Here is a 57,671-nt window from a genome sequence, read left to right on the forward strand (position 1 = left end):
TGCCGTCTGTAGAGGCGAAAACCGCGATCGTTCACCATGCAGAGCAAAACAGCTTTGGCAAGGCGCGGATTCAATATCGCCTGCGCGATTGGCTGATCTCACGGCAGCGGTATTGGGGTGCGCCGATTCCAATTATTCATTGTCCTAGCTGCGGAGCGGTTGCCGTTCCGGACGCTGATTTACCTGTGCAATTGCCGGAGAACATTGAGCTTTCGGGGCGTGGAGCCTCTCCCTTAGCAAAGCTAGAATCTTGGATTAACGTGCCCTGCCCTACCTGTGGCACGCCTGCCAAGCGTGAGACAGATACGATGGATACGTTCATTGATTCATCCTGGTACTTCCTGCGCTACCCCGATGCAACGGATGACCAGCAGGTTTTTGATCCGGTAAAAACGAACGACTGGATGCCAGTGGATCAATACGTGGGCGGTATTGAGCACGCTATTTTGCACTTGCTGTATTCGCGGTTCTTTACGAAGGTGCTGCGCGATCGTGGCTTGCTCAACTTCGACGAACCCTTTCAGCGTTTGCTGACGCAGGGCATGGTGCAGGGCAAAACCTACAAAAATTCCCGCACGGGTAAGTACGTTATTGCTACAGAGATTGCTGATCTAACCCATCCCACTGATCCCGAAACGGGTGATGCGCTGGAGTTAGTCTACGAAAAGATGTCCAAATCCAAGTACAACGGTGTGGCTCCTGGTGATGTCATTGGCAAGTATGGAGCCGATACCGCACGGATGTTCATTCTGTTTAAAGCGCCGCCAGAGAAGGATCTGGAGTGGGATGAAGCGGATGTCGAAGGGCAGTTCCGGTTTTTGAATCGCGTCTGGCGGTTGGTGACTGAGTTTGGAGAGCGGTCAGCAACCAGCGATCAGCAGTCAAATGCAAACTCAAACCTAAGCAAAATTGAGAAGGAGTTGCGACGATCGATTCATACGGCGATCGCTGCCATTACCGATGATTTGGAAGGTGAGTATCAGTTCAACACAGCCGTTTCAGAGCTGATGAAGCTGAGTAATGCGTTGACAGAGGCAGCATGCAAAGATTCCCCCGTTTATGCCGATGGCATACGTGCGTTGCTCATTCTGCTAGCTCCCTTTGCACCACACATTGCCGAGTCGCTGTGGCATGAGTTGGGGCATACGGACTCGATTCACGCCCAGTCCTGGCTGACGGCTGATCCGGCTGCGCTCGTAGCGGATGAGATTACGCTGGTGATTCAGATCCTGGGCAAAACGCGAGGTACGCTGCAAGTGCCGTCGCAATCAAGCAAAGAGGATTTGGAACGATACGCACGCGAGTCAGACGTTGCGCGTAAGTACATTGGCGAAAAGGAAATCAAAAAGGTGATTGTAGTGCCAGGAAAACTGGTGAATTTCGTGGTGGGATAGAAAGAGAGTTTTGAGTTCCTTGTAAGGCAAAACTCAAAACTCCCTTTGGCTTGAGCTTAGGTCGAAAGCAAAACTCAAAATCCTACGGCTGGCAATATTTGCGATTACGATCGGACCCTGGCTCTTGCCAAGAATACGCAAAATGGCTGACCCCTTTAACCTGGGGTGCCATCCTTTGGAGTGCCTGCATTTGTACTTCAAGCGGGGGGCGATTGCTGACCGATTGCTGCCAAACGCCAGCTAGGACAGGCTTGACCTTAGTGCCACGAGGAGCCGCTTGCAGCACTCGTTGAATCTGTGCCGTAATACACTTGGCACTGCCACAGTTCGCGTATGCCATTGGGTGCCATTCTAAGGAACCGGAAAAACGATCCCACGGTTGTAAACGAGAATCAAAGCCACTCCGTCCGACGCTGCTATTGCCATCAGAGAAGAACACAACTCCAGCCGGGATGCCTTGACGCTGCACAGGTGCAACGGCTGCACTGACAAAATCCAGCACGCCCTGAGAGGCGTGGGCAACCGAGAGCTGCCAGAGATCCGCTTGCAAGCGCGCTACACGCCGAGCGAGCGGTAAGGACGCTGTGGTGCGCTTGGGGTCGAGACCTTGCCAGAGCGGTTCGCGCTCTTGAGGGTAAAGCTGATTGACTGCTTTTAAGTCGTCGCCTGTAATGTAACCCTGCTCTAAGAAGCGTCGAATCAACTCCATACCCCGGTAGTTCAAGGCGCGTTGAAATAACGTTTGCTGTGAGGCTTCACCATAAACCCATAAATCCTGGATTTTGCTGGCGACCGAGGCACTGCCATACCCACGGGGATAGCGGATGTAATCAAACAACACACCATCAGGTTTGCGCTGGACGATCGCCTGCACCATCTGAGCATAGTCTTGTCGTGCCTGAGGGCTATAGGGGTCGATAAAGGCTTCCTCGGGGTTAGTCAGACCGATATCAACGCTTAATCCGGCGACTGTGCTTGCTGTCAGGCTGGTTTGCCCCAGACCATTACGGGCAAGCGTCTGCTGTTTGTCTGGGCGGCTAACATAGCTGGCACCCATATTCATGCCAAACAGCCATGCGTATACTTTTAAGCCGCGGGCGCGCCCTTTGCGAATGATTTCTGCCAATAGATCTGCCTGCTGGGCTTTAGAGCCTCCCAGCACCGATGCCCAGGCTGTCGGATTGTCCGTTGTGGGCAGCAGCACCCTCCCGTTATAAAACGTCTCGACGTTGACCTGGGAATAGCCTCGATTCACAATTTGGTCTAGAACCGACTCTAAGGCTCCTGGCTTGGCATCGCAGGGATAGAGCCGTAACCAGATTGCCTGCGTTTGCAGTTGGGTCTGCTTGCGACACTTCTGTAACCTTTCTCCATGCTGTTTCACCAGGCTGGCATAGCGTTTTTGGGCATCCTGATTGCCGCCTCTAGCAGCAAGCCGCCGCAGCGCTTCTTTTTGGTCGATCGCGGCTTGCGATTGCTGGCAGTAAGGTGCTGCTTGCGCTTGCGCTTGAGGCGATAGTAAAAAGGTACTTAGCAAGCTTGTGAGCAACGTGGCAACGATTAGCCGAACGGGCGGACGATCGCTAGCGGGTGGAAGGAAAAAGAACATAGACAGGACGATTAAGACGTGACGGTTATAGCGTGTCTAGAGTGCAACAAAAAACAAAGAAAGCAACACTCAGGCAGCAATCTTGACAAAACAATTTGTTATAGCAGCTAAAAGCAGGGATGCAACACATCCTTTCCGGAATGCAACACATCCCTTTACAGCAAGCAAGTTTTGCACGAATGTCTTTGAAATGAGGCAGCGCAAGACACTATCACGCCTACCGAAGCGAAGACAGCCGATTCTACTGGGGTGAAGGATTTTGCTTGCGCTCCCTCAACTAACTTACTAAGGGAGGACGATCGCTGGGTACAGGATCCAGATAGCTAGCAAGTCTCGCATTGGGTCGCATCGACTTCAGCACCCATTCCAAGTTTTCGCTAAGGCGTGCGATCACGTGCGAAGACAGGTAAAGCTGCTTGTCGCCAACAATGGACTTTGCCGCTTCAACGCCAGCCTCAACTGCAACGGTTGCTTCAGAAATATCTCCCCGCACAATGACTGTATAGCGTGCACCGCTGACTTTCTCCATCCCTACGAGCGTTACATTCGCTGCCTTGCACATTGCATCAGCTGCTGCCAAGGCGGGCGGCAAACCCAACACTTCAACCATTCCAACCGCATTCGCCATTGTGCTCTCCAAACTCGCTTTCTAAACACTAATTCAGCACTGACGCAACATCGATCTTCGATCTTCAGAACTCCTTAGAAGAGTTTTGCAGAATCCCCGCCTTTCTCTAGAGGAGGCGGAAAAACCTAGCTTTCAAACGCTCAGTGCGTCAGTTTTGATCATCCTTGACTGTTCCAGTAAAACACACAGACTAGAGCTTCTAATGAATCACTTCGATTGTTAAGGCAGCAGAGCGAAAGCTCTGGGGCGCTTTTAGAACAACTCATCCACAGCTTCATCTTTCGTGTTTGTCTTTCGATGGGGCGTTTCACGCTTAAACGTCATATGCACCGAGCGGGTTTGTTCACCATCCGCTGCAACAGCAATAATCGGGAAGTTGATCACACCGTCCTGGAAGGACAGATGGAACCGGAACGTGCCATCCGGTTCAAGTTGAATCGGACGACCGTCGATCGTCACGATGGCATCGGGTTCGGTCGCACCATAAACAATGAGTTCCGCATCCGCAACGAGCCAAAAGTTACGTGCCCGCAGTGGTATCGAAGCACCAAACCCAACGCCCGACATCCCGATACCGGACATCGTTAAGCCTGAGACGTTTGGAGCACCAGGAAACCCAGGGACACCAAAAGCACCCGGTACTGCACCCATACCGACACCTGACGGGAAGACATAAGAGCTAATTGCTTGTGATGGGATTTGTTGCCCCGATCCGGTAACGTGCTGCATGGAGCCGAAGAGGGAACCCGCAACCCGCAGTGCTTCGGTTGATTGCGCCATGCCAAAGATTTGCTCGTAAAGAGGTTTGTCTGAGGCGACGGTACGTTCACGTTGGGTCGGAGATAGTAGCTCCAGAAGTGTGTTGCCGCGCAGATCATCATCCCAACCGACAGAGATAAAGTGGTCTTCCAGCCATTCAGAAGGATAGACAGGCGGAATGCGAACCGGGTTCGATCGCGCCAGCAAAAGCCAACGCCCATCGCCTGTAAGGTAGCCGATTTCGGCAATGTAGTCGCGATCGCTCACTGGAATGGGTACATACCAGTCGCGCGCCATTTCTTCACAGTCGTACTGCTGCAAACTGTGCGCACTTTGATGATTCAGTTCCACACCAGTGACATCGTAGAGCCGCAAAGCAAACCGCTGTCCACCCTGTCGGCGTAGTTCTTCTTTCTGCTCGTTGGGTGCATCCCAATACGCATAACCCCATTGCGGATCGCGGGGCATTAAGACAATGCGGCTCTCACCGTAGCCATCTGGCAAATCGGGCAGACCTTCATCCACCGAAGCCAATGACTCGCTGCTGAGGTCAGATTGTCCGACATCATGTTTCGCTGCTTCGACGGTGACCTGTTCCTGGTTGTCCGGTACAGCCGCCAATCCAGCCCCGATCGCTGCCCCTCCTGCCCCCACAGAGGCACCTGTTGCTACAGAGGGAATGCGAATCGCGTTAGAACGCGCTAACGATAGCCAGTAACGATCAGCCGTAACGTAGCCAATTTCTGCGACGTAATCACGATCGGGTTGAACGTCTGCCGTATAAGTCGATGCCGTCTCTGCAACCGAAAAATCCTGAAAATTTTGAGAGTGACTCTCGCTTAGATTAAGGTCTGTGACATCGTACAGCCGCAGGGCAAGATTGCGCCCACCCTGTTGCCGTAACTCGACTTTGTGATCATCAGGCGTTTGCCATCTTGCGTATGCTTTGTAATCAGGGCGTGCTGTAAGCGTGATTTGGCTTCTGGCAGCAGCCGTATGCACTGTAGTTGGTGCCGTTACCCGTGTTTGGTTAGAACGTGCTAGCGCTAGCCAACGACGATCGCCCGTTAGGTAGCCAATCTCTACCAGGTAATCGCGGTTTGGTCGCATGGGCGCTGTATAGTTCAGCGTCTCTTCAGCAATAGCAAATTCTTGAAAGCTTTGGGGACGTTTTGTCGTTAGGTCAACATCTGTGACATCGTACAGCCGTAGCCGCAAGTCACGCCCGCCTTGCTGCCGTAGCGCTGCTTTCTCCACCTCTAGGGCATCCCATTCGGCATAGGCTAGCGGGCTGTTAGCATCGGTTGCATTGCTTGCTGTCTGCTCAAGGGAGGTAAGGGTAATTTTGCTCTGAGCCATTGGCTCACCATTAGCTCCAGCAATTGCTGCTGCTCCGGCTCCTGCTGCTAGTACGCCTCCAGCTAAGATTGCTGCACCTGGAATGTCTGCACCTGAAATATTTACACCTGGAGTATTGCCACTAGTAGGCAAGTTAGCCGATACAGCGGTTTCTGAAGGTGTATCTGTCGAAGGAACGGCTCCAAGAGACGGGTCTGTAGTGGGCGGCTCAATGACGGTCGGGGGATCGATCGCAGCACTCTGCTCAATGATTGTTTCGTCTGCCAGTCCTGCGGCTCCTGCTCCAGCGGCTAAATCGGCTCCACCAACGATCGCAGCATCACCAGCAGACAGTCCGTTCGCTGGCGCTTCTGGAGGTAGAGTGCCTGTAGCAGGTAGCGAGGTGGGAAAATCAACAGTCGTTGGCGGCTCATCGGATGTAGTTTCGGTGCGACGACCTTTGGACCAGAACCACAGCAATGCGCCTACGAGTGGAATCAACAATAGCCACCAGGGGAACCCACCGCCCGTTTCCGTTGTAGCCCCTGGCTGAGTGGCAGCTACCTCTGGCGCAGCCGTAGCGCTTGCTGCTGGGCTAGGATCTACAGGACTAGCGATTGCCGTTACGGAGGGGTTTACAGAGGCAGGACTTGCGGCTGTTGCGACTGTGCCCAGTGTTAGTGCCGTTTCAATAACTGATAGGTTCTCTGGTGCCGTGGCAACGGCAAGGAAAGAGACGACGGCAGGACTGGGAGTCCCTTTGTAAACGTATGCCAATGGCTGTGAAAAGGGATAGCGTAGGTCAGCGGGAAAGGTGCCGTGCATCGGGATGATGCGAACATCCTTCCGGTCAAACACTTGATTAGCCATCGCATAGCCAATGCCATCGGTTCCTAATGCCTGAACCACTTCATCCGTACTGTCTTGAGCAGTTTTCTGCGTCTTCGCGCCTGCTTTAAAGGGTGCTTTCTGAAAAACTGGGTAAGAACGAAATGCCTGTCGTGTGTCACTTAAAACAGGGCGATCGATAAACCGAATCACCCCTGGAGATCCCCCAAGTTCAGACCAATTCTTGATCTCGCCTCGAAAGATCTTGGCGAACTTATCAAACGTAATGTCCCCTGTAAAGGGATTACCAGGACTAACAATGAGGGCAATCTTTTGCCGTGCGATCGGGGTGGCAACTAGCCCTTGCTCTTTCTCTTCTTCTGTCAACGGACGACCGATCGCTGCCAGGTCAACTTTGCCTTCTTGTAAGGCTTTGAGTGCTGCATCGCTGCCTTCCTCCGCCAACGTCACACTGCTGCCAACATACTTTTCTTCATAAACTTTTTTGAGTGCCTGGTTGATCGTCGCCATGCTGCTGGAGCCATTAACCGTAACCGTCGTACCGCTAGGAGCCACATTGGGCGGCGAGAAAGACGGTGTAGGGGTCTGAGCAAAGGCTGGTTGCATCACCATCAGCCCCATCAGCGGCTCAAAAGCGGTAAGCATTGCGAGCAGGAATGCCAGACTTAGACCTGGAGTGTTATTTTTAGGCGACGTTCGTTGCGGCATTGGTAATAAAAGCTTTTGGAACACTCTAATAAAAAGTTCTTGATGAAAAGCAGCCTAAGGTTAAAAGCAGCCTGAACAGCCCTAACTGAGGTTAACTTTTGCAACGGTCGAGCCAATTATACCGCCCCAATGTCTGAGGTGAAGAGCAGCAAGGATACGAATTTTTATTAGAGGCAGCAATTCAACGCTGCTGCACTATGCCAACGAAGAGAGAACGTGTTGCTTGACAGCAGTAGAACGTAGCAGATGAGGATGCAAGCAATCCTAATAGCATGCAAAAGGAACAAGAGGCTAGATGGATGACGATCGCACCCTGCAATTGCAGTTTCGTTAAGAAATCCGGTTTCTGCACCTGTAGCGGTTGTCACCAGGGTTAAGACATTGGCATCAAAGGGTTGATGGGGTATTGTCTCTAGCCAGCAGTTCTACCCTTACACCCCGCCCTAGCTACTTTAACGATTGCTATGGCTAGAAGCTGCTCAAGCTTTACCAATTTTTCATTCTTTCTTGATGGGAAATTAGCCTAAGGCACAAAGGAATGGCTTAGAGTTGAATAGTCTCAAGGCAAGTTATCAGTACTTCTATACGTAAGCCCCTCCAGCTTTTAACGAAGTTGGAGGGTATTTTAATAGCTTTAAAGTTGACTACGGGCTTTGAGTTGGAGATAGCGATCGACCAGTTGGTCACTAACTTGATCGGCAGGCGCATCCAATACCAACACACCTTTTTGCTTAAGTTTTGCCAGCGCTAACTGACGTTGCGACAGTAGATCGAGCGCTACAGCACGAGCGTATGTGTCGGGAATTGCAGTGGTAAACGTATTTGCCTGGCGATCGACCTGAGGATCGCGCAGCGTCACGCAGAAGGGTAGATGACGTGGGGCAAGTCGTCCCATTGCTGCCAGCAGTTCCATTGAAGCCGTTGCATCAATGACTTCAGTAATGAGTACAACCAGCGCTCGACGGGTTTGGCGAGTGGCAACGGTTGTAACGGCATCCATGTAGTCTGGCTCCAACAAAACGGGATGAATTGGGGTTAGCCGCTCAATTAGCTTGGGGAGTTGGGTCTGCCCTCGTTCTGGCGGCATCCAGAGGTGCATCTGGCGATCGAACACGCCGATGCCAACCCGATCGCCCCGATTCAACCCCGCTAGCGCCAGCGCTAGTGCTGCATTCAGACCCCAGTCAAACCGTTCCAAGCCTTTGACCTGAGCCGTCATCAGCCGCCCACGATCGAGCAACACCAGCAGCGTTTGCTCTTGCTCTGGTTCCAGCACCCGTACCAGCATCCGGCTGCGACGAGCCGTTGCCTTCCAGTCAATTAAGCGAGGATCGTCGCCTGATGCATACTCGCGTAGTTCTGAGAACTCGGTGCCGCTACCCTGACGACGGGCACGACGAATATTGCCACTGGTTTGCAGCGTCAGGCGAATGGAGAGCGATCTCAGCCCAATCAAGTCAGGATACACCGCTACCGTTTCACTTTTGGGCAGTTTCCAGTCGTGCCACGCCAAGCCCCAGGTTCCCAACTGCCGCACCTGAATATCGCCCCAGGTATACGTGCCTCGCTTAGATGGTAGGACGCTATAAGTCAGATCCTCGCGGCTATGAGCAGGCAACGAGAGCGTTAGGGTGTCGGTGCTGATAGAGCCTGTCTTCGCAGAGAATGCTTGTGGATAGAAATCTCGTATTTGCAGCGTAGCAGGCTGGTAGCCTGTCTTCACCGTTAGCTGCACAGGGTTCTCGCGTCCAATGGACAGACGATCGACATGATGGCGTTCCACGATCGCGCGGTTAGCGCTGACCCGTCGCGCATCCAGTACTGCCAGCAGCAGCACACCCGCATCAAAGCCCAGCGTTAGCAGAATGGAAACACTCAAAAACTGTGGGTTAATGACATCAGACCCGATCGTGGCAACGCCTAACCCGATCGCGGTACCTAGCAGTAAGAGTTGATAGACGCGACGAGAGGGGATCATGAGCGAAGGGGTGGGAGGGTGAAGGGGTGGAAAGGTGAAAAAGAAACGGCGACTGTGAAGCAGAGAGAGCTTTGCAGTAGAGCTTTTAGCCATCATCCTTTATCTTTTGCAGTCTCCTCCTACGAACTGACTGTTGCTGATGGTTGGGTGTTGAGATACGTCAGAAAGTCTTCTAGTTCGTCATCAGTCAGTTCGCTGCGGGTTTTCTTGCCGTAGGTTTTTTGCAGGTATGTGCTGCCCTGGCGCTTGCTCCAGCCAATGCGATCGATCTCTACGCCAATCTGTGATATCAGAGAAGATAAGTCTCTTGACGCACTGCTAGATGTATCGCTCTCAGCTATTGGTGCTTTCTCTGCACTAGACTTGCGGGGCTTGCTTTTAGCCGCTGGCTCCTCAGCAACAGGACTAGAATCAGCGCTGGCATGATCATCGCTTGCTGCTTCCTCAACGATCGGCTCAGGCTCCTCAAATGGCTCCTCGTCATACGGTGCCTTGTCGTAAGGCTCATCCTCATACGTTGCATCGTTGTAAGACGCATCATCAAGATCAGGGGGTGCATCAAATAGCTCTGGCTCCCTTTCAGCCGTAGTCAAATCTGCGACGTATGGCTCAAAGGCTGGCATCGGAGTGGTAGAACTGATCGCTGTCGGCTCGAAGGCTAAGGTCGAAAAGGACATGGGAGGGGCTATCGGCTCTACAGTTGCCAAGGGTGCAGCAGTGGAGGAATGGTTCAGCGTTGTGCTATCAAACCGATCGACAAGTTGCGTTGTCTCCTGCGATGCACTCGTCAGTGGTTGTGTTGGCGTGCTGTAGCCAAACGATCCCGCCGGGACATTAGACAATGGGGTGTAAATGCCCAACAGTGCCAATACACGTAGCCGTGCCCGATCTTCCGCCTGTTCAACGGTGGTAGCGGTTGCCATGCTTGTTGCCAGCGTCATGCTGCCCAACTGCACCAGCGCTCGCACCACATAGCGATCGGCATCCATTTGCACTAACTCCGTCAGCAAACCACTGGTAGGATAGCGAACTTGCAGTTGAGTAAACAGCGAAGGTAAAGCAAGTGATTCAGACAAAGCAGGTAACTCAGACATGAATTTGGCAGAACTGGTGAAGGTAAGACGACACGATCAGGATTTACACGATCGGGCACAAGTGAACCTGGCACAAGCTAATTGGGCACAAATCGATCAGGCACAAGTGAACCGAGTGCAAATTAGATGACCACAAGTTAATCGGGCGTAACTAACGATGGTAAGCGACTTAAGGGCGACTGAACAGATTAACCCTTTCTCCAATCTTGTCGGTGGGTTACACATCCACCCCTTCACCCCGTTACTCCTTCACTCCCCCACCTCTTCACGCCCTCACCCCCTCCATCAGTCCAATGTTATCCGGCAGACGGTCAGGATCGTTTATCTGAGGTAAGCTGATTGGCTATACTTGGACAGCAAGGACAGCAAGGCGATGACGAATCCTTCGCTATCAATCTGAGTTCGGTGCCTGCTCTGTTACGCGAGTACTTGATTGGAAACACCACGACTCATCCGCGCCCACTTTGACCGCCAGCTCAAACGCATCCAACGTGACGTTCTGCGTATGGGCGCGCTGGTGGAAAACTCCTTTTGGCTGGCGCGTCAGGCATTGTTCGATCGTGACTTAGATGCGCCAGGGAAAATTGCGCTTCAAGATAAGCAGATTGACAAACTCTACCGCCAGATTGAGCAAGACTGCGTTAGCCTCATTGCACTTCAGGCTCCTGTTGCCCAAGACCTGCGCCTCCTGAGCGCCATGATGCAACTCATCCGCGATCTGGAGCGCATTGGCGACTATGCCGAAGACCTGGGCGAAATTGCGATTCTTCTCTTTCCTTATCCGCCACCAAGCTATATGGGGCGGGTACAAATGATGTGCGATCGCTGTCGGGCAATGCTGGCAATGAGCCTGGCAGCGCTGTCTGACCTGGATGCTGAATCAGGGTTGCAAATCAAAATCAAAGACGATGCGGTTGATCTCGATTACGAAACGCTTTACGACCTGCTGGCACATCAGCGCGATGTGCCTGGCATTGTTGAACCGATCGTCCTAATGATTCTCGTGATCCGTCATATGGAACGTATGGCAGACCACGCTACCAATATTGGCAAGCGCGTTGCTTATATCGTCACCGGACAGCGATAGTCACAGTGATCTGGCGATCGCTGGAACCGTTGCTATCCTCGACACTCATCCCCACGTCAGACTCATCTACACCAATCCTCTGCTCATCGACGAGCACGGTCATGACCAGGGCTGAGGCAGGCTCTGTCGCGCTCCCTACACTAAAGACCATTTGCTCGCTGATTTCATACCTTTCACTTCCGCCTGCTGCGGCGCACTGCCTACAAATAAGGGAGATCGTACTAATCATCTAATCATGCCCAACAGAACAGTGCGTTTGCTGATCAGCAACGCACCCTACAAGATCGGCGATCGTACTAAAACAGATTAAAAACTTAAGAAAGATGACATATTATTTGTATTTTTAGTTTCAGCAGCATACAAAGTTAATCCAATTTGTCTATTAGCTTAAGAGTCAGTTCGATCAAACTATACAGCTAACTATAGATTAGTGTTTTGTATATCCAAATTAGTACCTTGTATATCCAAATTATTTATTGGAAGTGTTTCTAGTTATACCAATAGTACCCATCGGCAGAACCACCACTCCTACTTCTAATAACATCAAGATCACAATAACTGCCAGAATAGCTTCCTAGAGTTCCGAGATCAGTTTTCTTAAACTGCCAATTAGGTTGCTTAGAAGAGCGCCAAGGCTTAGCAATATGGGTACTACCTCCTTCTTCCTTAAACCAAATTAGAGCAGAATTTTGTTTGTAATCTATCACCTTGATGATTTTTGCGTAACTAATCAAACACCCGTCATCAGAAGCTTGTCTGATAGCAGGATAGAACTCAGATGCATATTGCCGCGAAAGATACTCCCATTTGCCATAAGTACATCCAATTACTGCTAACACAAATCCACCAAGAGCAAAGTGAATTGGAAATCCAGATTTCTTCTTCATAGCAAATCTCCTACAATTTTCTTGGCTGCATCTGTACTAATTTTAATAAAGAAGTATGTTTTCACCTCAATCACTGCAATCACTTCTTGCTATAAATTAATTACTCGTAAGATAATGATAGCTCACTTATTTTTGCCCTAGAAGATGAGGGGTGATGCGCTGAGAGAATAACTCCGTCTCTCTTCCCATGTCCCCCTCCAGTTCCCTAATTACCACCACCTACAACTCACCTACAACTCACCTACAACTGGACAAATGATCCATCTCCACGAGTGCTACTTAGCCTTGTAGGTTAGGTTGAAGAGCGATCGCTCGTGAAGAACGGTGTTCAATTGAGCTTTAGAATGTGGATATGCGATCGCTGTCAGGCAATGCTGGCGATGAGTCTGGCTGCGCTGTCTGACCTGGATACTGAATCAGGGTTGGAGATCAAAATTAGAGACGATGACTATTGATCTCGATTACGAAACGCTTTACAACCTGTTGGTACATCGTTCAATAAGGCTAAACGTTGTTGATTGGTTGATTTTCGCTCTAGACTCTAACAACTAACACCTCATCACTATTGAGATGGCGCTAATTGTTGCTGGAGAACGTAGTGGCGTTGGTAAAACAACGGTCACATTGGCACTGCTTTCTGCTTTAAAGCGGCGGAATATGTCGGTGCAGTCGTTTAAGGTTGGTCCTGACTACATCGACCCAATGTTTCATCGCTATGTGACGGGGCGTGCTTGCCGCAATCTTGATCCGATGTTGACTTCAGAAGCGTATGTGCAGCAATGTTTTGATCACCATGCTCAAACTGCGACTCATGCCCTTGTGGAAGGTGTGATGGGGCTTTTTGATGGTGCCGCTGGGCAAGAAGGGTTTGCGAGTACGGCTCACGTTGCCCGTTTGCTAGACTTGCCGATTCTGCTGGTGCTGAACTGTGGGGGTCTATCGCACTCGATCGCCGCGATCGTCCACGGCTACCGTTCCTTTGATCCTCGCCTTCAAGTTGCGGGCATTGTGCTGAATCGCGTTGGCAGCGATCGTCACCTGGAAATCCTCAAAGCTGCTTTGGAGCCGCTCAACATACCGATTCTCGGAGTCCTGCGCCGTGAAGATGGTATTGCGATCCCCGATCGTCATTTGGGACTTGTGCCCACGGCTGAACTAGAAAACCTGAATACTGTGGTTGAGCAGCTGGCACATCTGGGAGACACCTGTTTTGACTGGGCACAATTGATGCCATTGTTGGAACAGCGGTCAGCGATCAGTGGTCAGCAGTTAGAACTTACTCCCCCTCTCCCCCCTTACTCCTCACTCCCCCCTCCTCCCCCCTCACCCCGCATCGCGATCGCCCATGACTCTGCCTTCAGCTTCTACTACGCCGATAACCTGGATTTGCTCAAGGCACTAGGAGCCGAGCTAGTGTTCTGGAGTCCTATGCGCGATCGCGTTTTACCAGACAACATTCAAGGACTTTACTTCGGTGGTGGTTTCCCTGAAGTGTTCGCCGAACAATTAGCTGAAAACGAGTCAGCGCGTGCGGCTGTACGAGCTGCTATCCGAGACGGAATGCCAACCTACGCCGAGTGCGGTGGGTTGATGTATCTATGCGAAAAAATCACCAATTTTGAAGGACAAGCGTTTCCAATGGTGGGAATATTGCCGACAACAGCCATGATGGGCAAGCGCTTAACGCTGGGTTATCGAGACGCGATCGCCCTCCAAGACGGTTTGCTTCTAGACAAAGGCTCTACTATTCGAGGGCACGAATTCCATCGATCGCACCTCACTTTAGAATCGCACTCGCCCCTCTTCGCTCTACACTCTTCCCACTCCTCACTGCCTAATGAAGGCTGGCATTACCCTAATCTCCATGCCTCTTACCTCCATCTTCACTGGGGCGCAAGACCCGACATCCCTCAGCGCTTTTTAGAACGCTGTGCCGCTAGCGCTGTGTTGTCTAGGGCTTGATTAACACTAAGGTTTAGCGACCCGCTATCCTGGGGTATAGTGGCTTGTCTAGGGCAAGGTTAAACGGGCATATGGTCGGATCAGTAGAGCGAATTGAACAGGAACTTGCAGCATTAGACAAAGCAACTGGTGCGATCGCAGATGAGTTCTACAATGCTTACTCAAGCTACCTTACGGTCTTGGGGCAGGCAGTACGTCAGCAGTTGATCCTTGCCAGTTACCACGTTTGTACACAGGGCTATCCAGAATCGTTCTTAAAGTTGTCCTATAGTCAAAGACAGCAGTTACAGCAGCGCTTGCGGACGCTCTCGCAGCAGGTGCAGGAAGAGGTCTTAGCCCAACTACATGTTCCTGTTGTCATTGATGATCCAGACGTAGAGCCAGTTGCCTCCTTGCCTGTTGTAGATGAGCTAACGGCTTTAGATTCATTGCCCTCTACGCCAACGCCTGCTCCGGTTGTAGCGCCTGTATCCTCCCCAACAGAACCACGATCGCTGACTCCGGTTGACCTGGCACGATGGCACGAAGAACTGGAACACGCGATCGTGGCTGAACTAAAAACAGCCTCCCACGCGGCAAATCGGCTGTTGCAACAAGCCAATATCCTCCCCCCAAAGTTGCCCGAACCCGTTTTGGAAGCCGCCGCAAAGGCAGATCTCTCAGACGCTAGAGCCGGAACGCCCAATCTGCTCAATTTATTAGTTGAAACGAGTAGCAAAACGGCTGAAAACGACGACGATGAATCTCCCAAACATTCGGTCATGCACATCGTTGCTATCTCTCTACGACTTGCCGAAATTGAGTTCGCCGCGCCAGCAGTGACGGCAGCCCGCAGCAAAATCCGTAGTCTCTTCGCTCAACTTAAGACTTTAGGGCGTGAGTATCGAAAAAAACAGCGTGAACGATCGATTGCAGAAGCGCAAGCCGCATGGCGATCGACCTGGACGGAAGACTAGAGGAAGGGGGAGTCGGGACTTGGGAGTAGGGAGTAGAAAATGAGTATGAGTCACTCAGAACAAGAGCCAATGGCTCCCGAATCGCCAACACCTGCTACCCCTCACCCCTCCCTCCTCCCTCCTCACCCTGCACCCGACTGGATTCGCCTCCAAAAAGCGCTCTCTGTCGAAGCAGAACGTGGTTTCAATGATTTAGAAGGCAAACAGCATCGCTTTAGTGAATTCATTAGCCTGACACTAAGCCAGTCGCCTGCTCTGTTGCCCGCGATCGACCAACATCGCTGGCAAGAACTGGGCAAACAATTCATCACCTATTCAGAACTATCCTTCTCTCAACGGCAGCATTTAGTCGCAGATACGCGACGGTTTTTGCATCATGTACGTCAAGTCTGTGAGGACGCAGGGAAAGGAGAGAAAGGAGAGGAGCGAGGCGTTGGGGCATCATCGACAGGGGCAGTGAAGGCTCCTAAAACGACTCCTTTGGTCGAGGCGGGTCGTGCTGCCACTCTTGATCAAGCGGTGACTTACCTGACGGGCATTGGTCCTAAAAATGCAGAGAAACTAGCCAAGTTAGGGCTGATTACGGTGCGGGATGTGCTTTTTTACTACCCGCGAGACCACCTTGACTATGCGCGTCAGGTTAACATTCGGGACTTAAAAGAAGGCGAAACAGTAACGCTGATGGGCACTGTGAAGCGCTGTACGTGCTTTTCTAGCCCACGCAATACCAAGCTGACAATTTTGGAGTTGCTCGTTCGCGATCACACAGGACAGATCAAGCTAGGTCGATTTTTTGCGGGTAGTCGCTATAGCAATCGCGGTTGGCAAGAGCAGCAGAAGCGGCTGTATCCACCGGGAGCCACGATCGCCGCCTCTGGGCTAGTCAAAAAAAGCAAATTTGGCATGACGCTAGATAACCCCGACATCGAGGTTTTGCAGCATTCTGGTGAGGCGATCGACTCCCTTACGGTAGGACGTGTCGTACCCATTTACCCATTGACAGAAGGCGTCGATGCCGCACTGGTTCGACGAGCGGTGATTGCAGCACTGCCGGCTGTGAAGCAACTTCAGGAAGCGTTACCAGAAAACTTGCGAGAGCAGTACGGGTTGGTGGGCATTCAGGAGGCGATCGCCCACATCCACTTTCCGCCCGATGGTGCGGCTTTGGATAATGCACGTCGTCGTCTGGTGTTTGACGAATTCTTTTACCTGCAACTGGGTTTACTCAAGCGTCGTCAGAGCCAACGTCAGATTCAGGCAAGCGCTGTCATGGCTCCCACAGGTCAATTGATCGATCAGTTCTACGAAAACCTGCCCTTTCAAATGACCAATGCCCAGGAGCGGGTGATTAACGACATTCTTAACGATTTGCAAAAGCCAACGCCCATGAATCGTCTGGTACAAGGCGATGTTGGCTCTGGAAAGACGGTTGTGGCAGTCGTTGCCCTACTTGCTGCGATTCAGTCGGGCTATCAAACGGCGATGATGGCTCCCACTGAAGTGCTGGCAGAACAACACTATCGCAAGCTAGTCGGCTGGTTTAATCTGCTGCATCTGCCTGTCGAGTTGCTGACAGGTTCCACAAAAGCTGCCAAGCGACGCGAAATTCATGCCCAGCTACAAACAGGTGAATTGCCCTTGTTGGTAGGCACGCACGCGCTAATTCAAGACACGGTGAACTTTCAGCGCTTAGGGCTGGTGGCGATCGACGAACAGCACCGCTTTGGCGTACAGCAACGGGCACGACTCCAGCAAAAGGGCGAACATCCCCATGTGCTGACTATGACAGCAACTCCCATTCCCCGCACCCTAGCACTCACCCTGCATGGCGACCTGGATGTAAGCCAAATTGACGAACTGCCGCCTGGACGCAAAGCAATTCAAACCACTGTGTTGGCAGGCAAAGAGCGGATGCAGGCGTATGACCTGATTCGCCGCGAGATTGCCCAGGGACGACAGGTGTATGTGGTGTTGCCGCTGGTGGAAGAGTCGGAAAAACTGGATTTGAAGTCGGCGATCGACGAACATCACACACTGCAAGAGAGTGTCTTCCCCGAATTTACGGTGGGTCTGCTGCATGGACGCATGACTTCTGCTGAAAAAGATGATGCCATCACTCGCTTCCGCGACAACGAAACGCAAATCCTTGTCTCTACAACGGTGGTAGAAGTGGGTGTCGATGTTCCCAATGCCACGGTGATGCTCATCGAACACGCCGATCGCTTTGGGCTTTCTCAACTGCACCAGCTACGGGGACGGGTGGGGCGTGGCGGCTCCCAGTCATTCTGTTTGCTGATGAGCAGCTCCAAAACCGAAACGGCACGACAACGGCTGAAAGTGCTGGAACAATCGCAGGATGGCTTCTTTATCTCTGAGATGGATATGCGCTTTCGGGGTCCTGGTGAGGTGCTAGGCACTCGTCAATCTGGCTTACCCGATTTTGCGCTGGCAAGTTTGGTAGAGGATCAAGATGTGCTGGAACTGGCACGACAGGCAGCCGAAAAAGTAATGGCAAAAGACGAAACCCTAAGCCGCTGGACACTCATGCAGCAAGAGCTAGACTACCGCTATCGCCGCTTAATGGGAGGCGCAATTCTAACGTGATACCGACTCAGCTAGAATTCTTGGGAGGCAGGGATGGCTCAGTTTCAACTCTTTGATTCAGTGAAATTAACGGAGGTGATCGCGCTGTCTGAAGGAGAGCTTGCACCCGAAGGCACACCAGGAGCCATTGTTGAAGTACTAAAAGATGGCGAAGCCTACTTAGTAGAACTCTTGGGTGGCTGGGTGAAAAGCAATGAAGAGGGAAATTTCATTCCAGCGACCCCAGACGAACCAGATGCATTTGTAGAAACATTGGGCGTAGAACTGGTATATCCGCAACAGTTGCAGTTAGTAAAAGCAGCACAAGAAACTACAGGGATACGAGGACAATTAACCGCTGCTTTGAATGAGTTACCAGAAGATTTAATAGCAGAAGTCCGTGATTTCGCTGAATTTTTGCGACAGAAGCAGCAAAAGAAAGTTGTTTCGTGAATGGGCGATCGTAGATGAAGAGCAGCGATCGGTTCAAAGGCAACGATCTAATGTCAGAATTGTTTTGATAGTGTTTGCAGCATGGTTGTATAAATGGTTGACGTACAACAGGCACTTGAGAATCTCAGAGACAAAATTGCTGTGATTATTGCAGACCTAGAAGTTTGGAATTCTCTCCATGATGTAAAAAATGCTCTTGGCTTACCAGATGAAGATGTTCCAAGCAATATTGGCAAACATCGATACCTGCGTATAGTGACAGCTACCGCAAGCGACCAAGAGATTATTCATGCAGCCAAGCGAATGATGAAGTCCTATCCGGGCACACGTGGAAAATTATCAAGCGTTAATTTACAGCAAATCCAAGATAACCTTTGGTGGATCGAGAGCCAGGGAACTCAACAAATTACTAATGTCACTCGTCATAGGTTTGCAGAAAGTCTGGAAGGCTTACAATTCTGGGGAAGATTACCACTCAGAGAGTTTCTCAGTTCTGTAATTCCTGACCCTCAAGCAAACGGGAATAATCTATGTGATTTTGTCACAAAGGCTGATGGGCAAATTTGCAAAAGGTCTGTAAATTATAAATACGACTTCTCTATTTTTCTAAATCCCCAGAGAGAACTAACGAAGATTCTTACTCTTGATGAACTTGAACCTTATAAGTACTCGCCAATTCAAGCTGCAATGCTTTTGCGTGAACTAGGATTTCTTGAGTGGGCAGATCAACGGTTCTGCATATTGATTGAACGAATAGTTCACCCTGAAGTTCAAGAATCTGCAACACAGCAAAAGTTAGTAGCCCTAAGTAACACATTACTGCAACACAATGGTTTTGAATTACGCGAAGAGACTTCACAAGGAGGGCTTCCTGTTTACAAAGTTAGGAAAAGGGCGGTAGGAGTATCTGGGGCACCTAAGTACATAATTTTCGCATCCACTGGTTTAAAGCCTGACATCGTGATTGATGATGCTGTAAATATGGATATTCGTGTTGTCCATCATGCAGATAAATGCTTGGTTTATGATCAACCTCCACCTACTGGTGATCTGACTTGGAAAATGCTGGTGGAATGGTGGAGTAAACACAAAGGGTTAAAAGTCGTAGATGATAAGACAAGACATGAGTTAGGGCATCGACTAAGAAATTCCCTTCAAAAGGGACCTGAACTCGATTTTTTCGATACTTATTTCAGAGCATTTAAACCACGTTTGGGAGACAATCTTCCAGCATTACTGCCACAGGTTTATCTGCATTATGATCCTCGCAATCAGAGTGAGCGAAAACAGCCTGTGCTTGCTCGACAACGAATGGATTTTCTTATGCTGCTTCGGAATGAGAATCGAGTTGTCATTGAAATCGATGGGGCTCAACATTACTCAGATAATGGGTATGCTTTGCCACAGCGCTATGCCGAAATGGTTGCAGAGGATCGTAGAATCAGGCTCCTTGGCTACGAAGTGTATCGTTTTGGGGGCGCAGAGTTTAAAGATTCCAAACTTGCCCGCAAAACTATTGTTAGGTTCTTTAACGATTTATTTGCTCGCCACAAAATTGATTCAATTTAGACCAACACAAGTATTAAGTGGAGGACAGACTATGAAAGTACAAATCATTGATGATGGAAAAATCACCATTCCACTTGAAATTCGGCAGCGGTTAGGGTTGCGTGAAGGGGATGAACTCCTGTTTAGCTTGGAAGGCAACGAAGTACGGTTGCGTCCAGTCAAACGGCGCCGACTTAGTGAGTTTCGTGGTGCCCTGCCTACCACTGTTGCTTACCCTGGTAAAGACGCTATTCGTCGGCAAGTTGCTAAGACTCTGGCAACCGATACTGAACAGTCATAATCAATCTTTGGATCGAGGGTATACATCCATTGCAGCACTAAATGTTACCCCCCTAACAACAGGCTACACGATCGCCTCATGACTCTGATGAGGCTGGCTAACTGGCATTTCATGGCGATAGAGTACTGTCTCTGAAACCAACGTTAAATTCTGATCAAGCCAGACGATCGAGGCTTGAGCCACAGAGCCACCCTGGAGCGATACCAGCGAGAAGTTGCGCAGGCAGCTCGTTTCCGTCCTTACAATGCGAGGTACGCTGGCGGCATTGAGATAGGTCGTTCCGTTTGTCGTCACGAGCGGCACTCGTTGGTGCTGCTTGGTGTGGCGCAACTGATGGTGCATGTGCCCAAAGGCAACCAGGGGAACCGTTTTACCAAGCTTGCGGGTAGCCACGATCGCCTCGGCAAAGTCTGGATCGCCATGATCGCCACCAGGAGGGTGCCAATCTTTGCCACAGGTGTCTTCGGCACGATCGCCTAACCCTTTTGGTCCACAGTGCCCCAGAAAGATCACTGTATCAAAAGTACTGCTGCTGGCAGCTTGCACAATCCGTTCGGTGGATTCGGCAAAGCTGGTGATGCCGTAGCGCGATCGATAAAAGGCGTTCGTGTTTTTCCACTCTGACCCGCCCCAGCTAAAGGGACGGCTGCCCACTACGGTCAGGTTCAAGGCAGGAAAGTCGAGTTTGCCGTAGCCAACGTGCGCGTCTCCCAGCAAATCTAGCTGTTGCTGTACCCGGTCTTCTTGGGTGCGATCGTAGGGACATTTCTTGATGCCCCATTCAGTCGCGCTATACCAGGCATCGTGGTTGCCCAAAACGGCAGCTTTGGGAAACTCAAGTGCGGCGATCGACCGCACAACCTCAACAGATTCGTTACCAAAATCTCCTACAAACAGCACCAGATCAACACCTAGATGCTTGAGCGCGATCGCGTCGTCTGCATCCCAGCAATTATGGATATCGCCAATAACAGCAATTTTGATATCTGATGGTGCTGGTTGTGGCGATGGCTGCGCGATCGTCGACTGTTTCTCTGGGTGTGCGATCGACTGCATGGGACGATTGTTTGTTTGGTGATCGTTCGTTTGGTGATTGGTTGTCTGACGATCGTGCGTTTGGCGATCGTGTAGCGGCTGATTCATGCGTATCCCTTTTCCCGTCTCTTCCAGCATAATCAGGTTTGGAGGCGAACGGAATTGCAAGGGTTAATCACAACGTCTTTAAATTAACAGCAAAGTCTTTTAGTACCTGGCACAGTAGAACCATAGACGACGTTGAAGCCGCCGCAATGAGAGATGTATGTCAGACGTGAATCTGGATTTGACCATCAATGGCGCGAATGTCCGCCTTAAAGACATTTCTCCAACTGTAACGCTGCTGGAATATTTGCGCGCCAGTGGCAGAGTGGGAACAAAAGAAGGCTGTGGCGATGGCGATTGTGGCGCGTGTACGGTAGCGATCGTCGCTGAAGGGGCAGACGGCAAACCCCATTATCAGGCGATGAACAGTTGCTTGATTCCCTTAGCGTCTGTGGCAGGACGCGAGATTATTACGGTTGAAGGGGTTGCAAACGGTGAACTACATCCCGTTCAGGCGGCAATGGTGGAGACGTTGGGTTCCCAGTGTGGCTACTGTACGCCGGGATTCGTCATGAGCCTGTTTGCAGCGTATTACGATCGCACCGTGGATGACCTTTCTGTAGAAGGCAATCTATGTCGTTGTACGGGCTATCTCTCCATTCGTCGTGCGGCTGCGTTGGTGAACAATGCTGTGCCTGAAGATATGTTTGCAGAACAGTTGAGTCATGCCACCACTGCGTTCACATCATTAGACTACAGTGGCAACGAGCAGCACTTCTACCGTCCCATCCAGTTAAGTGAAGTCCTGACCTTGCTCCAGCAGCATCCAGATGCAACACTGGTCGCAGGTGGGACTGATCTGGGGTTGGAACTGAGCCATCACCGTCAGCACTTTCCCGTTATGGTGTCTCTCGAAGCAGTGGCAGAATTGAAGCGCGTTGAACAAACCCCAGAGACCGTTGTGATTGGTGCTGCTGTGCCTTTGAGCCATGTTGAAACCAATCTGCACGGCATTTTCCCCAGTTTGGATGAGATGCTGCACTGGTTTGCAGCGCGACAAATACGCAATCGGGCAACGCTGGGCGGCAATCTGGGCACCGCTTCCCCAATCGGCGATCTTCCTCCCGTTCTCCTGTCGTTGGATGCTGAGTTGACGATCGCCAGCCTTACCGGAACTCGCACAGTTCTGTTAGCTGATTTCTTTAAAGGCTACCGTCAAACGGCTCTCCAACGAGGAGAGGTAATCGTCTCAGTGAGCATTCCAAAGACGATCGCATCCGGATCAGTTCGTCGTCTCAGCCAGTCGTACAAAATTGGGAAACGCGGTACGGATGATATCAGCATTGTTGCAGCGGCGTTTACGATCGATCTGGATGCTAGCGATCGCATTGTTCACGCACGGCTTGCTTATGGTGGCGTGGCGGCAACTCCTGTACGGGCGATCACTATTGAAACGCTGCTGATTGGGCAACCCTGGACATTAGCAACAATCCAGCGGATCAAGCCCACTCTGAGAGCAACCTTTACGCCCATAACAGATTTTCGCGGCAGTGCTGACTATCGCAAACAGCTAATCGCCAATCTCTTTGAGAAATTTTTCGTAGAATTTAGCAACGTCAACGCTGACCTATTGAAGGTGACGAGATGAATGCAGTCGGTAAACCCTCGAAACACGAAAGCGCGGTTCACCATGTCAGCGGCAAAGCGGTGTATACCGACGATCAGCGCCAGCCTGTAGGGATGCTGTCTGTTTACCCGGTTGTTGCGCCCTATGCCCACGCATGGATTACGGGCATTGATATTTCTGCGGCAGCAGCCGTGGAGGGTGTTGTCACTGTACTGACTGCCGCTGACGTACCGGGCAAAAACGATACAGGCGTAATTGTGCAGGATGAGGTGCTGTTTCCCACTGAAACAGTGAGCTATTACGGGCAGGCGATCGTCTGGGTAGTCGGTGAAACAGACGAAGCCGCTCGACTGGGAGCCGCAAAGGTCATTGTGACCTACGAAGCACTAGAACCACTGCTGAGTATCAAAGCGGCGATCGCTGCTGAGAGCTTTCACAACCAAGCACAGGTGGTCTGTCAGGGTGATGCGATCGCTGCCCTTGCTGAAGTCGATCGCTGTCTTGAAGGCGAGATCGAAATGAACGGTCAGGATCACTTTTACCTGGAAACCCAGGCAAGTTGGGTGATTCCCGATGGTGAAGGACATTATCAGGTTTACGCCTCAACCCAGCATCCTGCTGAAACGCAGGTGATAGTGGCGCGGGTGTTGGGTGTCACCAGCAATCAGGTAACGGTCACCTGTTTACGTATGGGTGGCGGGTTTGGCGGGAAGGAATCGCAGGCAAATCCCTATGCGTCGGTGGCGGCGATCGCCGCCAAGAAAACGGGTCGTCCCGTCCGCGTAAAACTCAAGCGGAGCCACGATATGACCTTGACAGGCAAGCGTCACGGCTTTTTAGGACAGTACAAGGTCGGCTTTACCAGTGAAGGCAAAATCACTGCGCTGGATGTCGCACTTTATGCCGATGGTGGTTGGAGTTTAGACCTGTCCCCGCCAGTGCTGCTACGCGCCATGCTGCACGTAGACAACGCCTACTACATTCCCCACATCACAGTGACAGGACGAATTGCCAAAACCAACAAGGTATCGAATACGGCATTCCGGGGGTTTGGTGGTCCCCAGGGCATGATTGTGACCGAAGAGGTGATTGATCGCCTTGCCCGTGCTCTCAACCTGCCGCCCGATGTCGTACGCGAACGCAATTTTTATCATGGCGCTGGTGAAACCAATACCACTCACTACGGACAAGAAATCTACGACAACCGCCTTGATCGCGTCTGGCAGGAAGCGAAGACCAACGCCAACTTTGGGGCACGGCAGGCGGCGATCGCCGACTTCAACCGTACCCATCCGTATAACAAACGTGGGTTAGCCATCACGCCTGTCAAGTTCGGCATCTCGTTCAACAAAACGCACTATAACCAGGCAGGGGCGCTCCTGCTCATCTACACTGACGGCAGCATTCAACTCAATCATGGTGGCACCGAGATGGGGCAGGGGCTTCACACCAAAATGCTGCAAGTGGCAGCAAACGCGCTTGGTGTCGGTATGAACCGCTTTCGGATGATGCCCACCAGCACGGATAAGGTGCCCAATACCTCCGCAACGGCTGCCTCTAGCGGGTCAGATTTAAACGGGCAAGCAGTCAAAGATGCGTGCGAAACCATCAAAGCACGGCTGTCTCCAGTCGCAGCGAGAATGCTGAACCTGGATGCAGCAGAAGATTTAGTGTTTGAAGACGACTGGATCTTTTGCAAAACCTATCCCAAAACTCGCATCCCGTTTTTAGACGTGGTGAGACAGGCATACGACGATCGCATCAGCCTTTCTGCCACGGGCTATTACCGCACACCACACATCTACTGGGATGAGGCAACAGGTAAGGGAAGACCGTTTTACTATTTTGCCTATGGTGCTGCAGTCAGCGAAGTTGAGGTGGATGGCTTTACAGGCACCTTTAAGCTGCGTCAGGTGGATGTGGTGCACGATGTGGGCGAATCGTTGAATCCCCTGGTCGATCGCGGGCAAATTGAAGGCGCGTTTGTGCAGGGGATGGGCTGGCTGACGATGGAAGAGTTGGTGTGGGATGATCAAGGACGGCTTCGCACCGATGCGCCCAGCACGTACAAGATTCCCACTATTTGCGAAATCCCCGAACACTTCAGCGTTCATCTACTGACACGAGCCGCGCAGGATGGTGTGATCTACGGCAGCAAGGCAGTAGGCGAACCGCCCTTCATGCTGGCAATGTCAGTGCGAGAGGCAATTCGGGAAGCCGTAGCGGCATTTGGCAATGCTTCAGCGGTTTTCCTCGCGGCTCCCGCAACACCAGAGGCAACATTATGGGCGATCGAACAGGTGCGATCGTCCTCCACTCAGCCTGCCGCGGCTCCAAATCCTCAGCTTTCAACCATCTAGCTACTAAAGAGTACACCTGACTTTGGCTCTCCAACCTTTGCTTTTGCGAAGCTGCTGGTCATTTGTCGTGACAACCGTGTATCTGCATAGAAATGTACTTCTGTGATGCATACAGAGAAAAATAGGGCAGTCTTAGCTTAAGCAAATCGGTAAGCACGCTTAACGCACAAGGAAAGACACTTTACTTGGGTTGCCAACCATGTGTCAAAAGCTTTGCGGTGTAAGCGAGTCAGTGTTTGCAGCGATCAGTCTTGGTTTGGTTCCTGTTGGCTGTCTGGCTGCGTCCTGGCTTACCCCTGCTCTATCTTCTCTTAACTTCCCCCTCGGTCTACTATGGTTACCAGCACCAAAATGAACCTTGTTCGCTGTCCTGCGATCGTCGGTTTGCTCTTCCTCTTGTCTGCTTGCAATACCAGCCCATCACCGACAGCAACGCTTACGCCAGCACCCGTAGCCTCTGCTCAACCCCAACCAAAGCCAAGTGTAGCCAGCACGCCTGCTGTAACTGCCAACGCTGATCCGTTCCCGAAAGCGGATGATAAAGCTATCAGTGCAGCCAATCTCGCTCGCAATGCGTCTACTGTTGAAGACTGGGCTTTGGTCAGCGGCAAACTTCAGCAGGCGATCGCCCTCATGAAAACCGTACCTGCTGGCAGCCCAAAACGCGTGATCGCCCAAAAGAAATTAGCCCTTTACCAGCAGCAGTTGAAAACGGCTCAACAGCAAGGGAAAAAGTTAGCAACAAATAATACTGCTGAGAAAGCGAGTGCGTCGCAGCAGAGTCAGCCTGCTGCTGCTGTGGTTACAACGGCGGCTCCAGTAATTACGGGTATCGGTAGTTTAAATTCAGAAAACTACAGCCGCATTGAGTTTGATATGAGTCCTGATGAGGTGCGATCGCTGTTGGGTACGCCCACACGTGAACAAGGACAAGCACCAACCTTTTCCCTAACTTGGGAAAGTGCAGACAAAAAGACAACGGTTGGCATTAGCTTCTATAAGAATAGAGTCGCAGGGAAAAGCTGTGTCACCTCTAGTTCGACCATGAAGTGCGTCACTAAAACGTAGATAACATGAGTTCGAGTTAGGTCTATTCGTCGAACTTACGCCAAGACAATAGTTATCAGCGTTTGGCAATAAACGCCAGTAAAGATGAGCTTTAAAAAACAGTGCCGTCGCTCTCGATCTGGATCGGTGGGCTGCCGTTGGGTCGTAAGCTGGCAGCAATCCGTCGTCCAGCAGTCCAGGTGCCACCTTGCAGAATCTTGACTAACGGTAGGTCAGTCGCAGACAGATTGAGTGTCTGCCGGATTGTCTCTGCAAGGCGATCGAGCAAAATGACTGTCAGCGCACGCCACTCGACGATCGCCTCTGAACCGGGTAACTGCGCCTGTTGTAAGACGATCGGATCTTTGATTTGTAGCAAGCCTAAATCGACACATAAGCCACCATTGCGATATTCTGGCAAGCCTGTGAGAGCATCTAGCCCAGTAATGATCAACCCAAGTTCTTGAAGGGGTTCCAATAGGGAGTAGGTGAGCCATTGAGAGAGCTTGTGGAAGGGGACAAGGGTAGGAAGTAAAGAGCGGGGAGTCGGGAGTCGGGAGTCGGGAGTGGGGGCTAGAGCGGAGTGAACCCAAACATCACCTAGATTCACTTCTGCTAGCGTGATTCGTCCCGCCCAGATAGCGCCAAAGCCTTCTAAAACAGCACTCAGGACGGTACTTGCCTCTAGTTGCCCACTGTGAATCTGTCCAGTATGGGCGCGATCGCTAGCATGAGCACGATCGCACAAATAGGCAACGAGTTCTCCAGGACGGGCAGGCTGAGAACCAAACAACGTGGGCTGCTGCTGAATGACGCTTCCCAGCCGTTGCAGCAATGCCAACCTCCCTGATAGACCGACAAGGGGATTGTCCTGGCTTACCTGAAAGGCTTGACTCAAAGCTTCCTCAGTCAGGTTTTGCAGCCCGATCGCGTCTACTTGCAACGGTAGTTGCGGATCACTTGAAAAAATGCCCTGAAAGAACGCGTGCAAACTGGCAATCGCCAAACCTTCCGATCGTCGCCAAACTGTTCCTGTGTCTGGTTCCGTATACTGCCAGTGATCGCCTGCGCCCGCATCAAGCAACACGCTAACGATCGCCAGATCAAATTTTGCCTTCGCTTTTGCCAACGGTGCTAGAGCGTCCAGAGCAGCGAGGCGATCCTGCTTACCGACTTCAAAATGTCGCCAACGGCTGTGGAACGGAATATTCAGGTCGGGGTAGCTCTCGCGAGTCACCTGAAGCACATAATCAGCTACTTTCTCAAGCTGGCTTAGGTCGCAACGAAAGTATTGCAGCTTGTCAGCACACGCCAGATCGAATAGTTGCCCACACCGCTCCCGAATGGCAGTGGGAGAACGAAGGTAGGCGATCGTGGCAGCATCCTCTGGGCTAAGTGGTTTAGCAGTCATGATCAATTCCTCCGATTCCCCTTAATGATTTTTTGCAACCTTCACCTACCGCCATCTCCACAGTGTCGTGCTGCTACGCTGGAACTAAGAGAGACTATTTGAGTCATCTTTAACCATGTACATTGGTTGTTCTACCCTCTCACTGCTTCACCCCTTCACCCTTTAAAGCTCGCTTAAGTTTAATGCACTTGCTTACCCACGTGCGTTCATTACCCAACGCCAGGTTCGGTTCTACACACTGCAACTTTGCATGGAGCATTGATACATTTATTTATACAAGCCGACAGTAGATCGAGGTTTATCAGTGAATAACACATCTAATCGATTGCCAGAATTTTTGGGCGGTGAGTCTGAGTCAGCCAACCAGTTTCTGAACTATGTGCAGTCGTTAAGCCCAGAAACGATCGCCCGCCTTTCTCGTCCCGCTTCCTCTGATGTCTTTCATGTGATGGAACGGAACATCATTGGACTTTTGGGTGCACTGCCACCAGAAGGCTTTGACGTTACAGTGACAACGAGCCGTGAAGACTTGGGTCGTTTGCTTGCATCTGCCATGATGAGTGGCTATTTTCTCCACAACGCCGAGCAGCGGATGGCGTTTGAGACTTCCCTTGTTGCAACGGAAACTGATGCTGCCATTACAGAGTGACACGCACGAAGTCTATCGCTCCTCATCAACAAAACCAGGATATATTAGGCTCGACGGATGATTACGATCGTCTGTCGAGTGCTGCAATTATTAGCTTACGGCAGGCACTTCTGACCTGGTATAGACAGTCTGGGCGTACGTTGCCGTGGCGGCAGACTCGTGATCCCTACGCCATTTGGGTGTCAGAGATCATGCTTCAGCAGACGCAGGTCAAGACAGTGCTGCCCTATTACGAGCGTTGGCTCACGCTTTTTCCAACTGTGCAGGCGTTGGCGATTGCAGAGCAGCAGCAGGTGCTTAAAGCTTGGGAAGGGCTGGGCTACTACGCCCGTGCTCGTAACCTTCATCGCGCTGCTCAAGCGGTTGTGCTGAAGCATGATGGCGTTTTCCCTAGTGATTTTGCCACCGTCATGCAGTTGCCTGGCATTGGGCGTACGACCGCTGGTGGCATTTTGAGTGCAGCGTTCAATCAGCCGATCGCCATTCTGGACGGTAATGTGAAACGGGTGCTGGCGCGACTCCTGGCATTACCCGTTCCACCAAAGCGGGCGCTCGCGCAACTCTGGTGTTGTTCCGAAGCGCTGATTGATCCGACTTTTCCCCGTGACTTCAACCAGGCAATCATGGACTTGGGCGCAACGGTTTGTACGCCGCAGCAGCCATTGTGTGCAAACTGTCCGTGGAAGGAGCACTGTCGGGCTTACAATCAAGGCATTCAAGCGGAACTGCCTATGTCTGAAACCCGTGTGCCCGTACCGCATAAAGTGATTGGTGTTGCGGTGATCTGGAATGATCAGGGACAAATTTTAATCGATCGTCGTCGCCAGGAAGGTTTGCTTGGCGGCTTGTGGGAATTTCCGGGTGGTAAAGTTGAACCAGGTGAAACCATTGAAGCCTGCATCCAGCGCGAGATTCGCGAGGAATTAGGGATTGAAATAACCGTGGGCGATCGCCTGATCGTTGTTGATCACGCTTACAGCCATTTTCGAGTGACGCTTAATGTCCACCATTGCCGCCATGTCAGTGGTGAGCCACAGGCGATCGAGTGTGACGAAGTGCGTTGGGTAGCGCTAGCAGAGCTTGACCAATACCCTTTCCCAAAGGCAAACCTCCAAATTATTGAGGCACTGAGGAAGGGGAGTGCAAAGGATGAAGGCTAACGGCTTAAAGATAGCGTTTCACCGTTTAACCTCTAGCCTTTAACTTTTCTACCCGCTTCTGCCGCCTAGGGTACTCTCTCAGGAAAGTCCTGTTGGTAGAATCAGAGGCTCTACTCGTTATAAAGATTACATTCCAAACAGGTGTAGTTGTTTGGTTTTGGGCTTTATACCAGTAGTGTTAAATGACGCGATCGGTAGACTCCAAGCGTAATGGACTGCTAGATGTGCGTCAGTGTTGCTTCTACTCCATTTCCTTACTGGGTGCCCTATGTCGAGCGAAAAAGCAGCGTCAAGTGAAAAAGCAGGGTCAAGCGAAAAAAACGGATCTCAAGCAAAGCATATTGTACTGACTTCCCATCCTGCCAGTTTTGGTCCTAAACCGATCGCGATTCGATGGGGTGAAGCCGACCCACTAGTGCGTGGAGCCATTGTCGGCACCCTGACAAATTCAGCCCAGCGTAATGTCATTGGCAGCCACTCTGGTGCGTATGGCATTTATCGAGCGCTGGCAGTGGCTAGCGGGCGGTTGCAATCTGACCATCGAGCAGACCTGACCAACACAGCTCCAGCAGCTCTCTTGGGACCGCATCCCGCGTGGGCTGACCCAGAGAAGATTGTGGCGCTTGACCCGTTTGGTGCACTGGTCGGAGAAGTCTACAAGCCGCTATACGAGCAGGGCTATGACATTCGTCCGACGATCGCCATTACTAAAGCACACATTAATATGCCTGAGCTTCAGGAAGCGGCAGCAAAGGGTCGCCTCAAAGTTGATGGCACCATCATGAAAGCGAATGGTGATCTGGTCGTGACGAAGGCAGCGATCGAGCCTGTCTGGTATCTACCAGGCTTAGCAAAACGACTGGGTGTAGGAGAAGCAGTTCTGAGACGAGCGCTTTTTGAGCAGACAGGTGGGATGTTTCCTGAGTTGGTGACACGCCCCGATTTGCGCGTTTTCCTACCACCGATCGGGGGGATGACCGTTTATATCGTTGGTGATGTGGCGGCAATTGCTGATCCCGATCGTCAGCTTGCAGTTCGCATCCATGACGAGTGCAACGGCTCGGATGTCTTTGGGTCAGATATTTGTACCTGTCGCCCCTATTTAGTCCATGGCATTGAAGCGTGTGTACAAACCGCACAAGCAGGTGGCGCAGGCGTTATTGTCTATTTCCGCAAAGAAGGTCGAGCCTTAGGCGAGGTAACTAAGTTCTTAGTCTATAACGCTCGTAAACGTCAGGAAGGCGGCGATCGCGCGGATGCCTACTTTGCCCGTACAGAGTGCGTTGCAGGCGTTCAGGATATGCGCTTTCAGGAACTCATGCCCGATGTGCTGCATTGGCTTGGCATTACCCGGATCGATCGCCTGATTTCCATGAGCAACATGAAGTACAACGCCATTACCCAATCTGGGATTACAGTCGTCGAGCGCGTCCCGATTCCAGATGACTTGATTCCGGCAGATGCCCAGGTCGAAATGGAAGCAAAGAAAGCTGCTGGCTATTATACCGATGGTCAAGTGCCAACAGAGGCGATTCTAGCCGCAGTCAAAGGTCGCAGTCTGAGCGATTAGTCTGTTGCTGGAAGCTATCTAATCTAGTCAAAACTTAGTCAAAAGTAACTCGCCTTGATTCTAATGAGACACGTTTCAAGGCGATCGACTCTGTAACAGGTGAAGAGAACGTTAGGACAGACCTAAACCTTGAAACGTCCTTTGAGCAAGGGCTTACTTTTAGTTAGTGATTAAGGGTGGTCTTGGGCGAAACGTGATCAACTGTACGATTGCTTCAGAGCAAAACCTACCCTCATAGGCAGCGACCACAATCGACATTGGTATTAATTAGCATAAGCAACACGATTGCTCTTCTGGCAAGGAGCCTCTCGCTGAGAAGTCAGCACGATCACTTTTGATCGTCAGCACTGACTATGCCAAATACTGACGATCGCGGTGAGGCGTGAATGCTCTACAGTCTATACAGGCGCCGTTGCAAAGTACGCTTCTAGTGCTTCTGAGCCGCCAACGAGCCTGCCATCAATAAAGACTTGGGGCACGGTCGTTGCACCTGCCACTGCTAGGAGCGATCGTACTGTGTAATCCTTACCTAGCACCATTTCTTCGTAGGGCAGTTTATGCTCTTGCAGCATTGCCTTGGCTTTAGCGCAGAACGGACAACCGACTTTGGTAAAGATAGAGACGCATTTGGGTTTAGCCGCTTCGGGGTTGATGTAGCGCAGCATCGTGTCAGCATCCGACACCTTAAAGGGGTCGCCGGGTTCCTCTGGCTCGATGAACATCTTGTCAATCACGCCATCCTTAACCAGCATGGAATAGCGCCACGATCGCTTACCAAAACCCAGGTCAGTCTTATCGACCAGCAGTCCCATACCATCGGTGAACTCACCATTACCATCGGGAATCAGCTTGATATGAGCGGCATCCTGGTCTTTTGCCCATTCATTCATGACAAACGTATCGTTTACAGACATACAGATAATGTCATCAACGCCATTGTCTTTAAATGTCTGCGCCAAGTTGTTGTAGCCCGGCAGGTGGGTAGAAGAACAGGTCGGCGTAAATGCGCCTGGCAAGGAAAAAACGATGACATTTTTTCCAGCAAACAGTTCATCAGTCGTTACATTAACCCACTCATCGTTCTGACGAGTCCGAAACGTAACATTAGGAACTTTTTGTCCTTCTCGGTTTGGCAACATAAGTTTAGCTCTCTAGATTTGACGCTTGAATGATACTTGAAGTTTGGCGCTTAGAATTTAACGCTGAGAGTTAGGCGCTTAGACGTGAGGAAAGACTGAGCGGAGGCATCGATCGCTGACTCAGAGAATGCGGTCATCCTCATGGTCAAGCCTCTGCCCCTTGCTGCCACCTTACGAAAACATTACACCTTTCTACACAACTTACGACTGCTATGCAGGCAATCAGCAAGCCGTAGTCGTTATGATTATGATACGACACATACTGCAACATTGTGGCGTTAAGTACTGTCAACCCAGGCAAAAATCCGTCATCATGGAAGAGAATTTGCCCCTATCTTGAGTGGATAGCAGCGACCTGTATGGCACAATTTCAGATTCAAGCGCCCTTTGAACCCGCTGGCGACCAACCTCGCGCGATCGCTGGTCTGATTACCAGCATTGAGGCAGGCAACCACTATCAGACGCTGCTGGGCGCAACAGGTACAGGAAAAACACATACGATCGCCCGTGTTATTAATGAGCTAGGCAGACCAGCGCTTGTGCTGGCACATAACAAAACGTTGGCAGCCCAGCTTTGCAACGAGTTGCGCGAATTTTTCCCAAACAATGCGGTTGAATATTTCATCAGCTATTACGACTATTACCAGCCTGAGGCATACATTCCTGTAACGGATACTTACATCGAAAAAACAGCGTCAATCAACGAAGAAATTGATATGCTGCGGCACTCCGCTACGCGATCGCTGTTTGAGCGGCGGGATGTCATCGTGGTCGCTTCTATTAGCTGCATTTATGGCTTGGGGATTCCGTCTGAATACCTGAAAGCTTCGATTCCTTTGCGCGTGGGCACTGAAATGAATCCACGCCAGATCATTCGCGATTTGGTGTCGGTGCAGTATACCCGCAATGATTTAGACCTCGGTCGAGGTAAGTTCCGCGTCAAAGGCGACGTGCTGGAGATCGGTCCGGCTTACGAAGATCGGATTATCCGCGTTGAGTTCTTTGGTGACGAAATTGATGCAATTCGCTACATCGATCCGGTGACAGGTGCCACGATGCAAAGCATGGATGGGGTCAACATCTATCCTGCCCGTCACTTTGTTACGCCCGAAGAGCGGTTGCAAGTTGCGTGCGAGGCGATCGAGCAAGAACTCAAAGCCCGTTTAATTGAACTGGAAAGAGACGGCAAGCTGCTGGAAGCACAGCGGCTAGAGCAACGCACTCGCTACGATCTAGAAGTGCTGCGCGAAGTGGGCTTCTGCAACGGCGTAGAAAACTACTCGCGTCATTTAGCAGGGCGTGAAGCAGGTTCCCCGTCTGAATGTCTGCTTGACTACTTTCCTAAAGACTGGCTGTTGGTAATTGACGAGTCGCACGTCTCGATTCCTCAATTGCGCGGGATGTATAACGGTGACCAGGCACGCAAAAAAGTGCTGATTGACCATGGCTTCCGGTTACCCAGTGCGGCAGATAACCGACCCCTCAAAGCCGAGGAATTTTGGAGCAAGGTGAACCAGTGCGTTTTTGTTTCTGCGACTCCTGGCGAATGGGAACTAGACCAGTCGGGTGGCAAGTTTGAGAGCGAAACGGAAGCAGGCAAAAAAGGCTACATTCAGGGTACAGGGAATGTTGTAGAGCAGGTCATTCGTCCTACAGGTGTGCTTGATCCTGAAATCTTTGTTCGCCCTACGACAGGTCAGGTGGATGATCTGCTGCACGAGATTCAAGAGCGCATCCCACTACAAGAACGAGTGCTCGTGACAACGCTGACAAAGCGGATGGCGGAGGATTTGACTGAATATTTTCAGGAGCGCAGCATAAGAGTGCGCTATTTGCATTCTGAGATTAATTCGATCGAGCGGATTGAGATCCTGCAAGACCTCCGTAATGGCGAGTTTGATGTACTAATTGGGGTCAACTTGCTGCGAGAAGGTCTGGATCTTCCTGAGGTTTCGCTGGTAGCCATTTTGGATGCAGACAAAGAAGGGTTTTTGCGGGCAGAGCGATCGCTCATTCAGACGATTGGACGGGCAGCCCGTCACGTGGAAGGTAAAGCGATCCTTTATGGCGATAATCTGACCGATAGCATGGCAAAAGCTATTAGCGAAACGGAGCGTCGTCGCGCAATTCAAAACGCCTACAACAAAGAACATGGCATCACGCCTGTCTCCATTATCAAACGCACCAACAACTCAATTCTGACTTTTCTGGATGTGTCTCGTCGCCTTAATGCCCAAGAGCTAGAGCAAGTCTACGAACACTCGCAGGATCTGCCCCTTGAAAACATCCCCAATTTGATCGCACAACTCGAAACGCAGATGAAAGAAGCAGCGAAAAAGATGGAGTTTGAAGAAGCAGCGAAGTATCGAGACAGAATCAAACACCTCCGCGACAAACTCCTCGGTCGGTAATACCTGAGCAGTTCCCTTTTATGACTTGCTGGTGCAGTTATTCAGTTGTCGATCGGTGATCTGCTTAGTCACATAGGTTGTGACATACCTGATGAGTCACTACACCTAAGAGTCGGTTTCCTTGTAGTGAGCGTCCAACAGCAAACAGAATGACGTATTGGCTAAACCAATACTCCTCATACTGCTCAGGCGTAGTGTGTAGAAGGACGTACCACATCTTGCTATCTACAACAGATTGCTTAATTGCACCGTGAGTTCCCGTAAATTCCTCTCTGCTGTCCTCATATTCAAAGATGTGTTGTTCTGAAAAATCAGTGTGAATTTCATCATTGTCCGTTCCAGGATGATATCCAGGGAAAGGTATTGCTGTCGCGTTGAGATTTTTAATGTGCTCACTGCGGAAATTCCGTGGCTTTAAAGCAGCAAGAACATTAGTTCCTGTCAAGGGTTCAGCCCCATCCGGATACTCACAAATGAACGGAAAAACTGGACATGCGCCTGCACCGTAGTAGCACTCGCTTAAATTAAGCTTAGTGAGGAAATCAATCTCCTCTGCCAAATGAATATCCAGAGGATAGTTTGAACCAAATTGGGATTGGAAAGTGATAACTTTTCCCCTCGCACCAAGCAATTCAGTAAAGGGAATTTCCCAAGGCTCACATTCAAAAAACTCTATCTGGAATGGTTGATCAAGGAAAGACGCTTTGACTTCTGTAATGAGTGCTTCTTCATTGCTCATTAAATTTATTTCTTAGCGAAGCAAACTTAAGAGTAGCTATTACTAAATAGAACCCTTCTGCCTATCTACCTAATTTAATGATAAATAGACAGAAAGGTTCGTGTTATAAACTGATCGCTCTATGCGTACAGAGGTTTCCGGCTGACGGTTGCCAACGCTTCAACCAAACTACGCACAGCGGCAATCATCGCCACTTCGCTATTGAGTTGGTTGATGGCAGAGCCAACGCCGATACCGGATGCACCAGCCGCGATCGCCAGCGGAGCCGTCACATTCGACAATCCAGACGCGCACAACACAGGCACATTGACAGCACGGGAGATTTCGTAGGCAGCCGCTAGAGTGGGAGCCGCTTTTTCGATCAGTCCCAGGGTGCCAGAATGTGTAGGTTGGCTGCTGGTGCCGCCTTCAGTTTGGATGATGTTGGCTCCGGCTTGGACTAAGGCTTCTGCTAGCTGTACCTGCTTGTCGAGCGTCAGAATGTGGGGCACAGTGACGGAGAGGGTAATGGTGGGCAGCAGTGCACGAGTCGCACGAGTTAGCGCTAGAACTTCATCAGCTTCAAAGCGACGACCTTGCGCGTAGAAGCTGTCAAAGTTACCGATTTCAATCAGATCGGCTCCGGCATCGACAGCAATCACAAATTTCTCTGGTTCCACAGCCGAGACGCAAACAGGCAAATGGGTCAGTTGTTTAGCTAACCGCACCAAATTTGGATCGGCAGCAATGTCTACAAACGTTGCACCACCGCGATCGGCAGCGTTGACTGTTGCAGCTACCCGATCGGCATCAAAGTTATGCAGACCGCTAATAACCTTTAGCGCGTGTCCGTTATCGAGAGCATTCTGTAGCGTGGGAAGAATCGTCATGGTGTTTCTATTGAAATTCGTACCGTCCATTCTGCCACCCAATGCCGAGAGATTCTAGAGGAGCGTGTAGCCTGAATAGAATCTGTCTACAGATAAGCGTTCATTTAGCCAAGAAATTAACAGTATAGAAAAGTCGCTACAGCTACTTTCAGATCAGCCTAAGCAAACCGCCAGATTCATTGATGGTCTGTACTTTTTGATGCCCGTTTGTAGGGTGATTCACTCTATGGGAAGAGTAAGCATGGGCTCTGATATTGCTACTTTTGACAATAATGTCATGGAGTTAACAACTGGTCGTATGACTCAAACACCAAATATTCCCCCAGTGATTGAGAGTGATGAGCGTGAGTACCGCGATAGCGGTGTTCCTAGCACTGTAGCGATCGCGGGTCATCCGTTGCATCCGTTGCTTGTGACGTTTCCGATCGCCTTTTTAACGGGTGTTTTGGGTACAGATGTAGGCTACTGGCTGACGGGTGATGTTTTTTGGGCGCGTGCGTCCTTCTGGCTGCTTGGTGCAGGTATTGTCTCGGGGCTTGTAGCAGCAGCAACGGGGATGATGGATTTCGTGAAGATCGATCGTGTACGCGAACACCAAGCTGGATGGGTACACATGGTAGGCAACGTTGCCGCTTTGAGCTTATCGTTGGTTAGCTTTATCCTGAGATGGGGCAATCAAACCGGAGCCGTGCTGCCAACGGGGTTAATTTTGTCGCTGTTTGTGGCAACACTCATTGGCATTACGGGTTGGTATGGTGCCGAGCTAGTCTACCGTCACAAGGTTGCGGTAATTGGCTATGGTCCTAAGCATAGACCTTAAGGATAGTAGCAGCTTGAGGTAAATCGCTGTTAAGCCTCGGCTTGTCAGCAGATCCTTTAATCCCCCTCGACCTCTTAAAAGGAGGGACTTCAAACTTTGGTTTGTTGCCCCGTTTTTTAAGGAGTTAAGGGGGATTGCCTTTAAAGGCATTTCACGGTTTCAGTCTTTCTGTATAGCAATTCAAATCAGCAGCGCCGGGAAGGCTTGAATTCAGCACCAGCGCGTTCAACGACCGTCTGCCTGCATTGAAATGGTTGGACTGTGCCTGTGAACTAAAACTAGAGCACCTTCAAAGTCTTGGCAATTGCATTCTCCCCCCAAAGCCTTTGCACTCGACCGCTTACCGCAACTGCTGGTAGCTTGCGGGCGATCGCACCATTAGCTACTGCATGACCTCCCGCTTGAATACTGCCACAAAATCCCACAGTTCACCGTCAGCACCGGTACCAGGAAGAATTGACACTAACTCCCAGCCTCTCGCTCCAGCTTCATTCAACACCGCCTCAAGTTCTCTTTCGTCAATTTTGCCTGCATCAAATGTTCCTTGAGTAAAGAACTTAATCGTTTTATATTCCCACTCACACATAAACTTCTCTAAAGAGTTTCAAGGTTACCCTAAAATTTTCCTCTATCCAATCTCTCATTACGCAACCCAAGCTTGGAGGCGATCGCCCCAGTCTAAAGCTCTGAAAACTCAGCCCCTTTGCTTTTAATGTCCTAAGCTTGGCGCGACAACTCTATAAATTGACGCCCAAAATCAACGTTTAGATTCAAGCTGTCATCTGTAGAGACTGTTTAATTTCAACGCTACGGCTGTGCATTGCCTGTGTAAAGAGAGCAGTTGGTAATGCTTCCTCGATCGCCCAAACCCCTGGTTTATCAAGTTTGCCTGACAGCAACATTTGGGTCACGCTACCCGTGCCAGCACCAGCAGCAATCGCTGTATTTTCGTGCACCAGCGTGGCGTGGCTTTTTGCAGGGTTGCCGTCTTTCTGCCCACTGACTTCCACCCGAATGGCAACACCGATACCGCTGAAACGATCGGTCACATCCGTCATGAAATGGCTCACGTGCGACAAAAACTCGATTACAGCACGGGTTTGCAAGAGTCGCGGATGCCACCAGCGCGCCACGCTCCAGGTGAGAAAGTTGTAGAAATCGGGCACAGTGCCAAATTTGGTAATGACCGTTTTGACAGGAAAGGCGCTAGGAATGGTGAATGCTTCTGGCACATCAAACCAATACACGCCAAGACGACCATAAGGGGCAGGAAACTCCACCACTTCGCGATCACTATATGGCTTCACAGCCTGCCACTGACCATTCAACCAGGCTTGAAACGGACGCTGCAAGCCCAAAAACGTCGTTCGCATCACCGTTACACCTGCACCGCCTGATCCAGCTACTACATAGCTGAGATGCACAGTATCAGCGGTATCCAATTGCTCAATGCTCTGCCGCACCATGCTGTTGGAAATACCAGGAAAGATGCCTGTGTTAACGATCGCTGTGACTCCTGCTGCTTCTGCTGCCTCTCGATAGGCGATCGCCTTGCGGGTAAAGGACGGATGGTCGCTCACATCCACATAGTTCACACCTTCGTTAATGCACGTTTCGAGTACCCGTCCATCACGGTAGTGAAAGGGTCCTGCACAATGAATCACGACATTGCGGTTGCTGTCGCTACTGTCGGTCTGCAAACCGCGAATCACGGCTGTCAGTTTGTCCCGATCCTCTAAATTCAATTCGATGAATTGAACGTGCGAACCCAAATCAGGAATCTGCTTGGAATGCTGGTGACTTCGACCTGTAATCGTAATTTCAGCATCGGTATGAGCAGCGAGGTCAGCAGCAACATGACTACCCACTCGTCCCCGTCCACCTAAGATTAAAACTCGCTTTGACATCACTAAACTTTAAAAAGGATCATTGCCCAAATCGATGACTTCTTTAAGGAGCCGCAGAGCGATTAATGGCGCTGCTAATTGGGGCGAAAAACGGATTGTACAGTTGATTTAATTGACTCTCTCGCATCGCGTAGGGTTTGCACAAAAGGCTGCTGCGTTTGTAAGAACACACGAGCACAGTTGCGTCCCGGCATCCCTGAAATCGAGCCACCGGGATGAGTGCCAGCTCCAGTGAGAAACAGTCCTTCGATCGGCGTTTTGTAGTTGGCAATTTCAGGCAGCGGACGGAAAAAGATCATTTGATCGAGGGTCATATCGATATGGTAGTAGTTACCATTAACACTACCCAACCGTTCGCCTAATTCAGCGGGGCTTTCGACCCGACGACCGATCGTAGCTGTTTTCACATTCGGTGCATAATCCGCCAGCTTATCAATAACGCGATCGGCAACCTTATTCTTCAGTTCGTCTGTCCAACCTGTGCCATGCTGCCCAGTGCCTTCAAGCCCTGCAATTTTGTAAGGCGCAAAAAACTCAATCCAAACCGTATGTTTGCCATCAGGAGCCATTGATGGGTCAAGTACCGTTGGCTGCACCAGATAGAATGATGGATCAGCATCAGGAATGTTGCCAATCGCCGGCTCAGTGTGCGCGATTTCGACGTGTCGCACAGAGTCGGCAATTAGCACTGAGCCGATGAGGTAGTCATCCCGATGGTTGTGATGCTCAAACCGTAGCGGTTCATCCATTGCCAGGTCAATTTTGAGAATAGTTTCGTTATTGTTGACAATGCGCCGCTGTAACCGCTCCCGCAGTTCAGGATCCGCTGCATCCAGATCAGCAGGGTCAACCATGTGAACCATCAGCCGTTGCGCGTCGATGTTAGAAATTACCCCTTTGGTCGCACGATATTCGGTGCCGTTCGCCACGCGCACGCCCACAGCCTTACCATCGTCCACCAAAATCTTAGCGACGTGCTGCTCTGTCAGAATGTCGCCGCCCAAATCCTTAATTAACCGTACTAACGAATCTACCAGCGCACCCGTGCCGCCTTTTGGCCTTGCCATGCCAGGGTTATGCCGCATTGCCATCATGATGGAGCCAATACTCAGCATTTTTTGCGACGGTGGGGCACCGAGTTCAGCCGAGAGGCGGGCAAGGGGCGCTTTGACAAACTCTGAGTCAAACCATTCATTGAGAATGTCCTCAGCGCTGGTCAGCATGGTACGAATGAAATCCAGCGTTTTGTCCGTCGAACCAATGACCGCGAACAAATCCTTAATCTTGGCAATGTCGTAGTTGCCTGCAATATCAATCAAGGACTTGGGCGGTGCATTAAACATCGGAATCATTGCCCCGATCGCCCGCTGCCAATAGTTTACAAACTCAGCATATTTCTTTGCATCCCGCGGGCTGAACTGCTCAATTTCGGCACAGGTTTTCTCGACCGATCTGTGCCCCAAAAAGTACTTTCCATCGGGATGGGGACAAAAGGCAACTGGATCGCAGAAGAGATATTCCAGCCCGTACTTGGTTAACTCCAGTTCTTCCACGACGGGACCAAGATGAATGAATTCGTGGTCGATCGCGCACAGATTGAACTTAAAGTCAGGCAACTCTGGAATCACTGCTTCGGTTGTTGCGGCTCCACCCGGTACCGATCGCTTCTCCAGCAACAGCACTTTATAGCCCGCTTTCAGCAAATACGCAGCACAGACCAGCCCATTGTGCCCTGCACCAATCACAATTACATCGTATTCCTGCATCCAAACGACTCCAGAGTTTTTACAGTCATAAACTAGGGTAGCGGACTGGGCAGTTGGCTTCATCAATCCAAATGTCGATTTCTAAAGTCGAAACTGGGGAGTCGAATCCATGCTTATAAGAACGAAGTTTGTTCCACAGACTTTATTGATGAATAGTTTGGACAATCTACAGCGCGGCTTTTGTCGCTGCCGGTTCAACCACTCAGCAACTTAAATAGCTACAAACTGTAGGGTCGTCCGATGTAACGTTCTTACGGTTCCACAATTGACTAAAATAAAGTAGTTGCGTTTGGCTAGTTGCCTCTATCGAAACGGTTTATGGAAATCTCCAGGGTCTAAAGACCAGTCAGGTTAAGCAGTTGCAACGGTTGTACCATCAGCGGTTACCGGGCGATCGCATTACTACACCTGAGTTTGCTCAACGGTTAGCAGCGGTTAGCACCGAGTTGAATCAGCCTGTCTGTGCGTATGTCAATCGGCGTGGTCAGGTCATGCGCGTTGGGGTTGGCACACCGCGACAAACGCAGATTCCTGCACTGGAACTGCCCCGTTATGGTGCCGAGCGGCTTTGCGGTATCCGCTGCCTTTCGACTCAGTTGAAGTTTGAGCCGCCGAGTGATTCTGCCCTCACAGCGATGGCAATGCAGCGGTTGGATGCGCTAGTGACGCTAACACTAACAGGCGGCGGCTTTGAGCGTCGTGGTGGTGGTGCAACGGGCTACGTTAAGGAAGCCTACTTGTCGCATCTTGTCCCTCATCCAGAAACAGCCTGGACAGTTTCGCCACCGCTCAGCCTGGATCTACTGACTAATCAAGATTTTCTCAATCTCGTTGAAGGGCTTGAAGAAGAATTCCGGCGAGACTATACGGCACGACAGGTCGATCGTGACCATGATCAGGTGCTGCTTGTCGGGTTGATCACCGACAATCGAGCCACGCAGCGCTTTAAAGATGGGCTGACAGAGCTAGAGCGGTTGGTGCAAACAGCTGGTGGCACAGTGCTACAAACGCTGAAGCAAAAGCGATCGCATCCTCACCATCAAACGGTTGTTGGTGAAGGAAAGGTACAAGAAATTGCGCTAGCAGCACAGTCGGTTGGGGCAAATTTGGTTGTGTTCGATCGCGATCTTTCCCCAGCTCAAGTGCGGAATTTGGAAACCCAGATCGGTATTCGGGTGGTCGATCGCACCGAAGTTATTCTGGATATTTTTGCCCAACGAGCGCGATCGGGTGCCGGGAAACTTCAGGTCGAACTTGCTCAACTGGAATATATGCTGCCGCGTCTTACGGGACGAGGGCAAGCAATGTCTCGACTGGGCGGTGGTATTGGCACACGAGGACCAGGGGAAACCAAGCTGGAGACGGAGCGACGAGCGATCCAACGGCGGATCACCCGTTTGCAACAGGAAGTGGATCAGCTACAGGCGCACCGGGCACGGATGAGACAACGGCGACAACATGAGGAAGTGCCCTCAGTAGCAGTAGTAGGCTACACAAATGCAGGTAAATCCACCTTGCTGAACGTGATGACAAACGCCGAGGTGTATGCCGCTGACCAACTGTTTGCAACGCTAGACCCGACCACGCGACGGCTGGTAGTAACTGATACTACGACTGAGGAATCACTTGCCCTTCTTCTTACCGATACAGTAGGGTTTATCCACGATCTGCCGCCCTCTTTGCTGGATGCCTTTCGCGCCACGCTAGAGGAAGTGACAGAAGCAGACGCCCTGTTGCACGTCGTCGATCTATCGCATCCGGCATGGCAAAGCCAGATTCGCGCAGTGATGAAGATTTTGTCAGAGATGCCGATCGCGCCAGGTCCGGCATTGGTAGCGTTCAATAAGATCGATCAGGTGGATGGTGACACTTTGGAGCTGGCACGAGAAGAGTACCCTCAGGCAATCTTCATTTCAGCCAGTGAACGTCTGGGTTTAGAAACCCTGCGCCGAAAGCTGGCTCAATTGGTGCACTACGCAGTTTCGTCTTAACAGCAACAAGCAAGATCTTCGTTAGCTATGGAGCTATTTGTGGATAATAGCGGGGTTTGTGGAGTAGAGGATATGGGATGTAGGCAAGAGGCTAGATCCTGTATCCTAAACTGCCCCGCTATAAGCTACTGATGTTTAAGAAGAACCAATTTCACTAACTGACGCTTGCAAGAGGTTGGTCTTCCTGAAGACCGGTTGCAAAGGCTTCGACGATCGCGCGATTAAACGCTGGAATGTCGTGCGGTCGGCGGCTTGTGATCAGCCCATTATCAACAACAACCTCTTGATCAACCCACTGAGCGCCTGCATTTTTTAGATCTGTTTTCAGTGATGGCCAAGATGTTACTTTGCGTCCTTTTACCACATCTGCTTCAATGAGCGTCCAGGGCGCGTGGCAGATGGCAGCAACGGGCTTACTCGCTGCAAAGAAAGCCTGAATAAACTGAACCGCTTTTTCGTTCATGCGGAGTTGGTCTGGATTCGCAACGCCACCTGGCAACAACAGAGCATCATAGTCATCTGGGTTTGCGCTGTCCAGCGTCACATCCACAGGGAAGTTGTCGCCCTTATCGTAATGTTGCCAACCTTGAACCGTGTCGCTGTTTGGGGAAACAATATGGGTTTGTGCCCCTGCTTCATCCAGTGCTTGTTTCGGCTCGGTCAATTCTGCTTGCTCGAACCCATCTGCTACAAGAATGGCTACTTTCTTTTGGCTCAGTGTTTGAGTCGCCATATTAATGCTCCTTCAGAATGCTTTTACGCTTGCTCTCCTTCCTGACGATGCCATTCGGCATAACAGAAATTGGGGGCGATCGCGAGAGCAGCTAATGCTTAATCCTCTGTAGCCTAGACAATCCATACGGCTGCTATCTCTGTTAGAAGAGCGATTGTGTAGCGGTTCAAGGTCTAACTGTAGAAAGACAAGCTACCTTGTTTTATACAGTTTCTATCCCCTACGCCACTTTCATCACCGTCTTGCTAACGTGAGGACGTTATTACGCAAGGGCGATCGAACTCTGCTGGCAGATGACAGATGCCACATTCTTCACTCGAAAAGTTAGATTCATCTTTCATTGCACTCCAGGTAACGTTGCTTTACCCTTCATGCCTTGGTTAAGTAGTGAGCGTACAAAACGCATTGGACGATCGCTGTAACGAGTGTGGCAAGCTGTACGTTGCTAATCGATCGAAACCAGCACCTTACACAGCCTGAAGCTGCTTAATGTAGTCCTGAGCTTTTTGATAAAAGACAGTGTTGCCTTCCTGCTTAAAGAGAGCGGCAGCCTGCTGAAAATCTATAAGCGCCCCTGGTCGATCGCCTGTATTGGCACGAAGCAAACCACGGCTGTAGCGCACAGCAGCATTGTTTGGCTTAAGTGCAATGACTTGCGTATAGTCAGCTAATGCCGCACGCACATTACCTGTGCTGGCATAGACAGTGCCCCGGTTGTAGTATGCCGTTGCATAGTCACGCTTCAACCGCACTGCCTGACTAAAATCTGCGATCGCCCCATCCAAGTCACCGTTTTGCACTCCACTGGTACCACGTTGATTAAACTCCTTAGCCGTCTTAGGATCAGGTAACGCCGCTGATGGTGTCGGTTGAGGCGATGCCAGTTGAGGTTTAACAGCCGACGGTAGACCCGTAGGGCGGGCATTTGCAGCAGAGGATAACGCGACCAACAGCACTAACGCGATCGCGGTGCTGCCAGAGGTTTTTGTTGTCGATCGCAGAAAGTGACTGGTCAAGATGTCGAAAGTAGACCACTGAAGGCGTAGTACTGGCAGTCTTAAAAGCATGACTTAAGTTAGAGGGATTAACCCTTGAAGATCGTAGGTTTACAGGTATCTTAGACAGGTATTTTGCAAACAAAGTTGACGAAACGACGTTGCATCAGAGCGTGGAGTAAGCACATGACCGTATTACTAGCTGGCGATATTGGCGGGACAAAAACAATTCTGCGTCTGGTTGAGACAGTGCCATCGACATCGGGGGTAACGCTTAAACCACTGCATGAGCAACGCTATCCTAGCGCCAGCTTTCCTGATTTGGTGCCAATGGTGCGACAGTTTTTTGCAGAGGCAGAGCAAGCGTCAAGCATCCCTGCTGCGCCACAAAAGGCGTGTTTTGCGATCGCGGGTCCTGTGGTAGACAACACCTCTCAGCTCACTAATTTATGCTGGACGCTTTCAGCACAGCGTTTGAGCCAGGAGTTAGACATTCCTCAAACATCGCTCATTAACGATTTTGCAGCCGTTGGTTATGGGGTTGTAGGTTTAGACAGTCACGACTTGCTCACCTTGCAAGCAGGCAAGCCTAACCCGCAAGCGCCGATCGGCGTGATTGGAGCAGGAACGGGATTAGGGCAGGGCTTTTTAATCCATCAGGATGGCGACTATCGCGTTTATGGCACCGAGGGCGGACATTCTGACTTTGCACCGCGATCGGAAATGGAATTTCAGCTTTCGCGCTATTTGCTTGAGAAACATCACATTCAGCGCATCTCAGTCGAGCGTGTGGTTTCTGGACAGGGCATCGTCTCGATCTATCAATTTTTGCGCGATCGTCAAGTAGCAGCAGAAGCACCCGAAGTAGGCGCGATCGTCCAAACCTGGGAACGCGAGATCGGACGTGAGAAAAGCGTTGACCCTGCTGCTGCGATCGCTCAGGCTGCCTTAGAAAAGCGCGATCGACTTTCAGAGCAAACCATGCAAATATTTGTAGATGCCTATGGTGCTGAAGCTGGCAATCTGGCACTGAAACTCCTGCCCTATGGCGGACTTTATATCGCGGGCGGCATTGCACCCAAGATTTTGCCTCTTATGCAAGAAGGCAACTTTCTTAACTCTCTTATCGATAAGGGACGGATGCTGCCGTTGCTAGAAATGGTGCCTGTTCATGTGGTGCTCAATCCCCAGGTCGGGCTGTTAGGAGCCGCTCTTTATGCCTCGAAGCTCTAAGGAAGTGCTCAGCAGTCAGGCATCAGCAGTCAGCTTTGTTAGTCCTTTAGCCTTCATCACTCATTCCTTATCCCAACCGCAAAATCCCCCCGAGGTTGAGGTACAGTCATGCCACTGCTGCGTACAGTGAGTAGGCACGGTTACCTAGTTCTTGTGGCACAAATTTTGTGGATATTTACATTCTTGACTTATTAGTCATTGGGTTGCTATTGCTGCTCATCACGTTAGGGTCAGGATGGATTGCTCGTTTGCCGGTCTCCTACGCCTTGATCTACTTAGTGGTTGGCATTGTACTTAGCCCCTATGGGTTTAATTTGGTGCAACTGCGACCAGATGCCAAGTTTCTAGAGCGGCTTACAGAGTTTGCAGTGCTGATTTCTCTGTTTGGCTGTGGTTTGAAGATGAACCGTCCACTGACGGCGTGGGCGTGGAACTCTACCATTCGGCTGATCGGCTTTTTGATGCCGCTTTCCATCTTTGCGATCGCAGCGATCGCCCATTGGGTTTTGCAGCTCGACTGGGGGCCTGCTGTCCTTCTTGGGGGGATTCTCGCACCTACTGATCCAGTGCTTGCTTCAGAAGTGCAGCTTGATAATCCGTCCGATCGTGATGAGTTACGCTTTGGCTTAACTTCCGAGGGTGGTTTGAATGACGCGCTGGCGTTTCCGTTCGTTTATTTTGGGCTGCACTGGCTGGAAAACGACAACTGGCAAACGTGGTTTGGGAAATGGGTTGCAGTGGATGTCCTTTGGGCAATAACTGTTGGCATTGTTATGGGCATTGTTGTTGCCAGAGCCGTACAGTGGCTTGATCACCGCCTGCAAGCGCACCGACAAGCTGATGAACTCCTTGAAGACTTTCTGTCTCTTGCAGCCATTTTGATTACCTATGCCCTGACCGAGCTAGCCAATGGCTATGGCTTTGCGGCTGTGTTTGTGGCGGGTGTAGTGATGCAACGTCGCATTCCTGAGCGCGATAAATCTCTGTCTCAACTGCGCTTTATTGAGCGTGTGGAAAAACTGGTTGAAATCGCCGCGATTCTGCTTTTAGGTGCTCTCTTGCGTGTTGAGCCGCTGGTACGCTTTGCTGGGCCTGCACTTCTAGTTGCCGTGCTTCTTCTATTCCTCATTCGTCCACTAGGTGGTTGGTTAAGCATGATTGGGTCACCCGTACCCAGTGCAACCCGCTGGTTATTCGGCTGGTTTGGCATTCGTGGCGTTGGCTCTCTCTATTATCTAACCTACGCGTTTGGGCACGGACTTGAGGGTGACACAGGAGAACTAATCGCCTGGATTACATTCACTACGATCGTGCTTTCAGTAGTGGTACATGGCATAACTGCAACTCCACTAATGCGCTGGTATGAGCACAATATTGAGATCAAGCCTAGAAGTAAGCAGGAGCTTAAAAAACCTTCCTAACTAAGGAGAAGAATCCAAAACACCCTAAGGAAAGGGTTACAGCGGTTAGCTTTCAAGTCGAACTAGCATAACCTATGGCTAAAAAATAGTGTTGTGTGGCTGTGCAGTGAATTTTATAGCGCTTGTGCAATAGCTTGCTTCCGCATATATCAGAATCTACCGGAAGGTAGAGCGTTTGTTTTTGCAACATCGGTACATTGAACCTTTGTTCATATTTGTTAACGGTAAAGAAAGAAGATGCAAAAACGCTATCGTTTAACGATGTTTCAAACGCTGTCTATTCTGGCAGGCGTTACTAGTTTAGGAGTTGCAGTTGTGGCTCCTACGATCGCCCAGACGCAGACGACTCCTGGTGCAGGGACCGCGCCTGCTGGGGTAACGCAACCAACACCAACACCAACAGCACCAGGACAAACAGTACCCGGACAACCATCACCAGGGCAACCGTCACTAGGGCAGCCATCGCCAGCACCAACAGTACCCGGACAAACAGTGCCCGGACAACCATCACCAACACCAACAGCGCCAGGACAACCATCACCAGGGCAACCATCGCCCAGACCATCGCCCACTGGCACTCAGCCTGGCAGCCCTAGCCAAGTGCCTGCTGGAACAACGCAGCCCACTCCTCGGCAGTCGCCTGCAAGTGGAACCCCTGCACCGCGATCAACACGCAACCTCACGCTTTCTGCACTGTTGCAACAAGGGGCGAAGGCAGGTTCCTTTAAAACGTTGGCTAGAGCAGTAGAAGCGGCTGGGCTAACCCAGACTGTCCAGCAGGGGGGTAACTTTACTGTGTTTGCTCCTACAGATGCAGCGTTTGCGGCTCTACCTGCAGGCACGCTTGCAAAGCTGTTGAAACCAGAGAACAAGGCACTTTTGAGACAAGTATTGGCATACCATGTTGTTCCTGGCACAGTCCCGTCTAGCGCTTTGAAGACTGGCTTAGTGAAAACGCTGGGTGGCGGTCTAGCTGTGCGCGTGGATGCAGATAAAGTGGTTGTTAACAATGCCAGCGTCATTCAAGCCGACATTGCCGCTTCTAATGGGGTTGTTCACGCTATCAACCGCGTTTTAATCTCATCAGCTACAAAGCAACGCCTGACGACGCTTAAATAGCACGAGATCCAACGAACGAGCCTTATCTATAACCAATGTATTGAGGTAGAGTCATCACAGGGCAGAAGTTAAGTTTTTGCCCTTATGTGTGTTGACTTGAGCTTGCCAAACGCCCAGACCATTTTTCTGACTGATAGACCTTAGCTTGCAGGAGTTCAGGGAAGACGATCGCACTTCCCTGGAACCGATGACTTAGCCAACAATCGGTCATTTACCGCTACGATCCTTTGCTGCCAATTGCCGTTTTCGCCAAATGCCCATGCCTAGACCAATTAATCCTGGCAGTAAGGCAGGGGTTGGTACAGATTTAGAGTTGCCTTCAATAGCAAACGAGAGTTCGGCAGTATTGACATCAACAAACCATTGATCACCAGGCTGGAAGCGACCAAGATCGTTGCCATTCTCGTTACTTGCTGCCCAAAACCAGTTAAGGCTAGCATCGGCTTCAGTATTATTGACAATTGAGAGTAGATAGCTGCCAGCCTGAAGCGTAAAGGGCTGCGATGGCGCAAACGAGTAGTTGTAGAAGAATACACTTTGTGGATTGCTTGCTCGCGCAACGCTAATGTCATTAAAGGCAATGATGGGTGAAACCGCAGGTCTATCGTTAAGAAACTCAAAGATACGAACCGAGAATTGATCGACCGTAGGCGTAACGGAAACAGCTTGCCCAGCAGCGTACAATCCACTCCAGGTAATCTTTGTCACATCATTACTGCTAGTAAGCGTGAAATCATCACCCGCTTCTACTGGCAAAGCAAAATCACTCTCGATCGCAAGTTGAAAATTGGGCGCACCGTTGTCAAAAAGCACTGCTGCTTGAGCAGGGTTATCAATGCCACAAGCCAGAAGCGCTGCACCAAGTACGCCCAGCGTAAGCTGTTGTGGAGCAGTCAGGGTCATCATAAAATTCACTCTTTCAACAGGGGCTGATGAAGCTACTTAAAAGTACGAAGATGCATTGCTAGTAAGAGTCAGCAGCGAAGGCAATCATCTGTTCGCATTACCTCGTCAAAGTGAAAACAGTATGATCTACAGCGATCGCGGTGCCGTTTGTTAGGAGGACGTTCATTGAATAAGCCTGCATTGCTGCGATGCTTTACTTCAGAAAGACAAAGCCCAAAAAGACAAAGCTTGTAAGTAGGTAGCCTCAATTAAATCTAAGGAAGGGGTATGGGGGCTTTGCCGCTAGACAAGGGGTTTTGCCCCCACCCCAACAACTTCTTTAAGTTAACTGCACCCAGCTACTTCGCTCCGAAACCTCAACGTACGGCAATGTTTCACTGCAACCGCCCCACTCCCAAGCAGATGTTGCGGTTACCTTACTCAAAAATTCCTGATAGTTACTTTTGCACAGGCCCTGAGTTATGTCCGGACAATTGTTTTTTGTACCACAACAACCTAATCGATCGCCTCCACATTCTCCCTAAAACTGTCGCGTCCAGTCCTTCCAGCGCTCAACTACTACCTTTGTTTGCGTGAAGAACTCAACGGCTTGATGCCCCTGCCCATGCAAATCACCAAAAAAGCTGTCTTTCCAGCCGCTGAAGGGGAAAAACGCCATTGGAGCTGCAACACCAATATTGATGCCAATGTTGCCAACTTCGGCTTCATAACGAAACTTGCGTGCAGCCGCGCCACTGCTGGTAAAGAGGCACGCCATGTTGCCATATTGCCCACCGTTAATCAGGGCGATCGCGTCCTCAAAGGTTTCTAGATGCATCAGGCTCAGGACAGGACCAAAAATTTCAGTACGGGCAATGTCGCCTGTAGGGTCAACGTTCTGAAGAATCGTGGGTCGCACAAAGTAGCCCTTTTCGTAGCGAGAAACGCTGGGCTGACGACCATCCACTAAAACTGTTGCGCCCTCGTCTGCCCCTTTCTGAATCAGCCCTTCAATGCGCGTCTGGCTTTGGGCACTGATGACTGGTCCCATCTGCACATTGTCATCTAAGCCGTAGCCAACGATGCGGGACTGAGCCACATCAGCGATCGCCTCTGTAAAAGGTTGTCGTGCGCCTCCAATTGTCACGGCGATCGAGGCTGCTAAACAGCGCTGTCCCGCACAGCCAAAGGCGCTATCCGCCATGATGCGTGTTGTCATGTCAATATCGGCATCCGGCAAAATAATTACCGGATTCTTGGCTCCGCCCTGGCACTGAGCGCGCTTACCATTAGCGGCAGCACGACTGTAGACGTATTTGGCAACAGGTGTCGAACCCACAAAGCTAATCGCTCGAATCAGTGAGTGGTCAAGTATGGCATCGACAACAGTTTTGTCACCATTGACTAGATTAACCACACCCTTTGGCAAGCCCGTTTGCTCTAGCAGTTGCACGATCGCCTGCATCGTCAGCGGCACTCGCTCAGATGGTTTGAGAATGACAGTATTGCCACAAGCGATCGCATAGGGCATGAACCAGAAGGAAATCATGCTGGGAAAGTTAAAAGGTGCAATCACGGCTGTCACTCCAAGTGGCTGACGGATCATGCTTTCGTCAATGCCTTTGGCGATATCTTCAGAGTTGTAGCCCTGCATCAAAATAGGAATGCCACAGGCGACTTCAACGTTTTCGATCGCCCGTCGCAGTTCACCCTTTGACTCGGCTAACGTTTTGCCACACTCCTGCGTAATAGTTTGTGCCAGCGCCTCAAGTTGTTCTTCTAGTAAAGTCTTCAGCTTGAAAAGGTATTGAATGCGATCGGTGGCAGGTGTACGCCGCCAGCTTACAAACGCGGCTTGAGCAGCTTGAGCGGCTTGATCGACTTCACTAGCAGACGACAGCGGCACCGTTGCCAATACGTCGGTTGTCGCTGGATTAATGATATCTAGATGAGTCGTTGCACTAGAAGAGCACCAAGCACCATTGATGTAGTTTTTTAAGACAGTCGAAGCACCCATGTCGATCGTTCTGAAGATGTACAGTACGTGACTCAGACGTTGGCGATCGTGCTGTCGCTAGCACAGGCATGGATGGGTAAAAGGCGACTCATCCACGCATTTATGCCAGAACGGCGACCAGCACCATCACTATCCTGCACTAAATTTTGCTGTGTCGATCGGAGCAGGGGTTTAGCCGCTCTATTTAGTGTTTGGGCACCCAGACAGAGACTGAGCCAGCGTTACAGCGAAAATCACCCCAACCGTCGTCATTGGTAGTCACTGGTTCAGTGATATGACCAGTGATATCAATAAAAGTTGCGTTTGGTTGCCCCACTTCCATCAGCTTAGTGCCTTCATCGCCGTTGCTGAGAAGCACTGCCAACCCGCCAGGATGCTCGTCATCGCCCAGCCGTGTCCAGCCGATCGTGTTGGGGTGGTCAAAGTAGTCGTACTGCTCACCGTAGGCATAGGTTTGCCGAGCCGAGAGCATTTGATCAAGTATTTCTTGAAAGCTATCTAGCCAAATTTCATGCTCCTCACCATCGTTGCCATGATCTGTATAGTGTGCACCGTAATAGTCAGCGTAGAAAAGGCATGGGTAGCCCTCACGACGCAGCAAGATTAGCGCATAGGCAAGGGGCTTAAACCAAGGCTCGACCACTGATTCGAGTGATTGCAAGGGTTGCGAATCGTGATTTTCGACCAGCGTTACCGCAAGGGTGGGCTGTTGTTGCACTAACGTGTTGTCAAAAATCTGCCGCATATCGTAGCCGTTGCCCGACTGGCTCGCCACGTGAAAGTTGTAGTGGAGCGGTGCATCGAATAGCGTCACTTTGCCGTTAGTTGTTTCAACAAAGCTATGGAGTGCTTCTACGTCATACGACCAGTATTCGCCCACACCAAAAATGTCACGTTCAGCATAGTGACTAACATGAGCTAGCCATTCTCGAAAGAAGTCCGCTGAAACGTGTTTGACAGCATCAAAGCGAAAGCCATCGACACCCGTTGTATCGATGTACCACTCGCCCCAATACTTCAGCTCGCCGACGACTTCAGGATGGCTCATATCTAGGTCGCAACCCATCAGGTAGTCAAAGTTGCCGTTCTCTAGGTCGACGTTGCGATCGAACTCTTTGCCTTTAAGCAAGTAAATCGCGTTTTCAGAATCGTTGTAGGCATTGTAATCGATCGCATCGAAGTGCCACCAATGCCATTTCATGCTGGAGTATTTGTCATCGCGTCCAGGAAAGGTGAAATGTGTCCAGGCTTTGATTGTCTGGTACTCGCCAATGGGTGCGTTGCGATCGTCCATGCTGAAGGGCGTTGCTTCTGCCTCTTCTTGTTCGTCAGCGCCCAACTTGTGATTAAACACCGCATCGGCATAGACTCGGATACCCGCTTTCTGCGCCACTTTAATAGCGTGCAGATATTCTTCTTTCGTGCCGTATTTAGTGCGTACAGAGCCTTTCTGGTCGAATTCGCCTAGATCAAATAAATCATAGACACCATACCCTACGTCATAGCCCCCGCCAGTGCCTTTATAGGCGGGTGGTAACCAGACAGAAGTAACGCCAACTTTTGCTAAAGTGTCTGCCGCTTCGGCAAACTGCTTCCAAAGTTGACCATCCGGCGGCAGATACCAATGAAAGTACTGCATCATAACGCCGTTTGTTTCAGACATAGTAGTGATCCGGATAGGGTGAATTGATGGCGAATTTAATCTTGCCCATAACTGATCGCGTCTACAGGCAAACTGCCGTTGATTGCCGGATCAAGATGTTGAGAAACTCGCTGATATCGTCTTAATTTTTGTCTTAATAGCAAAATAGCCGGAATTACACTGCCCTACAATCCCTCGCTCGAAAGATTTATCGTCATCCCCAAGACGAAGGAGATGCCCGTAAAACTTTGCTGTGATGTTCTTCACAAGAATGCTGACTCTATAACAGTCCTAAATCATTTGTGAGCAAGACTGAACTATTTAGCAGTCAGCGGTCAGCGATCATCTTTTTTGCTGGCTGCTGACCGCTGACCGCTCATACCAGCGTAATTCTCAGCATTCAATCAGCATTCAAATAGGATGGCTAGATGCGGCTGAGAGTGGACGCAGCACTATTTACAGTAGGGTTAGCTACAGAGACAAGCTTGTTAGGTTTAAAGACTGCATTACTTTGGCTTCAGGACATCGGTTGCAACATCAGTTGCCAACTCTTGCGCCAAGTTTTCCTGAAGTGCGTCTAAGACTTCGATCGGATCGGCAGCTGTTTGCATTGCTTGCGCTTCTAGATCCGGTCGGTCAATCACGTTGGGCAAATCGGTACGGAGTTCTTCGAGCAGCGCAATAACTTTGGCAAGCTTTTGTTCTGAAAGCAAATTGAGCTGTAGCATGAGTTGCGATCGCTGTTCCGCAAACCGTTCTTGTCGCGCTTGCCGGACGAGCACTCCCGTTGAGATGAGCAAAGCTGCGGCATCTAACCCTTGCTGTGACCATTGAAAGGGTGGCAGTAATGGTGGCAAAAATTCTGCTTGAGTCAGCAGGCTGGCGCTAATCCAGAATAAAAAGCCTGCGAACAAACTGTACAAAAACCTGGGTTGCCCAAAGAACGTCGAGATCTGCTCCAGTGATTTTTGATGTGCTGGCAGATCCTGCGCTTCTTGACGATGAAGCGAGATGATCGCGTCAATACTCTGGGCGATCGGGTCGGGCAGCGGTGTCGTCAAAACCCTCTGCGGATGGGCTTGGAAGTTAAACTCAGTTAAACCAACTGCTGGGTGCTCATCGTTCGCTTCAACCTTCATCATCAGGTGGGCACCAGTTCGCCTGGACGCAGTTTCGACCACTTGCCTTTTGATTCAGTAAAGCTCAAGCAGCCAACCACATCCCATTCCATCTCAATCACATCGCCATCATGACGAATATTGACGTTGATTGTTGGTTCGGTTGCTTCAAAGTCTGGCATTTCAGTCAGATGAGGCTGCTGGTGCTGATGTTCGACTGCATTGTAGGTGGTGCAGCGATCGACGTAGTGGCAGTTGATGCAAATACACATGGCTTTACTTCTCGCATCGAAGTGTGAACACTCAGAATGTCAGATGCTTTTCTGTTACTCTAGCTCAGGCGCTCTCATCATGCAGCGCTCATCAGGTTGATTTTCGTTGCACTGCTTCTTGTTTTAACGTGCATGGAGCTTCCGGCAGCGTTAGGCTGGGGTGAGACGGCTAGGGAATGAAGCCGTTTGGCTGCTAGATGTTCAGCCAGTTTGTATTGTCAGCGATCGTTGGATTAGACCGGATTGAATCAGCGTTTAGATTTAGAGTATCAATTACGTGTTCCAGCAGTGTCTTCTGCGCTTTCTCCTAAAACCTGGCCCTTTAGCCTGGAGTGGTTGCCACACTCGGCGTGTTTGGTGGGCGGTACGGTGCGAGATGCGCTGTTGGAGCGAGAAAGCGAGTATTTAGACCTCGATTTTGTGCTGCCGATTGGCGCAGTCGAAACGGCACGGGCGATCGCTCGTCACTACAAAGCAGGTTTTGTGCTGCTGGATGCCGAGCGTCAGATTGCCCGTGTGGTGTTTGAGCAGGGTACGGCAGACTTTGCACAGCAAGTTGGTCCAACGCTGGAAGCCGACTTGGAACGACGGGATTTTACGGTCAATGCGATCGCCTACAATCCCCATACTGACCAACTTCTCGACCCGCTTCAGGGGTATGCCGATCTGCAAAAGCACCAGCTTCGCATGATCTCGCCCGAAAACCTGCGGGATGATCCGTTACGTCTACTGCGAGCGTATCGACAGGCAGCGCAGCTTGGCTTTACGGTCGAGGCTGAAACACGGATGGTGATTCGTGATCTAGCAACGCTGCTGCAACGCATCGCGGCAGAACGAGTGCAGTCAGAGCTAAACTACCTTCTCAGTTCGACGAGAGGGGCAACATGGCTCACAATGGCGTGGCAGGATGCTCTGTTGGCTGATTGGTTCCCGGCGGCGACGGCTCAGAGTTTAGCGCTGGTGGGAGCGATCGATCAGGCAGCAGCACTGTTGCAAGAAACCTTGCCTGACTTTGCTTGGGAATTGTTCAGCCGTATGCGTCCGGGTGCTAAAAAGCAGCAAGCATCTAAGGGCGAAGCTGGCAGCGGAGACTCGACAGCACTATTACCAGCCGTATCGGGTTCAACTCGTACCTGGCTCACCACCGCGAAGCTAACCAGTTTGCTGCCAGCCAATCTTGCTCAAGCAGAAGCGCAACTGCGGCGGCTGAAGTATAGCCGTACCGATATGCAAGCGGTTTGCACGATCTTGAAGTGCTTACCGTTGTTGTGTGCTCCTGGTCAGTCCGAGAGTAATCAGACCGAGGATGGTAAGGCTGATTGGAACCTGCAACCGCTTGCCCAGTTAGATCTTTCCCTGCGGGAGCAATACGAGTTTTTTCAACTTGCAGGGGCAACCTTTCCCGCGATTGCGCTCTTGGCGATCGCGATCGGCACACCTGTAGCCGCGATCACACCCCTGGTAAACCGCTTTCTTACGCCCGGTGATCCAGTCGCTCATCCCATGCCTTTGCTCTCAGGTCAGGATTTGATGACGGCTTTGAACTTGCCTGCTGGACCTCGTATTGGCAAGCTGCTAGCAGCCATTCAACTAGCCAGAGCCGAAGCCAAGATCACGACATCGATCGAGGCACTGCAATTAGCAGAAACACTGGTGAATCACTGCGATCGATGAGATTTCTGAGAAAGAATGTACCGCTTGTAAGGGGCAGGTTTTGCCAGAAGCTTTGCTGATAGCCGATCACGTTGGTATCAAACTTGCCCCTACGGGTATCGTGTGTGCTAGAAATCTCTAAGTTAAAACCATACCTGTCCTTCACCCTTCCACTTCTTTACCCCTTCACTCTTCCCCCTCCTCCCTTTCACCCTTCCACTAAAACCCACACAGTAATAGGATGAAGCTGTGAGCAAAATCATGTAAGCCGAATTTATGACTGCTGTTGACGATAAGACCGTTGTTCGCGAGTATTTCAATGCCACTGGGTTCGATCGCTGGCGCAGAATCTATGGGGATGGCGAAGTTAACAAAGTGCAGCTTGACATCCGCACAGGGCATCAGCAAACAGTCGATACAGTGCTGAGCTGGCTACAGGCAGATGGCAATCTAGCGCAACTGTCCGTTTGTGATGCGGGTTGTGGTGTCGGCAGTCTCAGCATTCCGCTGGCAGAAGCAGGCGCAACGGTTTTCGCTAGCGATATTTCTGAAAAAATGGTGGGCGAAGCGAAAGAGCGATCGCAAGCCACGCTAGGACAATCGACTAACCCCACCTTTGCAGTGCAGGACTTGGAAACTCTGAGCGGTCGCTATCACACCGTCATTTGTCTGGATGTGCTGATCCATTATCCGCAAGACAAAGCGGCAGCAATGATTAGTCATCTCAGTTCTCTGGCAGAATCGCGGCTTATTCTTAGCTTTGCGCCCAAAACTCTTGCTTACAGCTTGCTTAAAAAAATTGGCGATTTCTTTCCGGGTCCCAGCAAAGCTACTCGCGCCTACCTGCACCGCGAAGCCGCAGTCGTAAAAATTCTGGAAAGCCAGGGCTGGACGGTACAACGCAACGCTATGACCAAAACGAGCTTCTACTTTTCGCGTTTGTTGGAAGTGACGCGGGAGAAGGGATGAGGGCAAAAGGATGAAAAATGAAGGCTAAAGGCTAATTTTTTTATCCTTCAGCATTTATCCTTTAGTCTTTAGTCTTTCCAAAGGCTAAGATTGCGGCATCGTTGGGAAGTGTGCCGGGTTTATGAGGCTAATCACAAAAATAGCGGCGGGTGTGTTGTTGGGCATTGGCGTGCCGATCGTCCTCTGGGCTGTAACCGATATAGCGAATCCCAGAGTTACAGATAAAGATAGAGAGGGTGCCGTTGCCGCACTCTGTTTCTTTGGCATTCCCCCCAGCGCATTGGGTGGCTGGTTAGTTTTTGGCGGGCGACGCAGAAGTGAGCAACAAGAGCACGATCGCCTTCAGTCCACCTTCTTCAAGCTACTCAAGCAAGGTGACGGGCGCATCACTGCCCTCGGCTTTGCGATGGAAACAGGGCTTACTGGTGCGATGGCAAAAGCCTATTTAGATGAACGCGCCGAAGAATTTACCGCCAATTTTGATGTGGATGAGGAAGGCAATATGTCTTACCGCTTCAACCTGGGTAGCGTTAGCCTTCCGAATAGTGGCAGTAAGGTGCAACCGAGAGCAAGCCTGCTTCAACAACAGCAGTTGGTCGTTGGACAGTCAATAGCAGCTCAGGGTAACTTTGATGTCATTTTAGAAGCTGTACCTGGCGTTCACAAAATTGCTGCTATCAAGCTGGTACGAGAACTGACTGGGCTGGGACTCAAGGAAGCAAAAGACCTAGTGGAAGCCGCACCAATGCCCCTTGTCACAGGTGTAAGTGGAACGATCGCCCAGCAGTGCAAAAAACAACTAGAGGCGATCGGCGCTACGGTAATGGTGATCGAAAATTAAGTGGGGCAAGCGATCGGTTTCGCAATGATGAGACTTTGGCTTCACCGTCACTGAACGTTAAAAAGCCGCGCACTCTTGATTTTTAGCTACTTG

46 protein-coding genes and 2 pseudogenes (1 of these 48 only partly in view) are annotated in these 57,671 nt (G+C 50.8%); 25 read left to right on the plus strand and 23 right to left on the minus strand.

The window, feature by feature from the left end:
* On the plus strand, positions 1–1,394 hold the 3' portion of the coding sequence (gene leuS / locus H6F76_RS14515) for a leucine--tRNA ligase (protein ID WP_190509214.1). It extends 1,219 nt beyond the left edge of the window; the window shows 1,394 of its 2,613 coding nt (coding positions 1,220–2,613); its start codon lies beyond the left edge, outside the window; it ends in the stop codon at positions 1,392–1,394.
* A gap of 82 nt (positions 1,395–1,476) precedes the next feature.
* Here leuS and H6F76_RS14520 read toward each other — a convergent pair whose 3' ends face one another.
* The 6 genes and pseudogenes from H6F76_RS14520 to H6F76_RS14540 form a co-directional block, all read right to left on the minus strand.
* Complete coding sequence (locus tag H6F76_RS14520) at positions 1,477–3,003, minus strand: family 10 glycosylhydrolase (RefSeq protein WP_190509217.1); 1,527 nt, start codon at positions 3,001–3,003, stop codon at positions 1,477–1,479.
* 277 nt (positions 3,004–3,280) lie between these two features.
* The gene (locus H6F76_RS14525) at positions 3,281–3,631 is read right to left on the minus strand and encodes a BMC domain-containing protein (RefSeq protein WP_190509219.1); all 351 of its coding nucleotides are present in this window, start codon (positions 3,629–3,631) and stop codon (positions 3,281–3,283) included.
* A gap of 252 nt (positions 3,632–3,883) precedes the next feature.
* A pseudogene (locus tag H6F76_RS30525) lies at positions 3,884–4,990 on the minus strand (DUF4912 domain-containing protein); the annotation flags it as partial.
* Positions 4,991–5,071: 81 nt separating this feature from the next.
* Positions 5,072–7,285 (minus strand): annotated as a pseudogene (locus H6F76_RS30530) (DUF4912 domain-containing protein); the annotation flags it as partial.
* A 634-nt stretch (positions 7,286–7,919) separates the two neighbouring features.
* Positions 7,920–9,263 carry a DUF58 domain-containing protein gene (locus H6F76_RS14535; RefSeq protein WP_190509223.1) on the minus strand — a complete coding sequence of 448 codons (1,344 nt, stop codon included), beginning with the start codon at positions 9,261–9,263 and terminating at the stop codon, positions 7,920–7,922.
* Positions 9,264–9,382: 119 nt separating this feature from the next.
* A complete protein-coding gene (locus tag H6F76_RS14540) occupies positions 9,383–10,357 on the minus strand; it encodes a hypothetical protein (RefSeq protein WP_190509225.1) in 975 nt (324 codons plus the stop codon).
* Here H6F76_RS14540 and H6F76_RS31070 point away from each other — a divergent pair.
* Both H6F76_RS31070 and phoU read left to right on the plus strand, forming a co-directional pair.
* Entirely contained in the window at positions 10,356–10,487 is a 132-nt protein-coding gene (locus H6F76_RS31070) for a hypothetical protein (protein WP_277881235.1), read from the plus strand. The genes H6F76_RS14540 and H6F76_RS31070 overlap by 2 nt on opposite strands.
* A gap of 303 nt (positions 10,488–10,790) precedes the next feature.
* Positions 10,791–11,444 carry a phosphate signaling complex protein PhoU gene (phoU, locus tag H6F76_RS14545; protein ID WP_190449322.1) on the plus strand — a complete coding sequence of 218 codons (654 nt, stop codon included), beginning with the start codon at positions 10,791–10,793 and terminating at the stop codon, positions 11,442–11,444.
* On the opposite strand, the gene H6F76_RS14550 is transcribed toward phoU, so the two are convergent.
* Positions 11,428–11,595, minus strand: coding sequence for a hypothetical protein (locus tag H6F76_RS14550; RefSeq protein WP_190509227.1), 168 nt, complete (start codon positions 11,593–11,595; stop codon positions 11,428–11,430). The genes phoU and H6F76_RS14550 overlap by 17 nt on opposite strands.
* A gap of 337 nt (positions 11,596–11,932) precedes the next feature.
* Positions 11,933–12,331 carry a hypothetical protein gene (locus tag H6F76_RS14555; RefSeq protein WP_190509228.1) on the minus strand — a complete coding sequence of 133 codons (399 nt, stop codon included), beginning with the start codon at positions 12,329–12,331 and terminating at the stop codon, positions 11,933–11,935.
* A 314-nt stretch (positions 12,332–12,645) separates the two neighbouring features.
* Here H6F76_RS14555 and H6F76_RS14560 point away from each other — a divergent pair, with 314 nt between their 5' ends.
* The 7 genes from H6F76_RS14560 to H6F76_RS14590 all read left to right on the plus strand — a co-directional run bounded on the left by H6F76_RS14560 (position 12,646) and on the right by H6F76_RS14590 (position 20,134).
* Positions 12,646–12,786 (plus strand): hypothetical protein, encoded by a 141-nt coding sequence (locus H6F76_RS14560; protein WP_199322118.1) that lies wholly within the window; start codon positions 12,646–12,648, stop codon positions 12,784–12,786.
* A 115-nt stretch (positions 12,787–12,901) separates the two neighbouring features.
* On the plus strand, positions 12,902–14,293 hold the full coding sequence (locus tag H6F76_RS14565; protein WP_190509230.1) for a cobyrinate a,c-diamide synthase: 1,392 nt from the start codon (positions 12,902–12,904) through the stop codon (positions 14,291–14,293).
* A 71-nt stretch (positions 14,294–14,364) separates the two neighbouring features.
* Positions 14,365–15,249: a hypothetical protein gene (locus H6F76_RS14570; RefSeq protein ID WP_190509232.1), complete on the plus strand. Its 885-nt coding sequence runs from the start codon at positions 14,365–14,367 to the stop codon at positions 15,247–15,249.
* 45 nt (positions 15,250–15,294) lie between these two features.
* On the plus strand, positions 15,295–17,853 hold the full coding sequence (gene recG / locus H6F76_RS14575; RefSeq protein WP_347276031.1) for an ATP-dependent DNA helicase RecG: 2,559 nt from the start codon (positions 15,295–15,297) through the stop codon (positions 17,851–17,853).
* Between the two features lie 33 nt (positions 17,854–17,886).
* Complete coding sequence (locus H6F76_RS14580; RefSeq protein ID WP_190509234.1) at positions 17,887–18,285, plus strand: DUF2281 domain-containing protein; 399 nt, start codon at positions 17,887–17,889, stop codon at positions 18,283–18,285.
* A gap of 93 nt (positions 18,286–18,378) precedes the next feature.
* A complete protein-coding gene (locus tag H6F76_RS14585) occupies positions 18,379–19,854 on the plus strand; it encodes a hypothetical protein (RefSeq protein WP_190509236.1) in 1,476 nt (491 codons plus the stop codon).
* A 31-nt stretch (positions 19,855–19,885) separates the two neighbouring features.
* Positions 19,886–20,134 carry an AbrB/MazE/SpoVT family DNA-binding domain-containing protein gene (locus H6F76_RS14590; protein WP_190509238.1) on the plus strand — a complete coding sequence of 83 codons (249 nt, stop codon included), beginning with the start codon at positions 19,886–19,888 and terminating at the stop codon, positions 20,132–20,134.
* A 63-nt stretch (positions 20,135–20,197) separates the two neighbouring features.
* On the opposite strand, the gene H6F76_RS14595 is transcribed toward H6F76_RS14590, so the two are convergent.
* Positions 20,198–21,277 (minus strand): TIGR04168 family protein, encoded by a 1,080-nt coding sequence (locus H6F76_RS14595; RefSeq protein WP_242036665.1) that lies wholly within the window; start codon positions 21,275–21,277, stop codon positions 20,198–20,200.
* A gap of 157 nt (positions 21,278–21,434) precedes the next feature.
* Here H6F76_RS14595 and xdhA point away from each other — a divergent pair, with 157 nt between their 5' ends.
* From xdhA to H6F76_RS14610, 3 genes are all read left to right on the plus strand, one after another.
* Positions 21,435–22,862 carry a xanthine dehydrogenase small subunit gene (gene xdhA / locus H6F76_RS14600; protein ID WP_190509240.1) on the plus strand — a complete coding sequence of 476 codons (1,428 nt, stop codon included), beginning with the start codon at positions 21,435–21,437 and terminating at the stop codon, positions 22,860–22,862.
* Positions 22,859–25,201 carry a xanthine dehydrogenase molybdopterin binding subunit gene (xdhB, locus tag H6F76_RS14605; protein ID WP_190509242.1) on the plus strand — a complete coding sequence of 781 codons (2,343 nt, stop codon included), beginning with the start codon at positions 22,859–22,861 and terminating at the stop codon, positions 25,199–25,201. The genes xdhA and xdhB overlap by 4 nt, the downstream gene beginning before the upstream one ends.
* 351 nt (positions 25,202–25,552) lie before the next feature.
* Positions 25,553–26,269 (plus strand): hypothetical protein, encoded by a 717-nt coding sequence (locus H6F76_RS14610; RefSeq protein ID WP_190509244.1) that lies wholly within the window; start codon positions 25,553–25,555, stop codon positions 26,267–26,269.
* Positions 26,270–26,360: 91 nt separating this feature from the next.
* On the opposite strand, the gene H6F76_RS14615 is transcribed toward H6F76_RS14610, so the two are convergent.
* Positions 26,361–27,659 carry a URC4/urg3 family protein gene (locus H6F76_RS14615; RefSeq protein ID WP_190509246.1) on the minus strand — a complete coding sequence of 433 codons (1,299 nt, stop codon included), beginning with the start codon at positions 27,657–27,659 and terminating at the stop codon, positions 26,361–26,363.
* Between the two features lie 304 nt (positions 27,660–27,963).
* Between H6F76_RS14615 and H6F76_RS14620 the strand changes: the two genes are divergently transcribed.
* From H6F76_RS14620 to H6F76_RS14630, 3 genes are all read left to right on the plus strand, one after another.
* The gene (locus H6F76_RS14620; RefSeq protein WP_190449311.1) at positions 27,964–28,308 is read left to right on the plus strand and encodes a DUF760 domain-containing protein; all 345 of its coding nucleotides are present in this window, start codon (positions 27,964–27,966) and stop codon (positions 28,306–28,308) included.
* A gap of 86 nt (positions 28,309–28,394) precedes the next feature.
* Positions 28,395–29,468 (plus strand): A/G-specific adenine glycosylase, encoded by a 1,074-nt coding sequence (gene mutY, locus H6F76_RS14625; RefSeq protein WP_190509301.1) that lies wholly within the window; start codon positions 28,395–28,397, stop codon positions 29,466–29,468.
* A gap of 268 nt (positions 29,469–29,736) precedes the next feature.
* A complete protein-coding gene (locus H6F76_RS14630) occupies positions 29,737–31,038 on the plus strand; it encodes a GTP cyclohydrolase II (protein ID WP_190509248.1) in 1,302 nt (433 codons plus the stop codon).
* A gap of 398 nt (positions 31,039–31,436) precedes the next feature.
* Here H6F76_RS14630 and H6F76_RS14635 read toward each other — a convergent pair whose 3' ends face one another.
* Positions 31,437–32,177, minus strand: coding sequence for a glutathione peroxidase (locus H6F76_RS14635; RefSeq protein ID WP_190509250.1), 741 nt, complete (start codon positions 32,175–32,177; stop codon positions 31,437–31,439).
* Positions 32,178–32,536: 359 nt separating this feature from the next.
* Here H6F76_RS14635 and uvrB point away from each other — a divergent pair, with 359 nt between their 5' ends.
* Positions 32,537–34,588, plus strand: a complete 2,052-nt coding sequence (uvrB, locus tag H6F76_RS14640; protein WP_190509252.1) for an excinuclease ABC subunit UvrB — start codon at positions 32,537–32,539, stop codon at positions 34,586–34,588.
* Between the two features lie 64 nt (positions 34,589–34,652).
* Here uvrB and H6F76_RS14645 read toward each other — a convergent pair whose 3' ends face one another.
* Both H6F76_RS14645 and H6F76_RS14650 read right to left on the minus strand, forming a co-directional pair.
* Positions 34,653–35,327 (minus strand): hypothetical protein, encoded by a 675-nt coding sequence (locus H6F76_RS14645; protein ID WP_190509254.1) that lies wholly within the window; start codon positions 35,325–35,327, stop codon positions 34,653–34,655.
* A 119-nt stretch (positions 35,328–35,446) separates the two neighbouring features.
* Positions 35,447–36,196, minus strand: a complete 750-nt coding sequence (locus tag H6F76_RS14650; protein WP_190509256.1) for a DUF561 domain-containing protein — start codon at positions 36,194–36,196, stop codon at positions 35,447–35,449.
* A gap of 298 nt (positions 36,197–36,494) precedes the next feature.
* Here H6F76_RS14650 and H6F76_RS14655 point away from each other — a divergent pair, with 298 nt between their 5' ends.
* A complete protein-coding gene (locus H6F76_RS14655; protein ID WP_190449383.1) occupies positions 36,495–37,016 on the plus strand; it encodes a DUF2231 domain-containing protein in 522 nt (173 codons plus the stop codon).
* Positions 37,017–37,398: 382 nt separating this feature from the next.
* On the opposite strand, the gene H6F76_RS14660 is transcribed toward H6F76_RS14655, so the two are convergent.
* The 3 genes from H6F76_RS14660 to crtO form a co-directional block, all read right to left on the minus strand.
* On the minus strand, positions 37,399–37,602 hold the full coding sequence (locus H6F76_RS14660) for a DUF4177 domain-containing protein (RefSeq protein ID WP_190509258.1): 204 nt from the start codon (positions 37,600–37,602) through the stop codon (positions 37,399–37,401).
* 184 nt (positions 37,603–37,786) lie between these two features.
* Positions 37,787–38,923: a saccharopine dehydrogenase NADP-binding domain-containing protein gene (locus H6F76_RS14665; protein WP_190509260.1), complete on the minus strand. Its 1,137-nt coding sequence runs from the start codon at positions 38,921–38,923 to the stop codon at positions 37,787–37,789.
* 74 nt (positions 38,924–38,997) lie between these two features.
* Positions 38,998–40,689, minus strand: coding sequence for a beta-carotene ketolase CrtO (gene crtO / locus H6F76_RS14670; protein WP_190509303.1), 1,692 nt, complete (start codon positions 40,687–40,689; stop codon positions 38,998–39,000).
* A 305-nt stretch (positions 40,690–40,994) separates the two neighbouring features.
* Between crtO and hflX the strand changes: the two genes are divergently transcribed.
* Positions 40,995–42,680 carry a GTPase HflX gene (gene hflX / locus H6F76_RS14675; protein ID WP_190509304.1) on the plus strand — a complete coding sequence of 562 codons (1,686 nt, stop codon included), beginning with the start codon at positions 40,995–40,997 and terminating at the stop codon, positions 42,678–42,680.
* Between the two features lie 154 nt (positions 42,681–42,834).
* Here hflX and H6F76_RS14680 read toward each other — a convergent pair whose 3' ends face one another.
* Together H6F76_RS14680 and H6F76_RS14685 are read right to left on the minus strand one after the other, a co-directional pair.
* Positions 42,835–43,413 carry a type 1 glutamine amidotransferase domain-containing protein gene (locus tag H6F76_RS14680; RefSeq protein ID WP_190509262.1) on the minus strand — a complete coding sequence of 193 codons (579 nt, stop codon included), beginning with the start codon at positions 43,411–43,413 and terminating at the stop codon, positions 42,835–42,837.
* A 467-nt stretch (positions 43,414–43,880) separates the two neighbouring features.
* Positions 43,881–44,480 carry a tetratricopeptide repeat protein gene (locus H6F76_RS14685; protein ID WP_190509264.1) on the minus strand — a complete coding sequence of 200 codons (600 nt, stop codon included), beginning with the start codon at positions 44,478–44,480 and terminating at the stop codon, positions 43,881–43,883.
* Positions 44,481–44,594: 114 nt separating this feature from the next.
* Here H6F76_RS14685 and H6F76_RS14690 point away from each other — a divergent pair, with 114 nt between their 5' ends.
* The 3 genes from H6F76_RS14690 (at position 44,595) to H6F76_RS14700 (ending at position 48,181) form a co-directional block, all read left to right on the plus strand.
* The gene (locus tag H6F76_RS14690; RefSeq protein WP_190509265.1) at positions 44,595–45,641 is read left to right on the plus strand and encodes a glucokinase; all 1,047 of its coding nucleotides are present in this window, start codon (positions 44,595–44,597) and stop codon (positions 45,639–45,641) included.
* A gap of 167 nt (positions 45,642–45,808) precedes the next feature.
* Positions 45,809–47,062 (plus strand): cation:proton antiporter, encoded by a 1,254-nt coding sequence (locus tag H6F76_RS14695; protein WP_190509267.1) that lies wholly within the window; start codon positions 45,809–45,811, stop codon positions 47,060–47,062.
* Between the two features lie 237 nt (positions 47,063–47,299).
* On the plus strand, positions 47,300–48,181 hold the full coding sequence (locus H6F76_RS14700; RefSeq protein ID WP_242036667.1) for a fasciclin domain-containing protein: 882 nt from the start codon (positions 47,300–47,302) through the stop codon (positions 48,179–48,181).
* Positions 48,182–48,388: 207 nt separating this feature from the next.
* Here the strand turns inward: H6F76_RS14700 and H6F76_RS14705 are convergent, their stop codons facing one another.
* The 5 genes from H6F76_RS14705 to H6F76_RS14725 form a co-directional block, all read right to left on the minus strand.
* Positions 48,389–49,087 (minus strand): PTPA-CTERM sorting domain-containing protein, encoded by a 699-nt coding sequence (locus H6F76_RS14705; RefSeq protein ID WP_190509268.1) that lies wholly within the window; start codon positions 49,085–49,087, stop codon positions 48,389–48,391.
* A gap of 520 nt (positions 49,088–49,607) precedes the next feature.
* Positions 49,608–51,083, minus strand: a complete 1,476-nt coding sequence (locus H6F76_RS14710) for a CoA-acylating methylmalonate-semialdehyde dehydrogenase (protein ID WP_190509270.1) — start codon at positions 51,081–51,083, stop codon at positions 49,608–49,610.
* A gap of 184 nt (positions 51,084–51,267) precedes the next feature.
* A complete protein-coding gene (locus tag H6F76_RS14715; RefSeq protein ID WP_190509272.1) occupies positions 51,268–52,746 on the minus strand; it encodes an alpha-amylase in 1,479 nt (492 codons plus the stop codon).
* Between the two features lie 485 nt (positions 52,747–53,231).
* Entirely contained in the window at positions 53,232–53,867 is a 636-nt protein-coding gene (locus tag H6F76_RS14720) for a DUF1003 domain-containing protein (protein ID WP_199322120.1), read from the minus strand.
* Positions 53,867–54,115 (minus strand): Ycf34 family protein, encoded by a 249-nt coding sequence (locus H6F76_RS14725; protein WP_190509274.1) that lies wholly within the window; start codon positions 54,113–54,115, stop codon positions 53,867–53,869. The genes H6F76_RS14720 and H6F76_RS14725 overlap by 1 nt, the downstream gene beginning before the upstream one ends.
* Before the next feature lie 243 nt (positions 54,116–54,358).
* Between H6F76_RS14725 and H6F76_RS14730 the strand changes: the two genes are divergently transcribed.
* The 3 genes from H6F76_RS14730 to H6F76_RS30540 all read left to right on the plus strand — a co-directional run bounded on the left by H6F76_RS14730 (position 54,359) and on the right by H6F76_RS30540 (position 57,578).
* A complete protein-coding gene (locus H6F76_RS14730; RefSeq protein WP_242036668.1) occupies positions 54,359–55,789 on the plus strand; it encodes a CCA tRNA nucleotidyltransferase in 1,431 nt (476 codons plus the stop codon).
* Positions 55,790–56,044: 255 nt separating this feature from the next.
* Complete coding sequence (gene bchM, locus H6F76_RS14735; protein WP_190449292.1) at positions 56,045–56,737, plus strand: magnesium protoporphyrin IX methyltransferase; 693 nt, start codon at positions 56,045–56,047, stop codon at positions 56,735–56,737.
* Positions 56,738–56,858: 121 nt separating this feature from the next.
* Positions 56,859–57,578 carry a bL12 family ribosomal protein gene (locus H6F76_RS30540; protein WP_242036669.1) on the plus strand — a complete coding sequence of 240 codons (720 nt, stop codon included), beginning with the start codon at positions 56,859–56,861 and terminating at the stop codon, positions 57,576–57,578.
* The last annotated feature ends 93 nt before the right edge of the window (positions 57,579–57,671 follow it).

The organism is Leptolyngbya sp. FACHB-321 (genome assembly GCF_014695975.1).
Taxonomy (GTDB): domain Bacteria; phylum Cyanobacteriota; class Cyanobacteriia; order Leptolyngbyales; family Leptolyngbyaceae; genus Stenomitos.

What these genes read in the sequence shown, in the direction of transcription:
- H6F76_RS14535 (WP_190509223.1), bottom strand. Translation starts at nt 9,263, where the DNA reads ATGATCCCCTCTCGTCGCGTCTATCAACTCTTACTGCTAGGTACCGCG.
- H6F76_RS14525 (WP_190509219.1), bottom strand. Translation starts at nt 3,631, where the DNA reads ATGGCGAATGCGGTTGGAATGGTTGAAGTGTTGGGTTTGCCGCCCGCC.
- H6F76_RS14650 (WP_190509256.1), bottom strand. Translation starts at nt 36,196, where the DNA reads ATGACGATTCTTCCCACGCTACAGAATGCTCTCGATAACGGACACGCG.
- H6F76_RS30540 (WP_242036669.1), top strand. Translation starts at nt 56,859, where the DNA reads ATGAGGCTAATCACAAAAATAGCGGCGGGTGTGTTGTTGGGCATTGGC.
- bchM (WP_190449292.1), top strand. Translation starts at nt 56,045, where the DNA reads ATGACTGCTGTTGACGATAAGACCGTTGTTCGCGAGTATTTCAATGCC.
- H6F76_RS14690 (WP_190509265.1), top strand. Translation starts at nt 44,595, where the DNA reads ATGACCGTATTACTAGCTGGCGATATTGGCGGGACAAAAACAATTCTG.
- H6F76_RS14595 (WP_242036665.1), bottom strand. Translation starts at nt 21,277, where the DNA reads ATGAATCAGCCGCTACACGATCGCCAAACGCACGATCGTCAGACAACC.
- H6F76_RS14655 (WP_190449383.1), top strand. Translation starts at nt 36,495, where the DNA reads ATGACTCAAACACCAAATATTCCCCCAGTGATTGAGAGTGATGAGCGT.
- H6F76_RS14550 (WP_190509227.1), bottom strand. Translation starts at nt 11,595, where the DNA reads ATGGTCTTTAGTGTAGGGAGCGCGACAGAGCCTGCCTCAGCCCTGGTC.
- H6F76_RS14720 (WP_199322120.1), bottom strand. Translation starts at nt 53,867, where the DNA reads ATGATGAAGGTTGAAGCGAACGATGAGCACCCAGCAGTTGGTTTAACT.
- H6F76_RS14710 (WP_190509270.1), bottom strand. Translation starts at nt 51,083, where the DNA reads ATGGGTGCTTCGACTGTCTTAAAAAACTACATCAATGGTGCTTGGTGC.
- recG (WP_347276031.1), top strand. Translation starts at nt 15,295, where the DNA reads ATGAGTCACTCAGAACAAGAGCCAATGGCTCCCGAATCGCCAACACCT.
- H6F76_RS14700 (WP_242036667.1), top strand. Translation starts at nt 47,300, where the DNA reads ATGCAAAAACGCTATCGTTTAACGATGTTTCAAACGCTGTCTATTCTG.
- uvrB (WP_190509252.1), top strand. Translation starts at nt 32,537, where the DNA reads ATGGCACAATTTCAGATTCAAGCGCCCTTTGAACCCGCTGGCGACCAA.
- H6F76_RS14630 (WP_190509248.1), top strand. Translation starts at nt 29,737, where the DNA reads ATGTCGAGCGAAAAAGCAGCGTCAAGTGAAAAAGCAGGGTCAAGCGAA.
- H6F76_RS14665 (WP_190509260.1), bottom strand. Translation starts at nt 38,923, where the DNA reads ATGTCAAAGCGAGTTTTAATCTTAGGTGGACGGGGACGAGTGGGTAGT.
- H6F76_RS14685 (WP_190509264.1), bottom strand. Translation starts at nt 44,480, where the DNA reads ATGCTTTTAAGACTGCCAGTACTACGCCTTCAGTGGTCTACTTTCGAC.
- H6F76_RS14555 (WP_190509228.1), bottom strand. Translation starts at nt 12,331, where the DNA reads ATGAAGAAGAAATCTGGATTTCCAATTCACTTTGCTCTTGGTGGATTT.
- H6F76_RS14715 (WP_190509272.1), bottom strand. Translation starts at nt 52,746, where the DNA reads ATGTCTGAAACAAACGGCGTTATGATGCAGTACTTTCATTGGTATCTG.
- H6F76_RS14615 (WP_190509246.1), bottom strand. Translation starts at nt 27,659, where the DNA reads ATGACTGCTAAACCACTTAGCCCAGAGGATGCTGCCACGATCGCCTAC.
- H6F76_RS14635 (WP_190509250.1), bottom strand. Translation starts at nt 32,177, where the DNA reads ATGTTGCCAAACCGAGAAGGACAAAAAGTTCCTAATGTTACGTTTCGG.
- H6F76_RS14585 (WP_190509236.1), top strand. Translation starts at nt 18,379, where the DNA reads ATGGTTGACGTACAACAGGCACTTGAGAATCTCAGAGACAAAATTGCT.
- H6F76_RS14610 (WP_190509244.1), top strand. Translation starts at nt 25,553, where the DNA reads ATGAACCTTGTTCGCTGTCCTGCGATCGTCGGTTTGCTCTTCCTCTTG.
- H6F76_RS31070 (WP_277881235.1), top strand. Translation starts at nt 10,356, where the DNA reads ATGAATTTGGCAGAACTGGTGAAGGTAAGACGACACGATCAGGATTTA.
- H6F76_RS14705 (WP_190509268.1), bottom strand. Translation starts at nt 49,087, where the DNA reads ATGATGACCCTGACTGCTCCACAACAGCTTACGCTGGGCGTACTTGGT.
- crtO (WP_190509303.1), bottom strand. Translation starts at nt 40,689, where the DNA reads ATGCAGGAATACGATGTAATTGTGATTGGTGCAGGGCACAATGGGCTG.
- H6F76_RS14540 (WP_190509225.1), bottom strand. Translation starts at nt 10,357, where the DNA reads ATGTCTGAGTTACCTGCTTTGTCTGAATCACTTGCTTTACCTTCGCTG.
- H6F76_RS14660 (WP_190509258.1), bottom strand. Translation starts at nt 37,602, where the DNA reads ATGTGTGAGTGGGAATATAAAACGATTAAGTTCTTTACTCAAGGAACA.
- H6F76_RS14725 (WP_190509274.1), bottom strand. Translation starts at nt 54,115, where the DNA reads ATGTGTATTTGCATCAACTGCCACTACGTCGATCGCTGCACCACCTAC.
- H6F76_RS14645 (WP_190509254.1), bottom strand. Translation starts at nt 35,327, where the DNA reads ATGAGCAATGAAGAAGCACTCATTACAGAAGTCAAAGCGTCTTTCCTT.
- xdhB (WP_190509242.1), top strand. Translation starts at nt 22,859, where the DNA reads ATGAATGCAGTCGGTAAACCCTCGAAACACGAAAGCGCGGTTCACCAT.
- H6F76_RS14570 (WP_190509232.1), top strand. Translation starts at nt 14,365, where the DNA reads ATGGTCGGATCAGTAGAGCGAATTGAACAGGAACTTGCAGCATTAGAC.
- xdhA (WP_190509240.1), top strand. Translation starts at nt 21,435, where the DNA reads ATGTCAGACGTGAATCTGGATTTGACCATCAATGGCGCGAATGTCCGC.
- H6F76_RS14680 (WP_190509262.1), bottom strand. Translation starts at nt 43,413, where the DNA reads ATGGCGACTCAAACACTGAGCCAAAAGAAAGTAGCCATTCTTGTAGCA.
- H6F76_RS14580 (WP_190509234.1), top strand. Translation starts at nt 17,887, where the DNA reads ATGGCTCAGTTTCAACTCTTTGATTCAGTGAAATTAACGGAGGTGATC.
- H6F76_RS14590 (WP_190509238.1), top strand. Translation starts at nt 19,886, where the DNA reads ATGAAAGTACAAATCATTGATGATGGAAAAATCACCATTCCACTTGAA.
- H6F76_RS14520 (WP_190509217.1), bottom strand. Translation starts at nt 3,003, where the DNA reads ATGTTCTTTTTCCTTCCACCCGCTAGCGATCGTCCGCCCGTTCGGCTA.
- H6F76_RS14565 (WP_190509230.1), top strand. Translation starts at nt 12,902, where the DNA reads ATGGCGCTAATTGTTGCTGGAGAACGTAGTGGCGTTGGTAAAACAACG.